55 protein-coding genes, 2 tRNA genes and 1 pseudogene (2 of these 58 running past the window's edge) are annotated in these 57671 nt (G+C 42.4%); 47 read left to right on the top strand and 11 right to left on the bottom strand.

The genetic code is table 11. From position 1 onward, the window contains the following. The 18 genes and pseudogenes from FZ941_RS02660 to FZ941_RS02575 all read left to right on the top strand — a co-directional run. A protein-coding gene (locus FZ941_RS02660) for a branched-chain amino acid aminotransferase (protein WP_148886742.1) crosses the window boundary here: on the top strand, positions 1-309 show its 3' portion. It extends 717 nt beyond the left edge of the window; the window shows 309 of its 1026 coding nt (coding positions 718-1026); its start codon lies off the left edge, out of view; the stop codon is at positions 307-309. 92 nt (positions 310-401) lie between these two features. Continuing rightward, positions 402-632, top strand: a complete 231-nt coding sequence (locus tag FZ941_RS02655; RefSeq protein ID WP_125371053.1) for a DUF2969 domain-containing protein — start codon at positions 402-404, stop codon at positions 630-632. Positions 633-682: 50 nt separating this feature from the next. Then, positions 683-763 (top strand) — tRNA-Tyr (locus FZ941_RS02650). A 9-nt stretch (positions 764-772) separates the two neighbouring features. Further along, positions 773-844: transfer RNA gene (locus FZ941_RS02645), tRNA-Gln, on the top strand. Between the two features lie 162 nt (positions 845-1006). After that, positions 1007-2209 carry a 30S ribosomal protein S1 gene (gene rpsA, locus FZ941_RS02640; RefSeq protein WP_015604624.1) on the top strand — a complete coding sequence of 401 codons (1203 nt, stop codon included), beginning with the start codon at positions 1007-1009 and terminating at the stop codon, positions 2207-2209. Positions 2210-2379: 170 nt separating this feature from the next. Then, positions 2380-3099: a matrixin family metalloprotease gene (locus FZ941_RS02635; protein ID WP_148886741.1), complete on the top strand. Its 720-nt coding sequence runs from the start codon at positions 2380-2382 to the stop codon at positions 3097-3099. A 4-nt stretch (positions 3100-3103) separates the two neighbouring features. Beyond that, positions 3104-3469 carry a hypothetical protein gene (locus FZ941_RS02630; RefSeq protein ID WP_148886740.1) on the top strand — a complete coding sequence of 122 codons (366 nt, stop codon included), beginning with the start codon at positions 3104-3106 and terminating at the stop codon, positions 3467-3469. A 98-nt stretch (positions 3470-3567) separates the two neighbouring features. Further along, positions 3568-5463, top strand: a complete 1896-nt coding sequence (locus FZ941_RS02625; protein ID WP_148886739.1) for an ABC-F family ATP-binding cassette domain-containing protein — start codon at positions 3568-3570, stop codon at positions 5461-5463. 266 nt (positions 5464-5729) lie between these two features. After that, entirely contained in the window at positions 5730-6626 is an 897-nt protein-coding gene (locus tag FZ941_RS02620; protein WP_148886738.1) for a hypothetical protein, read from the top strand. Positions 6627-6630: 4 nt separating this feature from the next. Beyond that, positions 6631-7518, top strand: coding sequence for a hypothetical protein (locus tag FZ941_RS02615; RefSeq protein WP_148886737.1), 888 nt, complete (start codon positions 6631-6633; stop codon positions 7516-7518). 4 nt (positions 7519-7522) lie between these two features. Continuing rightward, positions 7523-8419, top strand: coding sequence for a DUF2207 domain-containing protein (locus FZ941_RS02610; protein ID WP_148886736.1), 897 nt, complete (start codon positions 7523-7525; stop codon positions 8417-8419). 16 nt (positions 8420-8435) lie between these two features. Continuing rightward, positions 8436-8888 (top strand): annotated as a pseudogene (locus FZ941_RS02605) (hypothetical protein); the annotation flags it as partial. Next, entirely contained in the window at positions 8870-9706 is an 837-nt protein-coding gene (locus FZ941_RS02600) for a MutR family transcriptional regulator (protein WP_148886735.1), read from the top strand. The pseudogene FZ941_RS02605 and the gene FZ941_RS02600, both read left to right, overlap by 19 nt. Positions 9707-9783: 77 nt before the next feature. Continuing rightward, complete coding sequence (locus tag FZ941_RS02595; protein ID WP_148886734.1) at positions 9784-10965, top strand: MFS transporter; 1182 nt, start codon at positions 9784-9786, stop codon at positions 10963-10965. 254 nt (positions 10966-11219) lie between these two features. Further along, positions 11220-11624, top strand: a complete 405-nt coding sequence (locus FZ941_RS02590) for a PaaI family thioesterase (RefSeq protein ID WP_148886733.1) — start codon at positions 11220-11222, stop codon at positions 11622-11624. Beyond that, entirely contained in the window at positions 11605-12366 is a 762-nt protein-coding gene (locus FZ941_RS02585; RefSeq protein WP_148886732.1) for an HAD family hydrolase, read from the top strand. The genes FZ941_RS02590 and FZ941_RS02585 overlap by 20 nt, the downstream gene beginning before the upstream one ends. 158 nt (positions 12367-12524) lie before the next feature. Then, positions 12525-13283, top strand: coding sequence for a triose-phosphate isomerase (gene tpiA / locus FZ941_RS02580; protein ID WP_062004860.1), 759 nt, complete (start codon positions 12525-12527; stop codon positions 13281-13283). 64 nt (positions 13284-13347) lie between these two features. Next, entirely contained in the window at positions 13348-17490 is a 4143-nt protein-coding gene (locus FZ941_RS02575; RefSeq protein WP_187418371.1) for a GBS Bsp-like repeat-containing protein, read from the top strand. A gap of 184 nt (positions 17491-17674) precedes the next feature. Here FZ941_RS02575 and FZ941_RS02565 read toward each other — a convergent pair whose 3' ends face one another. The 4 genes from FZ941_RS02565 to FZ941_RS02550 are packed head-to-tail and all read right to left on the bottom strand — an operon-like array spanning position 17675 to position 22252. Beyond that, positions 17675-18910, bottom strand: a complete 1236-nt coding sequence (locus FZ941_RS02565; RefSeq protein WP_148886731.1) for an aminoacyltransferase — start codon at positions 18908-18910, stop codon at positions 17675-17677. Positions 18911-18924: 14 nt separating this feature from the next. Continuing rightward, on the bottom strand, positions 18925-20139 hold the full coding sequence (locus FZ941_RS02560; protein ID WP_187418370.1) for an aminoacyltransferase: 1215 nt from the start codon (positions 20137-20139) through the stop codon (positions 18925-18927). Then, complete coding sequence (gene yidA, locus FZ941_RS02555; RefSeq protein ID WP_148886729.1) at positions 20139-20948, bottom strand: sugar-phosphatase; 810 nt, start codon at positions 20946-20948, stop codon at positions 20139-20141. The genes FZ941_RS02560 and yidA overlap by 1 nt, the downstream gene beginning before the upstream one ends. Positions 20949-20950: 2 nt before the next feature. Beyond that, positions 20951-22252 carry an HD domain-containing protein gene (locus FZ941_RS02550; protein WP_148886728.1) on the bottom strand — a complete coding sequence of 434 codons (1302 nt, stop codon included), beginning with the start codon at positions 22250-22252 and terminating at the stop codon, positions 20951-20953. 117 nt (positions 22253-22369) lie between these two features. Here FZ941_RS02550 and FZ941_RS02545 point away from each other — a divergent pair, with 117 nt between their 5' ends. From FZ941_RS02545 to FZ941_RS02535, 3 genes are all read left to right on the top strand, one after another. After that, positions 22370-22759 (top strand): DUF1934 domain-containing protein, encoded by a 390-nt coding sequence (locus tag FZ941_RS02545; RefSeq protein ID WP_187418369.1) that lies wholly within the window; start codon positions 22370-22372, stop codon positions 22757-22759. Between the two features lie 206 nt (positions 22760-22965). Continuing rightward, positions 22966-25662, top strand: a complete 2697-nt coding sequence (locus FZ941_RS02540) for a cation-translocating P-type ATPase (RefSeq protein WP_148886726.1) — start codon at positions 22966-22968, stop codon at positions 25660-25662. Positions 25663-25750: 88 nt separating this feature from the next. Further along, on the top strand, positions 25751-26542 hold the full coding sequence (locus FZ941_RS02535) for a DUF2785 domain-containing protein (RefSeq protein WP_148886725.1): 792 nt from the start codon (positions 25751-25753) through the stop codon (positions 26540-26542). On the opposite strand, the gene FZ941_RS02530 is transcribed toward FZ941_RS02535, so the two are convergent. Next, positions 26536-27396, bottom strand: coding sequence for a metallophosphoesterase (locus FZ941_RS02530; protein ID WP_148886724.1), 861 nt, complete (start codon positions 27394-27396; stop codon positions 26536-26538). The two genes, FZ941_RS02535 and FZ941_RS02530, sit on opposite strands and share 7 nt — an antisense overlap. Positions 27397-27676: 280 nt before the next feature. On the opposite strand from FZ941_RS02530, the gene prfB reads away from it, so the two are divergent. The 3 genes from prfB (at position 27677) to ftsX (ending at position 30438) form a co-directional block, all read left to right on the top strand. After that, positions 27677-28772 (top strand): peptide chain release factor 2 gene (prfB, locus tag FZ941_RS02525; RefSeq protein ID WP_111705360.1). Its coding sequence is split into 2 segments (ribosomal slippage): positions 27677-27748 and positions 27750-28772, totalling 1095 coding nucleotides; the frame shifts between segments, so codons are not numbered across the junction. A 54-nt stretch (positions 28773-28826) separates the two neighbouring features. After that, entirely contained in the window at positions 28827-29519 is a 693-nt protein-coding gene (ftsE, locus tag FZ941_RS02520) for a cell division ATP-binding protein FtsE (RefSeq protein WP_148886723.1), read from the top strand. Beyond that, positions 29512-30438: a permease-like cell division protein FtsX gene (gene ftsX / locus FZ941_RS02515; protein WP_148886722.1), complete on the top strand. Its 927-nt coding sequence runs from the start codon at positions 29512-29514 to the stop codon at positions 30436-30438. Before ftsE ends, ftsX begins: the two co-directional genes overlap by 8 nt. An 88-nt stretch (positions 30439-30526) precedes the next feature. Here ftsX and FZ941_RS02510 read toward each other — a convergent pair whose 3' ends face one another. Together FZ941_RS02510 and FZ941_RS02505 are read right to left on the bottom strand one after the other, a co-directional pair. Next, a complete protein-coding gene (locus FZ941_RS02510; RefSeq protein ID WP_148886721.1) occupies positions 30527-30721 on the bottom strand; it encodes a hypothetical protein in 195 nt (64 codons plus the stop codon). A 189-nt stretch (positions 30722-30910) separates the two neighbouring features. After that, complete coding sequence (locus FZ941_RS02505) at positions 30911-31543, bottom strand: MBL fold metallo-hydrolase (RefSeq protein WP_148886720.1); 633 nt, start codon at positions 31541-31543, stop codon at positions 30911-30913. A 132-nt stretch (positions 31544-31675) separates the two neighbouring features. Between FZ941_RS02505 and FZ941_RS02500 the strand changes: the two genes are divergently transcribed. The 9 genes from FZ941_RS02500 to FZ941_RS02460 all read left to right on the top strand — a co-directional run bounded on the left by FZ941_RS02500 (position 31676) and on the right by FZ941_RS02460 (position 43387). After that, positions 31676-34120 (top strand): bifunctional DnaQ family exonuclease/ATP-dependent helicase, encoded by a 2445-nt coding sequence (locus FZ941_RS02500; protein WP_148886719.1) that lies wholly within the window; start codon positions 31676-31678, stop codon positions 34118-34120. 113 nt (positions 34121-34233) lie between these two features. Continuing rightward, on the top strand, positions 34234-35208 hold the full coding sequence (locus FZ941_RS02495; protein WP_148886718.1) for a YeiH family protein: 975 nt from the start codon (positions 34234-34236) through the stop codon (positions 35206-35208). Positions 35209-35220: 12 nt separating this feature from the next. Beyond that, positions 35221-36453 carry an FtsW/RodA/SpoVE family cell cycle protein gene (locus FZ941_RS02490; protein ID WP_148886717.1) on the top strand — a complete coding sequence of 411 codons (1233 nt, stop codon included), beginning with the start codon at positions 35221-35223 and terminating at the stop codon, positions 36451-36453. 36 nt (positions 36454-36489) lie between these two features. Then, positions 36490-37038: a DJ-1 family glyoxalase III gene (locus FZ941_RS02485; RefSeq protein WP_148886716.1), complete on the top strand. Its 549-nt coding sequence runs from the start codon at positions 36490-36492 to the stop codon at positions 37036-37038. Between the two features lie 123 nt (positions 37039-37161). Further along, positions 37162-37740, top strand: a complete 579-nt coding sequence (locus tag FZ941_RS02480; RefSeq protein WP_187418368.1) for an HAD-IA family hydrolase — start codon at positions 37162-37164, stop codon at positions 37738-37740. 1 nt (position 37741) lies between these two features. Beyond that, the gene (gyrB, locus tag FZ941_RS02475) at positions 37742-39691 is read left to right on the top strand and encodes a DNA topoisomerase (ATP-hydrolyzing) subunit B (protein WP_148886714.1); all 1950 of its coding nucleotides are present in this window, start codon (positions 37742-37744) and stop codon (positions 39689-39691) included. Positions 39692-39776: 85 nt separating this feature from the next. After that, positions 39777-41501, top strand: a complete 1725-nt coding sequence (gene ezrA / locus FZ941_RS02470; RefSeq protein ID WP_148886713.1) for a septation ring formation regulator EzrA — start codon at positions 39777-39779, stop codon at positions 41499-41501. 99 nt (positions 41502-41600) lie between these two features. Further along, complete coding sequence (gene serB, locus FZ941_RS02465) at positions 41601-42248, top strand: phosphoserine phosphatase SerB (protein ID WP_148886712.1); 648 nt, start codon at positions 41601-41603, stop codon at positions 42246-42248. 8 nt (positions 42249-42256) lie between these two features. After that, on the top strand, positions 42257-43387 hold the full coding sequence (locus FZ941_RS02460; RefSeq protein WP_148886711.1) for a glycerate kinase: 1131 nt from the start codon (positions 42257-42259) through the stop codon (positions 43385-43387). A 134-nt stretch (positions 43388-43521) separates the two neighbouring features. Here FZ941_RS02460 and FZ941_RS02450 read toward each other — a convergent pair whose 3' ends face one another. After that, a complete protein-coding gene (locus FZ941_RS02450) occupies positions 43522-43869 on the bottom strand; it encodes a nuclear transport factor 2 family protein (RefSeq protein ID WP_148886710.1) in 348 nt (115 codons plus the stop codon). Continuing rightward, entirely contained in the window at positions 43866-44324 is a 459-nt protein-coding gene (locus FZ941_RS02445; RefSeq protein WP_148886709.1) for a DUF1694 domain-containing protein, read from the bottom strand. Before FZ941_RS02445 ends, FZ941_RS02450 begins: the two co-directional genes overlap by 4 nt. Positions 44325-44508: 184 nt before the next feature. Here FZ941_RS02445 and eno point away from each other — a divergent pair, with 184 nt between their 5' ends. Both eno and FZ941_RS02435 read left to right on the top strand, forming a co-directional pair. After that, positions 44509-45813 carry a surface-displayed alpha-enolase gene (eno, locus tag FZ941_RS02440; protein ID WP_015604660.1) on the top strand — a complete coding sequence of 435 codons (1305 nt, stop codon included), beginning with the start codon at positions 44509-44511 and terminating at the stop codon, positions 45811-45813. A gap of 76 nt (positions 45814-45889) precedes the next feature. Continuing rightward, positions 45890-46465, top strand: a complete 576-nt coding sequence (locus FZ941_RS02435; RefSeq protein ID WP_148886708.1) for a hypothetical protein — start codon at positions 45890-45892, stop codon at positions 46463-46465. Between the two features lie 68 nt (positions 46466-46533). On the opposite strand, the gene FZ941_RS02430 is transcribed toward FZ941_RS02435, so the two are convergent. Both FZ941_RS02430 and FZ941_RS02425 read right to left on the bottom strand, forming a co-directional pair. Continuing rightward, positions 46534-46719 (bottom strand): hypothetical protein, encoded by a 186-nt coding sequence (locus FZ941_RS02430; RefSeq protein WP_005589722.1) that lies wholly within the window; start codon positions 46717-46719, stop codon positions 46534-46536. A gap of 30 nt (positions 46720-46749) precedes the next feature. Next, a complete protein-coding gene (locus tag FZ941_RS02425) occupies positions 46750-47760 on the bottom strand; it encodes a lactonase family protein (protein WP_148886707.1) in 1011 nt (336 codons plus the stop codon). 240 nt (positions 47761-48000) lie between these two features. Between FZ941_RS02425 and FZ941_RS02420 the strand changes: the two genes are divergently transcribed. From FZ941_RS02420 to FZ941_RS02360, 12 genes are all read left to right on the top strand, one after another. After that, positions 48001-48267 (top strand): hypothetical protein, encoded by a 267-nt coding sequence (locus tag FZ941_RS02420; protein ID WP_148886706.1) that lies wholly within the window; start codon positions 48001-48003, stop codon positions 48265-48267. 28 nt (positions 48268-48295) lie between these two features. Beyond that, positions 48296-49561: an efflux RND transporter periplasmic adaptor subunit gene (locus tag FZ941_RS02415; protein WP_148886705.1), complete on the top strand. Its 1266-nt coding sequence runs from the start codon at positions 48296-48298 to the stop codon at positions 49559-49561. Next, positions 49548-50222 carry an ABC transporter ATP-binding protein gene (locus tag FZ941_RS02410; protein ID WP_148886704.1) on the top strand — a complete coding sequence of 225 codons (675 nt, stop codon included), beginning with the start codon at positions 49548-49550 and terminating at the stop codon, positions 50220-50222. Before FZ941_RS02415 ends, FZ941_RS02410 begins: the two co-directional genes overlap by 14 nt. 11 nt (positions 50223-50233) lie before the next feature. Further along, positions 50234-51451, top strand: coding sequence for an ABC transporter permease (locus FZ941_RS02405; RefSeq protein ID WP_148886703.1), 1218 nt, complete (start codon positions 50234-50236; stop codon positions 51449-51451). Positions 51452-51472: 21 nt separating this feature from the next. Further along, a complete protein-coding gene (locus FZ941_RS02400; protein WP_005589730.1) occupies positions 51473-52129 on the top strand; it encodes a response regulator transcription factor in 657 nt (218 codons plus the stop codon). Continuing rightward, on the top strand, positions 52126-53529 hold the full coding sequence (locus FZ941_RS02395; protein WP_148886702.1) for a cell wall metabolism sensor histidine kinase WalK: 1404 nt from the start codon (positions 52126-52128) through the stop codon (positions 53527-53529). The genes FZ941_RS02400 and FZ941_RS02395 overlap by 4 nt, the downstream gene beginning before the upstream one ends. A 319-nt stretch (positions 53530-53848) precedes the next feature. Then, entirely contained in the window at positions 53849-54049 is a 201-nt protein-coding gene (locus FZ941_RS02385; protein WP_125381528.1) for a F0F1 ATP synthase subunit C, read from the top strand. A 32-nt stretch (positions 54050-54081) separates the two neighbouring features. Continuing rightward, entirely contained in the window at positions 54082-54798 is a 717-nt protein-coding gene (gene atpB / locus FZ941_RS02380; protein ID WP_148886701.1) for a F0F1 ATP synthase subunit A, read from the top strand. Between the two features lie 18 nt (positions 54799-54816). Next, entirely contained in the window at positions 54817-55311 is a 495-nt protein-coding gene (gene atpF / locus FZ941_RS02375; protein ID WP_148886700.1) for a F0F1 ATP synthase subunit B, read from the top strand. After that, positions 55311-55847 (top strand): F0F1 ATP synthase subunit delta, encoded by a 537-nt coding sequence (locus tag FZ941_RS02370; RefSeq protein ID WP_148886699.1) that lies wholly within the window; start codon positions 55311-55313, stop codon positions 55845-55847. Before atpF ends, FZ941_RS02370 begins: the two co-directional genes overlap by 1 nt. A 15-nt stretch (positions 55848-55862) precedes the next feature. After that, positions 55863-57368 (top strand): F0F1 ATP synthase subunit alpha, encoded by a 1506-nt coding sequence (gene atpA / locus FZ941_RS02365; RefSeq protein WP_148886698.1) that lies wholly within the window; start codon positions 55863-55865, stop codon positions 57366-57368. Positions 57369-57383: 15 nt separating this feature from the next. After that, positions 57384-57671, top strand: partial view of a F0F1 ATP synthase subunit gamma gene (locus tag FZ941_RS02360; RefSeq protein WP_015604689.1) — the beginning only. 591 nt of this gene lie beyond the right edge of the window; 288 of the gene's 879 nt are visible here — the first part of the coding sequence; the start codon lies at positions 57384-57386; its stop codon lies beyond the right edge, outside the window.

Raw genomic sequence — 57671 nt, 5'->3', positions numbered from 1 at the left:
AGCCCGTCCATTCTCCCATCTATTACCAAATATTCTTTGCTTTACTTGGCAGAGCACCGCTTGGGCTTGACGCCAATTGAAGGTGATGTTCCGATTGATAACTTGGATCGCTTTGTCGAAGCAGGAGCCTGTGGTACTGCGGCTGTTATCTCACCAATTGGAGGAATCCAGCATGGCGATGATTTCCATGTATTCTATAGCGAGACAGAAGTCGGTCCAGTGACCCGCAGACTGTATGATGAGCTGACTGGTATCCAATTTGGTGATGTGGAAGCTCCAGAAGGTTGGATTGTAAAAGTAGACGAATAACCCAAGAGCCTTTTGAGGCTCTTTTTATTGAGGAAATCACTTGCCAGCTTTGCTATTTTTGTGTAAAATAGAAACTTGAAAGAGGTAGAAGAATGAGTAAAAAAGATAAAAAAATTGAGATTCAGATTGCGGATAGCAAGGTGACGCTTGGCGCTGACCAATTTGATGGCTACACCCTTTCTATTGGGAAAAAAGTCATTGGCGAGATTGCCGAGTTTGATGGCCAATTTGCTATTGTCAAGAATGGAAATGTTGAAAGTTTATATAAAAAGCTTGAAAAAGCGGTGGAAACTTTGATTGAAACCTACAATTTAGGAAAATAAGGGCTTGCGCTTTTATTAGATTAATGATATAATTGATATCGTTGATTGTCGGAGAGATAGCGAAGAGGCTAAACGCGGCGGACTGTAAATCCGCTCCTTCGGGTTCGGGGGTTCGAATCCCTCTCTCTCCATTTCATCATTGGGGTATAGCCAAGCGGTAAGGCAAGGGACTTTGACTCCCTCATGCGTTGGTTCGAATCCAGCTACCCCAGTTCTTAGGTAATATATCAGATAAAGGATAAAATATCGTCGGATATTTTATTTCTTTATAGGGTGGAAAACGGTAAAGATAAATCAATGTCGTTTGCGGGTGCTTAGGAAAATAATTATAAGTATGTCAAGTAGTATACTTGATTGTTGGAGGATTTTTTTAGATGAATGAATTTGAAGATTTGCTAAACAGTGTTAGCCAAGTCGAGCCAGGTGATGTCGTTACTGCTGAAGTATTGACAGTGGATGCTAACCAAGCTAATGTTGCCATTGCTGGTACTGGTGTTGAAGGGGTTTTGACTCTGCGTGAGTTGACAAATGATCGTGATGCTGACATCAATGACTTTGTAAAACCAGGTGACACACTTGAATTGCTTGTTCTTCGTCAAGTAGTAGGTAAAGATACAGATACAGTTACTTACCTAGTATCTAAAAAACGTTTAGAAGCTCGCAAAGCATGGGACAAATTGGTTGGTCGTGAAGAAGAAGTTGTTACTGTTAAGGGCACTCGTGCTGTTAAAGGTGGACTTTCTGTTGAGTTTGAAGGACTTCGTGGATTTATTCCAGCTTCAATGCTCGATACTCGTTTCGTTCGCAACACTGAACGTTTTGTAGGTCAAGAATTTGATGCTAAGATCAAAGAAGTAGATCCAAAAGAAAACCGCTTCATCCTTTCACGTCGTGAAGTTGTAGAAGCAGAAGCTGCAGCAGCACGTGCAGAAGTATTTGGTAAATTGAATGTTGGTGATGTTGTAACTGGTAAAGTTGCTCGCATCACAAGCTTCGGTGCTTTCATTGACCTTGGTGGTGTTGATGGTTTGGTTCACTTGACTGAACTTTCTCACGAACGCAACGTTTCACCAAAATCTGTTGTTTCAGTTGGTGACGAAATCGAAGTGAAAGTTCTTGATTTGAACGAAGAAGAAGGCCGCGTGTCTCTTTCACTTAAAGCTACAACCCCTGGACCATGGGATGGTGTTGAACAAAAACTTGCTGCTGGCGATGTAGTTGAAGGTACAGTAAAACGTTTGACTGACTTCGGTGCTTTTGTTGAAGTATTGCCAGGTATCGACGGACTTGTTCACATCTCACAAATTTCACACAAACGTGTTGAAAATCCAAAAGATGCTCTTAAAGTTGGTCAAGAAGTAACTGTTAAAGTTCTTGAAGTGAATGCTGCTGCTGAGCGTGTATCACTTTCTATCAAGGCTCTTGAAGAGCGTCCAGCTCAAGAAGAAGGCCAAAAAGAAGAAAAACGTCAATCTCGTCCACGTCGTCCACGTCGTCAAGAAAAACGTGACTTCGAGCTTCCAGAAACTCAAACTGGTTTCTCAATGGCTGATCTTTTCGGTGATATCGAATTGTAATTTACTTAAGAAGAGGCTGAGTTTCTCAGCTTCTTTTTTCGTCTTTTCAAGTGGGGCTTGTGTCATGATCATTTACTTGCGAGGGTTACCTCTTTAGGTATATTTAGTTTTGTTTAAGTCAAAAATGCTAGACTAAGTCTCTCGTGCATTCTATGAGAAAGGAGTTTGCCATGAAGTTTATTTTCAATTGTATTAGATTTGTATTTCGCTTGATTTGGCGGCTCATCTGGGGGCTTATTTGGTCTGTGGCACTCAGTTTCCTTGTTCTTGTAGGTGTTTTTTATTTTACTACTTCGACAGAGACGGGGGCAGAGGGATTATCGCAGGCTCTTCGAACTACTGTTACTCAAGTGGATCAATTCTTAACGCATCAAGGACTTTCCACTGGTTTTCAGACTAATGAGGGAATTCAGTCCCATCAGCTGACAGATGAGCATGCAACAACAGGGGCTCGTTGGGATCAGCCAAGCGCCACAATTTATATCGATACAAATAATGAAACCTTCCGTTCAGCCTATCAGGAGGCCATTGATTCTTGGAATCAAACAGGTGCCTTCACCTTTCAAATCATCAATGACAAAGACAAGGCAGACATTGTTGCGGCGGAGATGAACGATGGCAACGTCAGTGCAGCTGGTGAAGCTGAGTCGCAGACCAATCTCCTAACCAAACGATTTACCCATGTGACCGTTCGCCTCAATAGTTACTACTTGCTGGACAGACGCTATGGTTATTCTCATGAGCGGATTGTCAATACAGCAGCGCACGAATTGGGCCATGCTATCGGATTAGACCATAATGAGGAGGAATCAGTGATGCAGTCGGCAGGCTCATTTTATAGCATTCAGCCGATAGATATCCAGGCTGTAAAAGACTTGTATCAATCATAAAGGTATGCTAAAATCGATTTTTAATATTATTAGACGCTTTCCAGAGCAAGTTTTCCTTTTTCTTTTTAACTCAGGCATTTTTGCTTGGCTGTGGAAAAGCGGCAGTGACATTGCTAACCAGCTAGGCGTGACAGCAGCTTGGGAAACTCATGTTCCAGCGCCCATTCAGGCCTTCTTTGGCGAGAATGTGGAGACAGTTCAAGGATTTTTCCAGCATTCAGCCATTATGTGGCTGATTGGTTCCATGATTATTCTATGGATTGTTCGTTTTGTCAAAGGGATGATAAAATTTGTTATCTTTGCGGTTCTGATTCTGCTAGGAATTTATCTGATTTTGCAGAATCAATCTATTCTCAATAGTTTTATGTAGGGCAGTCAGGTATGACTGTCTTTTTCTTTTGGGGAGCTGAGTTCGCTTTCTCTTGAATTCTGATAGCTGTACTTCTGGAAATCTGCTATAATGGTCTTATGATTATTTTACAAGCAAACAAGATTGAACGCTCTTTTGCAGGGGAGCTACTTTTTGACAATATCAACCTGCAGGTGGATGAGAGTGACCAGATTGCTCTGGTCGGTAAAAACGGAGCTGGTAAGTCAACCCTGCTCAAGATTTTAGTGGGCGAGGAAGAGCCGACTTCTGGTCAAATCAATAAAAAACGAGATCTGTCCCTGTCCTATCTGGCTCAGGACAGCCGCTTTGAGTCGGAGAATACTATCTACGACGAGATGCTGCTGGTCTTTGATAGCCTGCGCCAGCAGGAGAAGCGCTTGCGGCAAATGGAGCTCCAAATGGGAGAGTTGTCAGGAGAAGAGCTGACGGCTCTCATGACCCAGTATGACCAGCTGTCAGAGGACTTTCGCCAGAAGGGTGGTTTTACCTACGAGGCCGATATTCGAGCGATTTTGAATGGTTTCAAGTTTGACCAGTCCATGTGGCAGATGAAGATTTCTGAGTTGTCGGGCGGGCAGAATACTCGTCTGGCTCTGGCTAAGATGCTTTTGGAGAAGCCAGAACTGCTAGTCTTAGACGAGCCGACCAACCACTTGGATATCGAGACCATCGCCTGGCTGGAAAATTATTTGGTAAATTATAAAGGTGCCCTCATCATCGTCAGCCACGACCGCTATTTCCTAGACAAGGTTGCGACCATCACGCTGGACTTGACCAAACATTCCTTGGATCGCTATGTGGGCAATTACTCTAGCTTTGTGGTCCAAAAGGAGCAGAAGCTGGCCACTGAAGCCAAGAATTACGAAAAGCAGCAGAAAGAAATCGCTGCGCTGGAGGACTTTGTCAATCGCAATCTAGTTCGGGCTTCCACTACCAAGCGGGCTCAGTCCCGCCGTAAGCAATTGGAAAAGATGGAGCGTTTGGACAGGCCGGAGACCGGCAGTCGCTCGGCTAATATGACCTTCAAATCCGATAAGGTTTCGGGAAATGTTGTTCTGACCTTGGAAGATGCAGCTATTGGCTACGGAGAGGAAGTCCTGTCGGAGCCGATTAACCTTGATATTCGCAAGTTTAATGCGGTAGCTATTGTCGGGCCAAATGGGATTGGAAAGACGACCTTGCTCAAGTCCCTCCTTGGCCAAGTGCCCTTTATTCGAGGCAAGGAGCAGCTGGGAGCTAATGTGGAAGTGGGTTACTATGACCAAACCCAGAGCAAACTGACTCCCAGCAATACAGTTCTTGATGAGCTATGGAATGACTTCAAGCTAACGCCAGAGGTCGAGATTCGCAATCGTTTAGGTGCTTTCCTCTTCTCGGGGGACGATGTCAAGAAGTCTGTCGGTATGCTATCGGGTGGGGAGCGGGCGCGTCTGCTTCTAGCCAAGCTGTCTATGGAAAACAACAACTTCCTCATCCTAGACGAGCCGACCAACCATCTGGACATTGACAGCAAGGAAGTGCTGGAAAATGCCCTGATTGACTTTGACGGTACCCTGCTCTTTGTCAGCCACGACCGTTACTTTATAAACCGCGTGGCTACCCAGATCATCGAGCTTTCTGAGACAGGATCCACCCTTTATTTGGGTGATTATGACTACTATCTGGAGAAAAAGGCAGAGCAGGAAGCGTTGCGTGAGGAGACGGAGCAGGCCAGTCCTGACAAGCCAGCACCTGCCAATGATTACCAGCTCCAAAAGGAAAACCAGAAAGAACAGCGCCGTCTGGCCCGTCGCCTAGAACAACTGGAAGCGCAAATCGAGGACTTGGACAGCCAGATCAGTCAGCTTCAGGAAGCCATGCAGGCAACCAATGACGCTGGCGAACTCATGGAGGGCCAGCAGCAAATTGACCAGCTGACCGCCAAACAAGAAGAAGCCATGCTAGAGTGGGAAGAACTGGCGGAGAAGGTGTAGGAGTATGCAATTTCTGTGAGAAATGAGCTCCCCAGAGCTCAGAATGCTTAATTCACATGTGAAATCAGTCCAAAAAGGACAAAAAGCGAATTTTCTTATACTAAATCCTTCGTTTTTGTAGAAAAAAATTTGATTTTTCCTGAAGGCTCATCTCGCCTAGAGTAAGTTTTAAACTTTCTCATGCGTGCTGAGTCCTTTTTAGGAGACGCTGTTAAGGCTGTCTCGAGTGGGTGGAAATCTATGACATCTTGGTTTGGAGATTAAAAATGAAAAAGAAATCGATTTTTAAGACTAGTTTTGAGGAGAGTTTAAATCTGGAAGATGATAGTTTTTTACAGTATCAATTGAAGGAACAAGATAAAAAAGCGTCCAGACCTCCAAGGAATGTATTTGATTATTTTAAAAACGCTCTTTTATATGGTATATTGGCACTTATTTTCCCGATTGGCTTCAACTTCTTATTATTGGCTTTTTCAACAATGCTTTATAGTAGTGATCCAAAAGATTTAGCCTTACCAATTTCTAATCATAATTTTTTGACGGCCCCTGTCTATGCAATCGGATTATTTATATGGCTTCTCTTCGTTCTAATTGGTAAATTTATCAAACCATTTTTTATTCTTCCATATAGGACTCATTTTCATGTCATAACGTTTTTGATTTGGTTTGTTATAGAGTTCGACCTCGCTGCTATTGGTTTAGCATTACCATTTCTAACAATATTAGAAATTCTTATTCTTGTTTGTGTTCTTTTAGCCTCAATTTATTGGATGTTAAGGATAGAACTTAAAAGTTTGGAGAAACGAATGTATGGAGAAATTCAGTCACCTAGCTTACTCGATAAAATTGCTAAAGGTCTTGCTATTTATGGAGCAGGTCTATTGGGCTTAGGTGCGGTTGTTAATTATATTTTCAAAGCTTTTTCTATTAGTTTTTCACATTCCGTAACTGTTTTTGGTCTCTTCATATGTTGGATTTTGTTAAACCTTGGTTTAATTGCAATGCTTATTTTTATGGAGTTTCCTTATTTCCTTTATGCTTACTATAAATGGAAATACCCTGAAGAGTATCGCGAATGGGAAGGTAAATCCGTGGAAGAATGGTATGGAAAGAGATACCTGAAAAAGCACTCAGAATTAGTAGAAAAGAAGATTGAGAATTAAACCTATGACAAAAAAGTCACTATTTACAGCCAGTTTTGAAGAGAGTTTGAGTCTGGAAGATGATGGGTTTCGAAAGTTACAGCAAGAGCAACATAATAAGACGGCTAACTATTTCAAAAAAGGGAGAGCTTCTCTTTGGTTCTGCATCAAAAGTTTTATTTTATCACTTATTTTTCCTGTCGGGTTCAACTTTCTATTGCTTATTGTATCTATGGCATTCCATGAAAGTGACACTCTGACCCTTCCGATAGCTAAGCACGAGTCATTAACGGTAAATGTTTTTTTGATATTACTTCTAATTTGGCTATTCTTAGTCATACTCGGAAAGTTTATTAGACCAGTCTATCTTTTACCATATCGCTATCAGTTTCATACTTTTACATTTATGATTTGGTTCTTATTGGAAATTGATTTAATCGTGTTTGATATTCTATTAGCAAATCTGGCAACTTGGGAAATGATTGGCATCTATGGAATCATTATGATTGTCACTTATACGATATGGAATATTGAGTTAAGAGGATTAAGACGACTCATGTATGGTGAGGTCTCGGGAAATACTTTCCGTTATAAGATTGCAAAAATAATTTCTCTCTATGGTATGGGGATTTTAGGAGCAGGTATTATCATAAAGCGTATTTTAGGAATCTTTACAGTAGATGTGTCAGGTTCAATAAAGGCATTTGGTTTCTTGCTATTATGGATTTTTTGTAATGTTGTATTGGTTGCTGTAGTTGCTTTCATAGGTTTTCCTTATTTCCTTCAAGCTTACTATAAATGGAAATACCCTGAAGAGTATCGTGAATGGGAAGGTAAATCCGTGGAAGAATGGTATGGAAAGAGATACTTGAAAAAGCACTCAGAATTAGTAGAAAAGAAGATTGGGAGTTAAACTTATGACAAAAAAGTCACTATTTAAAGCCAGTTTTGAGGAGAGTTTGAATTTATTAGATGATGGAGTCTCAGGGAAATTTGCTCGGGACAATTACCAAGATGCCTTAAAAAAAGAGCAATTTAGAGGAACAAAAAAATCATATGTTTGGTTAGTAATTCTGACTATCCTATTTATAATTGGTCCCAATTGGTTGATTGTATCTTTAAATAATTATTTATTTTACCATTCTAATCCTAGAGATTTAACAGTCCCCTTACCCGCCATTAATTTTCTTCCGTACTGGGTATTTTGGATTTCACTTGCAATATGGACTTTCCTGATTATACTAGGGAAGCGATACAATCAGCAGTTTATTTTGATTTATAGGGGCCAATTCCATTTTATGGTTACCTTTATTATCTGGTTATTTGTTGAACTTAATCTGTTATCTCTAAATTTAGTATGTGCTATAACTGGATTTTGGGGTGTATTTACTTTTGTTGGTTTGATGCTAGTTATGATTCTTTCAATGATTTTTTCTAAGTGTCAGTCGTTAGAAAAATTGTTATATGGAGAAAATATAAAGTATAGTTCTAGTGACAAACTCTTTAGTAGGGTGTTTGCTATTATTTCAAAATATGGTGGTCTGGTCATAGCTATTTGGCTAGTTGTTCGTATTTTTCTTCCAAGTTCGATGGAGAATAGGAATATTTTGGCTACAGGATTAGGAATTTTATTTTCAATACTAATTCTTAATGTCATAACTATTGCCTTTGAAATTTATTTCATGTTTCCCTATATGCTACAAGGCTATTACAAATGGAAATATCCTGAAGAATACCGCGAGTGGGAGGGGAAAACTTTAGAAGAGTGGTATGGAAAAAAATATTTAAAAAAACACAAGGAGTTATTAAAATAGGATTTGGGTGAAAAGTATGAAGAAATCAATTTTTAAAGCAAGTTTTGAAGAGAGTTTAAATTTGGAAGATGATGGTTTTTTACAGTATCAGAAAGGAAATGTTTTCTCTAAGTTAGAAACATATTATAGGGAAGGAAAGTCTAAACTAGTTCTTCATATTCAGAATATTGTTTTCACTCTTATCGGTCCTGTCATTATAAACTTTATGATTCTTGTTTTCTCGCTGTCCTTGCACGACTCTGATCCTAAAGATTCAAGATTGCCTATCTATCAACATCCATTACTAACAGCTGAGGTATATCTAGTCTGTTTCTTAATTTGGGTATTTATCATATTGATTGGTAAAGTTTTTAGAAAAGCTTTTATACTGCCTTATCGTAATCATTTTCATGTCATCACATTTCTAATTTGGCTTAGTCTTGAATTTAATCTGTTAGCGATTGATGTGTCATTACCAACTTTATCTATTTGTATTCTTTGAAGGAAGCGGCTGGTCAGGTTTGCTCAACCTCTCAGTTGTCTCGTTTTGAGTTGGGTGAGTCGGACATGACTCTCTCGAAATTTTTAGATCTATTGGATAATATTCATGTGACCCTTGAAAATTTTATGGACAAGGCAAGGAATTTCCAGCATCATGAGCATGTGGCCATGATGAGTCAGATTATTCCTCTTTACTACTCAAATAACATCAAGGGATTTCAAGACTTGCAAGCGGAGCAGTTGGAAAAGGCCAAGGCCAGCAAGGCGCCTCTTTACTATGAGCTGAATTGGATTTTGCTGCAGGGCTTGATTTGTCAGCGAGACAGTCAGTTTCGCATGAGGCAAGAGGATTTAGATAAGGTGGCTGATTATCTCTTTCAAGTGGAAGATTGGACCATGTACGAGCTGATCCTCTTTGGCAACCTCTATAGCTTTTATGATGTGGACTATGTCTACCGTCTGGGCAAGGAAGTCATGGAGCGAGAAGACTACTATAAAGAAATCGGTCGCCATAAGAAATTGGTCTTGATTTTAGCCCTCAATTGTTACCAGCATTGTTTGGAAAGTCGTTCTTTTGATAAGGCTAGTTATTTTGAGGCTTACGTAGAGAAAATCATTGGCAAGGGCATTAAACTCTATGAACGCAATGTGTTCCTCTATCTCAAGGGGTTTGCTGCTTATCAGAAGGAGCAGAAGAAGCAGGGCATCAAGCAAATGCAGGAAGCCATGCACATCTTTGCAGTGCTGAATTTACCTGAGCAAGTCGCTTATTATCAAGAACACTTCGATAAGTTTGTAAAAGTATAATTTCCCAAATATGGGAAAAATATAGAACCTCCCTTCATTCCTGATACAATAGTTTCAGAAATGGAAGGAGGTATTTTATGAATCGACAGGCGGCACAGCTGATTACACGGGCTGCTATTAATAAAATTGGGAATATGCTTTATGACTATGGGAACAGCATCTGGCTTGCTTCTTTGGGAGCTTTGGGACAGACGGTCTTGGGCATTTACCAGATATCGGAGCTAGTCACTTCTATCTTATTCAATCCTTTGGGGGGAGCTATTACGGACCGCTTTTCCAGACGGAAGGTGCTGATGGTAACGGACTTGATTTGTGCTGGGCTTTGTCTACTGATTTCCTTTATCTCTAATGACCAGCTCATGATTGGAGCGCTGATTTTTGCCAATGTGGTTCAGGCTATAGCCTTTGCCTTTTCTCGGCCAGCTAATAAGTCCTACATCACTGAAATTGTGGACAAGGAAGACATTGTGGCCTACAATTCTCATCTGGAGCTGGTCTTGCAGGTTATCAGTGTCTCAGCTCCAGTTCTGTCTTTTATCGTGATGCAGTATGCAAATCTGCGCGTGACCCTTCAGCTGGATGCGCTGAGCTTTTTTCTGGCTTTTGCCTTGGTTTACTTTCTGCCTAATCATGAGCCAAGCAAGCAGCAGTCTCCCATCAATCTTGGAAATATCCTGATAGACATCAAGGAAGGGCTAGTTTATATCCGTCAGCAAAAAGAAATTTTCTTTCTGCTCTTGGTAGCTTCCGCCGTCAACTTTTTCTTTGCGGCCTTTAATTATCTATTGCCTTTTACCAATCAGCTTTACGGCAAGACTGGCTCTTATGCAAGCATTCTGAGTTTGGGCGCTATAGGCTCAATCATTGGAGCCATTTTAGCCAGCAAGGTTAAGGCCAGTATGAGCAACTTACTTGTAGCTCTGCTATTTACTGGTGTCGGGGTAGCAGTCATGGGTATCTCTGTCTTGTTACCGGTTCATCCCTATTTCTCCTATTCTGGAAATCTTATCTGCGAGCTCTTTATGACTGTTTTCAATATTCATTTCTTCAGTCAGGTTCAGACCAAGGTGGACAAGCAGTATCTAGGCCGAGTTTTCTCGACTATCTATACGCTGGCAATTCTTTTTATGCCTCCTGCGACTTTTCTGATGACGCTTCTGCCGAGTGTCCGCACCCTTTCCTTTCTTCTGATTGGACTGGGAGTAATAGGATTGGCTTTGATTTCCTACCTGTATCAAAAGAGAATACAAAAAGACTAGGCTGGAGTGACTTCCAACCTAGTTTAATGTTTTGTCTTGCAAATCTTCAGCTGAGAATTTTTAAAGTCATTACTAGCCTAATTTGGCTTAGAACTTTATTTCCAAGTTACTATCCCAATCGGCTGATAAATTAGTAGTGCAAGGTGTTTGAATCGCTGGTGGAAAAAATTTTCCATTAGAATATGAATATAATCATTGTTCCTTTCTAGCAAAAGTAGTATGATGAAGTAAAAGCAAAATAAACGGAGTGAGGAATGAAAGATTTTCATTTTGATGCGATTTCAGCATTTGAAAACTATAAAATCGAGGAGGTCGAGGACGGCCATGTTTTAGTAACCACAGAGGTCGTCCCCTCTTCTCTAAACTATTATGGCAATGCACATGGAGGTTACTTGTTCACCTTGTGCGATCAGATTAGTGGTTTGGTCATCATTTCGCAAGGTGCTGACGCCGTGACCCTACAATCCTCCATCAACTATCTCAAAGCGGCTAAGCTTGGCGATATCCTGAGCATTAAGGGAAAATGTGTCCATGCCGGCCGAACGACTAGAGTGGTGGATGTGGATATTATCAATCAAGACGGTAGAAATGTGTGTAAGGCGACCTTTACAATGTTTATCACTAGCGAAAGGGGAGAAAATGCGCAAGTTAGAATATAAGCATTATCTTTTTGACTTTTACGGAACACTAGTAGATATCCAGACTGACGAAGATGATCCGACTTTATGGTTGTATCTTTCCCGCATCTATGCAGCATATGGAGCAGATTATCAGCCAGAAGACTTGAAAAAGAAATATGGACAATTGGTAGTAAAGCAAGAAAGCAAGATAGCGCAAGAGAAAAGCGTGGCCTATCCCGAGGTTGATTTGGTGGCGGTTTTCATCCAGCTCTTGGAGGAAGCTCCAACTAAGCATGAAACCCAGGCTCCGCTTCCAGATGTGCAGGCTTGGGGAGAGCAGTTGGCTGTGACTTTTCGGAGTTTGTCTCGTCGTCAGCTCTATGCTTATCCGAATACCCTCAAAGTTTTAAAGGCCATTAAGGACCAGGGAGGCGATATTATATTGCTATCCAATGCTCAAAAGGCTTTTACAATGCCAGAAATTGAATTGACGGGTTGTGCTCCCTATCTGGATAAAATTTACATTTCTTCTGATTATCAGATCAAAAAACCACAAGCAGAATGGTTAGAGCTTGTGTTGGAAGAGAATCAGCTTAATCCAGAAGATACGGTGATGGTTGGCAATGATTTTTCTACGGATATGGCTATTGCTCAAGCTGTTGGGATTGATGGAGTGTTGCTGAACACTTTCCCATACTCGGATGCAGAGATAAACAAGCTCAATAAAATGCAGGCCAGGGTCATTACAGATATAGGAGAACTGCTAGAAGATAGGAAGTAAAAGATGCCTTCGAGGTTTGAAATGGTTTATTCACAGCCAAAACTGTGGATAACTCAGAGAAACATTACGATTTGATAAAAAATTGTGGATAACCTTTATTAATTTGCTTTCTTATGATATAATAGCCCATATAAATAAAAATAGAAGAGGTATGTGAAATGTCACGTAAACCATTTATTGCCGGTAACTGGAAAATGAACAAAAATCCAGAAGAAGCAAAAGCATTCGTTGAAGCCGTAGCATCAAAACTTCCTTCATCAGATCTTGTTGAAGCAGGTATCGCAGCTCCTGCAGTTGATTTGACAACTGTTCTTGCTGCTGCAAAAGGTTCAAACCTTAAAGTTGCTGCTCAAAACTGCTACTTTGAAAATGCAGGTGCTTTCACTGGTGAAACAAGCCCACAAGTTTTGAAAGAAATCGGTACTGACTACGTTGTTATCGGTCACTCAGAACGCCGTGACTACTTCCATGAAACTGACGAAGATATCAACAAAAAAGCAAAAGCAATCTTTGCAAATGGTATGCTTCCAATCATTTGTTGTGGTGAAAGCCTTGAAACTTACGAAGCTGGTAAAGCTGCTGAATTCGTAGGTGCTCAAGTATCTGCTGCATTGGCTGGATTGACAGCTGAACAAGTTGCTGCATCAGTTATCGCTTACGAGCCAATCTGGGCTATCGGTACTGGTAAATCAGCTTCACAAGACGACGCACAAAAAATGTGTAAAGTTGTTCGTGACGTTATAGCTGCTGACTTTGGTCAAGAAGTTGCTGACAAAGTTCGCGTTCAATACGGTGGTTCAGTTAAACCTGAAAACGTTGCTTCATACATGGCTTGTCCAGACGTTGACGGTGCCCTTGTTGGTGGAGCGTCACTTGAAGCTGAAAGCTTCCTAGCTCTTCTTGATTTTGTTAAATAAGAATGACAATAAATGGCTTGTTGCCCTAAAGGTGGCAAGCTTTTTAAAAGTTTGGAGAAAAAAGGTGAAATCAAAGGAACTTATCTATTTAGCCAGCACTGCCATATTGCTAGCAGCAACGGCTAACGTGGTACAGGCAGAGGAAAATACGCCGACAACCACAGACCCTGAAGTAGCTAAAGCAGAACTTCAAGTAAAAAATGATCATCAACCTCAGCAGGGAGCCTTACCAGAAGCGGTGTCTACTGACCGTCAAGTCAAACAAGAAAGCTCGGTCGCAAAAGATGAAACTAGTCCAGTATACAAGGCACCAGAAAATCTGGCACCTGCTGCTAGTCTGGTCAAGGAGAATGTACCAGAAAATAAAGCAAGTGAACAAGCAAAATCAGCTGCTTCTGAAGCGATTCAGAATCCAGTAAAGGCTGAGCAGACTTCCTCAGCGATCAGCGCCAGTCCTGCATCTAAAAAAGGAAGCACTTTTTTTTATAATGCGGCTTCTTCATCTGGACAAACAGCGCGTGGCAATTCACAAGCAGAAATCAAGGGCTCTACCTTTGTGGATGTGAGTAGTCATAACGGCCATATCAGCGTAGAAGACTATCGCCAATTAGCATCCAAAGGTGTCGGCGGTGTCGTTGTCAAACTGACAGAAGGAACCCACTATACAAATCCTTATGCTGAGTCTCAGGTTCGAAATGCGCAAGCAGCTGGTTTGCAAGTATCAACCTATGCCTTCTCGCATTATACAAGTGATGCCGAAGCGAGAGCAGAGGCTCGTTACTATGCTGCTTTTGCTAATAAACTGTCCTTGCCTAAAAATACAGTCATGGTCAATGACATGGAAGACCCTAAAATGCAATCGGGGATCAACCAGCATACTCAGGCTTGGGCAGATGAAATGCGCAAGCAGGGATATGCAAATCTGATGTATTACACGAGCGCTAGTTGGGTTGACCAGAATAACCTACGCCACAAAGGTTCAATCAATACATCTCTCTTTGGCCTTGATAATTTTTGGATTGCTCAGTATCCAGCACCTAAGCTAAGTGCAAATGATGCTAAAAATTTGAAATATAATAGCAGAGCAGGAGCTTGGCAATTTACTTCTCAAGCGCAGCTGCTTTCTGGTAAGCATGTTTTCGACCAAAGTATTGACTACTCTGGTAGATTCACAGCTAGAGCTACTTTGGTCAAACAACCGCTGACAGGTAAGATTAGCATTCAAAATAATAATCCAAAAACTGGCACATTTGATGTCGTTGTTTCCGAAGTTTCCGCACCGCATGGAGTTCAGGAAGTTAAACTTCCGACTTGGTCCAGTGAGCGTGGGCAAGATGATATTGTTTGGTACACTGCAACGAAGCAAGCCAACGGAACTTATAAGCTGACAGTTAATGCTGCCAATCATAAAGGTTCTACGGGCGAATACAATGTTCACTTGTATTACGTTCAAGGTGACGGCATGTTGGTCGGCGTCGGTGGTACAACGACTAAGGTTTCAGTTGCTAAACCAGAAGGCAAGCTGACTATTGCCAACAACAATCCGAAGACCGGTACATTCGATGTGATTGTTTCTGAGGTTTCTAACCCGCAAGGTGTTCGTGAAGTCTTACTTCCAACTTGGTCAAATGATCAAGGTCAGGATGACATCATCTGGCACAAGGCTCAAAGACAGTCAGATGGTACTTATAAATTTACTGTCCGTGCTAGCGAGCACAAGAATTCCGTTGGCGACTACAGTGTCCACTTGTACTATATCCAAAACGACGGCAAGTTAGTCGGAGTCGGTGGTACAACGACTAAGGTTTCAGTTGCTAAGCCAGAAGGCAAGCTGACTATTACCAACAACGATCCAAAGACTGGTACATTTGATGTGATCGTGTCTGAGGTTTCTAGCCCGCAAGGCCTTCGTGAAGTCTTGCTTCCGACTTGGTCAAATGAGAACGGTCAGGATGACATTATCTGGCACAAAGCACAGAAACAGTCAGATGGTACTTATAAATTTACTGTCCGTTCCAGCGAGCATAAGAATTCTGTTGGCGACTACAGTGTTCACTTGTACTATATTCAAAATGACGGTAAGATGGTCGGTGTCGGTGGCACAACGGCTAAAGTCACTCGTGCTTCAGTTGCTAAACCAGAAGGCAAGCTGACTATTGCCAACAACAATCCCAAGACCGGTACATTCGATGTGATCGTGTCTGAGGTTTCCAGCCCACAAGGCGTTCGTGAAGTCTTGCTTCCAACTTGGTCAAATGATCAGGGTCAGGACGACATCATCTGGCACAAGGCGCAAAGACAGTCAGACGGTACATATAAATTCACCGTCCGTTCCAGCGAGCACAAAAACTCTGTTGGCGACTACAGTGTGCACTTGTACTATGTCCAGAACGACGGCAAGCTGGTCGGCGTTGGTGGTACAACGGCTAAGGTTAGTCTTGCTTCAGTTGCGAAACCAGAAGGCAAGTTGACTATTGCCAACAACAATCCCAAGACCGGTACATTCGATGTGATCGTGTCCGAGATTTCTAGCCCGCAAGGGGTTCGTGAAGTCTTACTTCCAACTTGGTCAAATGAACAGGGTCAGGATGACATCATCTGGCACAAGGCACAAAGACAGTCAGACGGTACATATAAATTTACCGTTAGTGCCAGTGAGCACAAAAACTCTGTCGGCGACTACAGTGTCCACTTGTACTATGTCCAAAACGACGGCAAGATGGTCGGTGTTGGTGGTACAACGACTAAGGTTTCAGTTGCTAAGCCAGAAGGCAAGTTGACTATTGCCAACAACAATCCCAAGACCGGCACATTCGATGTGATCGTATCCGAGGTTTCTAGTCCGCAAGGGGTTCGTGAAGTCTTACTTCCAACTTGGTCAAATGAGAATGGTCAGGATGACATCATCTGGCACAAGGCACAGAAACAGTCAGACGGTACGTATAAATTTACGGTTCGTGCCAGTGAGCATAAGAACTCTGTCGGCGACTATAGTGTCCACTTGTACTATATCCAAAACGACGGCAAGATGGTCGGCGTCGGTGGTACAACGACTAAGGTTAGTCTTGCTTCAGTTGCGAAACTAGAAGGCAAGTTGACTATTGCCAACAACAATCCCAAGACGGGTACATTCGATGTGATTGTGTCCGAGGTTTCTAGTCCGCAAGGGGTTCGTGAAGTCTTGCTTCCAACTTGGTCAAATGATAATGGTCAAGATGACATCATTTGGCACAAGGCACAGAAACAGTCAGACGGTACATATAAATTCACCGTTCGTGCTAGCGAACACAAAAATTCTGTCGGCGACTACAGTGTCCACTTGTACTATGTCCAAAACGACGGTAAGATGGTCGGTGTCGGTGGCACAACAACTAAGGTTTCCATTGCGACAGGGGAGAAACCACAAGGAAAAATCAGTATCCAAAATAAAAACAATGAAACTGGTGAATTTGATATCGTCGTTTCTGGTGTTGTAGCTCCAGAAGGTGTCAAAACTGTCTATTTGCCAACTTGGTCCAGTCAAAATGGACAAGATGATATTCAGTGGTATACGGCGGAACGCCAGGCTGATGGTACTTATCGCAAGCATGTTTATGCAAGAGACCATAAAAATAGCCAAGGCGAGTACAATGTTCACCTATATTACTTGAACAATCGCAATCAGCTGCAAGGAGCTGGTGGAGAGAAGACCACGATTTCTATTAAGCATCCACAATCGCCTAGCAGTCAGCGTGATCGTGTTCTTGCAGCAGCAGCAGCGATGGTTGGCGTCAAGGGAGGCAGTGCCGAGCACCACCGTCTGGTCAATGACTATAATAGCGTTAGACCGTTACCGGTTGGTTATGCTGTGAAGAATTCAGATGACTGGTGCGACATTTTCACGACAGTTATTTTCCAAAGAGAAGGCTTGAGCGATCTTATTGGTCGTGAATGCGGTGTTGAGCGCCATATTCACATCTTTAAACGTCTAGGTATCTGGAATGAAGATGGAAATTCTACCCCTAAAGCGGGCGATATCATCACCTTTAACTGGGATAAAGATACCCAGCAAAATGATGGCTGGGCTGATCATATCGGTATTGTCGAAAAAGTTGAAAATGGTATCATTCATACGATTGAAGGCAACAGTAAAAACGAAGTTAAACGCAATACTTACCGTATTGGTCATGGAAATATCCGTGGTTTCGCGTCACCTCGTTATAGATAAACACAAAAGAGGCTGGGACAAAAGTCCTAGCCTCTCAATTGTCTTTGGCTTGTCGAGCAAGACGCAGTGGTTGAGTGGGCTCTACTACGCTGATTTCATCAGCTTTTACAGCCCTACTCAACTATGCGGAGGTGGGACGACGAAATCGAATTCTAACGAATTACCGATTTCTGTCCCACTCTCTTTAACGTCTTAGAATTTTCTTTATGAGTTGAAGTAGTTTAAATTTGAGAGGGTTGGGATAGTAGCGGAAAGTCCCCATTTTTCTGACGATAAAGCCGTTGAAGTTCTGTTTAAAGCGCAGAACACCGTCAGAACCGTCGAAAATTCCCATAATGCCGAGGAAATTGTAAAATGGAATGCCTCTCTTGATGCTTTCGGTCATAACGTATTCCTGCAGCAGGGCTGGAGCGTAGAATTTATTAAACTCAGGATAGGAGCCGCTGAAGAGGTAGGTTGTTTCTTGAGGGGTGTAGATAAAGAGACTGGCAGCGAGGACTTGATCCTGATCGCCGTACTTGGCAATCAGTTCTTGGGCTTCAGCTTTGCGGGTTTCAAAGCTATCAAACTGGCTGGAAAGCTCTCGCAGCTGGTTTTGCTTCTTTTCAGATTGAGGATTTTTTTCCAAGTCCGCCTGCAGTTTCTGGATTTTCTGGCCCAGTTTCTCTTGGTCTTTTTGTAAGTTCTGAAGATAGTCCTTGAAGTTGAGACTGGCTGTCATAAAGTCAGCCTGTTGACCAAAGCTATCATAAAAATCTTGATAGTAGTCTAGTGTCTTATCATCGTATTCCCGCCGGTCAGAAGTAGCAGCTGTGATGTCTTTGAAAATGCTGAGTTGGTCACGTTCCAGCTTTTTTAACTTGATGCCAAAGGTATTGGCCTTTTTGACTGTCGCCTTGCCGTTTTTACTGAAGGATTTGAGCAAGTCTTTCTCCGTCAGACCAGTTAAGTCTTTGACATAATGCCAATCAGGCTCCCCGCCTGGATAGCCTGTCTGTAGGCCATCAAAGGCAAAGCCTAAGTCAGTCAGTTGCTGGATAAGCTCGCCTTTTTCTTCAGATGTGGGTTGGCCATTGCTGTCAAAAGTCTGATAAGTCTCATAGGGTTTGATGATCAGCTCTAGGGCACCTTCTTTTTTAGCATAGGCTTGCAAAGCTTGATAGAAGGGGGTCAGGTATTGAGCATCGGTAGAGACAGGACCGCAGTTGATTTCCATATGAAGGCCGCCAGTCATCGGCATACTGTAGAGGACAGCTGACATCACGACCTGTCCCTGCGGGTCAGTGTAGCCAACATACTGGGTATTGAAGCCCCGCTTGCTCAGCAGCTCTGCCATTTCCACGGTCTGCATGAAAGAGCGTTGGGAGCTAGCTGAGGTATGCTGGATGAATTCTTCTTGGCTGAGAAGTTTAAAGGTCATAGGCTTCCTTTCTTTTAATGTTTGCTGCGCAGTTTTTTTCTGAGAGTGTAGGCTAGATTGGAGAGGTGGTAAAGAGGATTAGTTGGCAGGTTAAACTCACCAGCAAATTCCTCAATGGTCGGGTTGAACTTGGATTTAAAGCTGTAGAGACCGCCCTTGAGGTCGTTTTCGATTCCGCCCATATTTTGCCAATCAGCTCCGCGCTCAAAAGCATGTTTGGCCGTTTCGTACCAAGTGATGATGGCTGGCTGATAACGACGGTATTCCTCGTCCATTCCGGCATAGATATTTTCAGAAGTCTTGCCGTATTCTAAGACCAAGGTGCCAGACAGGGGAACGACAGCAGCCCCTTGGCTGATTTTGTCCTGCAGAAAGTCAATCTCTTCCTGGAGGCGTTTCTGTTCTTGCTGGTTATTCTCAATCTTGCCGGGCTTGGTTTTCTCGGTAAATTTCTCTGCTTCTTTAAGTGTCTTGGTCAGCTGAGCCTGCAAGTCTTCCAAGCGTGCCTTTAGATTAATGCTGGACAAGGTGATGTAGGAGTGCTCAGGATAAGTATCCAAGAGTTTTTGATAATAGTCTTTGCCGCGTAGGTGGATGTTTTTTCTGTTTTCTGTCTTCTTCATCAAGGCTGAAAAGTCATCCAGTAATTTTGCTCCGCCAAATTGGATTTGAATGCCTTTGTTACGGGCTGTGCGAATAGCCTGGCGAGTACTTTTAGAAAGCAGCTCCTCGCTGAAATCTTCTTTATGGATATTGGCCTGCAAGCGAGGTTGGATAGTTTCATCCAGAGACTCAGTCCGTCCGACCCAGACAGCTCCTGCCTTCTGCAGCTCTTGAATCAGCTCAACTGTCTCTGCTTTGTCTTGCAATTCATCGCCCATCTTGCTTTCTGCCAAAAAGAGGCTGGGATCAAACTTGACAAAAAGCGCTTTTTTCTCCTTGGCAAATTTCTTGAGCGACGCCAAAACAAAGGTCAGCAGCACCTTGTCACTATAGTCCATGATAGGACCGCGGGGGATATAAAGCATGGTCATCCCTAAAGGCAGTGGTTTGATTAGGATACTGGCTGCAGCAACCAAGTGTCCGTCTTTATAGAAGCCCAAGCGCTCATTTCCCCAGTTGTCCTTGATTTGAGCCCAGGCTGCGCTCTGCAGGAGATTGGCCTGCGGATGAGCCATGACAAAATCATCGTGTTCCTGAGCTGAAATTCCAATTTTGTAGCTGTACATTATTTTAAAACCCACTCTCTAATAGCGTGTGCTACGCCGGATTCTTCGTTCGATTTGGTGATGTATTTGGCGATTTTCTTGAGTTCCTCTCTGCCGTTTTCCATGACAACAGGATATCCAACGGCTTCCAGCATGGCGCGGTCGTTTTCTTCATCACCGATAGCCATGATCTGCTCCTTGCTCAAGCCCAGTTTTTTAGCCAGATGAAGGATAGCAGCCCCTTTATTGACATTCTTTTTGACAATTTCCAGATAGAAAGGAGCTGATTTAACCAGTGTATATTTTTCGGCCAATTCTGGTGGAAGCTTGGCAATGGCTGCATCCAAGATTTCCGGCTCATCAATATACATGCACTTAACGATTTCTTTATTGGCCATTTCCTCAGGTGTGCGGTAGAAGATAGTCATGCTGACCAGATTGGACTCGTAAACAGTATACTTGCCGATATTGCGATTGGCTGTATAAATGCCGTCCTTGGTGATGGCATGCATGTGGACACCTAATTTTCGCCCAAGCAGTTCGATATCCAGATAGTCGTCATAGGTCAGTGTCTCTTTGATTAATTCTTGACCTGTGACAGTATCCTGCACCAGTCCACCATTGAAAGTAACGACATAGTTGTCGGGCTGATTAAGCTCAAGCTCCTCGAGAAGTTTTTGAACGCCAGCAATAGGACGGCCGGTTGCAATGACGATCTTGACGCCAGCAGCCTTGGCATCCTGAACAGCGCTGAAGACTTCAGGAGTGATTTCTTTTTGGTTATTTAAAAGGGTGCCGTCAATGTCAACGGCAACTAATTTGATAGACATATTTATTCTCCGTAGCTAAATTGGTCGTTTTTGATATAGTGCATAAAGGTCTGGTTCTTCTCGCTGAACAGTCCCGTATCTGCCAGCATTTCCTTAGGGAAGTAAAAGCGATTATCGCCCTGTCTGGTCCCTGCGAGTGAATGGACGATAGGAGACAGGCTAGACAGTTCTGCTAAGCTACCATCTTTTTGCAGGATTTCAATCTGGGTCCGAGGTTTTTCAACGTCAGGCCGGTAGAAATCATAAGGCAAATCAAAATTACGATGAATAGCAGTATAGTAATCAGGGTCAAAACCAACCTGTCCAACTAGGTCTCGCATGATATCCAAATGTGCTTCATTTTCCTGAGAGAAGACGATAGACTTGAAGACCTTGCGGTTGATAAAACGCTGAGCTAAGTCAGATAAAATCTTGTCTGGACTAGTCATCCAAACTTGGAAATAGGTATTCATGACACCATCATCCAAGGCCAGATAATCCTGCAGGGTCACTCTGTTTTCAAAGAATGGAATGAGATTGGGCGATGATAGGGCAAAATAATCCTTCTGAGCCGGATAGAGAAACTTAGCCCGCTTGAGCAGATTTTGCAGTAAGACTTCCATAGCTCTGCTAGCTGGGTGGAAATAGACCTGCATGTACATCTGGTAGCGGCTGACCACATAGTCCTCCACCGCGTGCATACCATTGCGCTTGAAGGCGATTCCCTTTTCTACAGGACAAATCACTCGTAAAATTCTAGTCAAGTCAAATTGCCCATAAGAAGCGCCAGTAAAGAAGGAATCTCGTAAGAGATAGTCCATCCGATCCACATCAATCTGGCTGGAAATCAGCTGGACCACCTGTTTATTAGGATAGGTATGATTGATGACGCTGGCTACTTTTTCTGGAAAATCTGGCGAAACCTGCACCAGTGCTTGATGAATCTCTGTCTCAGGACTGGTGATGATTTGCCGTGTGATGTCCTCATGATTGGTATCAAAGAGGCGCTCAAAAGTATGTGAATAAGCGCCATGCCCCAAATCATGTAGAAGAGCGGCCGTCATAGTCAGTAGGCTTTCGTGGCTGTCCCAGACCTCGCTGTATTTTTCATTGAAAATCTTGGTGATGCGTCGAGCAATCTCATAGGCTCCCAGACAATGCGAAAAACGGCTGTGCTCCCCGCCGTGAAAAGTATAGCCAGAAGTGCCCAACTGTTTGATGCGGCGCAGCCGTTGAAATTCTTTGGTATTGATTAAATCATAAATGACCTGATGATCCACATGCACATAATTGTGGACGGGATCTCGAAATACTTTTTCAACCATAGTCCTATTATATCATAAATGCTCAGTGGGCGAAATTCAAAGCCTGAAGTAGAAAGGAAGAATTCTCAAGAAATTTTTGGTAAAATAGAAGAAAGAAACAAGGAATGTGAGAAAATCATGAAAATTAGAATGAGAAATCAAATCAAATTAGATGAGCAAATGGAGTTGATTGACCAAGTCTACGATGTAGAATGGACACAAAAAGGAAGCAATCACTATTTGATTTATCAGAGCGAGGAGCAGGAAAAGGTGGTTCTGAAGTTTAATGCGGACAAGCTGACCATGACTCGCTTTTCTGATCCGAAAACCATTCTTCATTTTATCAAGAATGGTCAGCATTTAGTATCTATCCCGACTCCGCTGGGTGCTCAACAGTTTGTGACGGATACTCAGCACTATCACTTAGATACAGAAAATCAAGCTTTGGAACTTCATTACGATTTGAAAAGGGCCGACGATGATCAGCTTTTTGCTTCCTATCAGATGAAAATCGAATGGCAAGAATAAAAAATTGAAAAAATACAGCTCTGCCTTGAAAAATACAAAAATTTTGGTATAATAAATACACTCAAGGGAGTAGCTAACGGTTTTACCGTTACAAGGTCGTCAATACGAAAGAAATTTCCGGCCTTGTATGAAATAGCGAGACTTGTTAATAAACAGGTCTCTTTTTTGTTTATTTTGAAAGAGGCCCATCAAAAGGAGGAGACATTTTGTCAAAAGAACAAAAACGCCAAGCTTTTTATACGCAAAGTCCTGAGGAAGTTTTGCAAGCAATGGAAGCTTCCGAACAAGGGTTGACCAGCAGCCAAGCCCAGCAACGTTTGGCGGACTACGGTCGCAATGAATTGGAAGAAGGAGAGAAAAAGACTCTCTTGATGAAATTCATTGAGCAGTTCAAGGATTTGATGATTATCATCTTGTTGGTGGCGGCTGTCTTGTCTGTCGTGACATCAGGTGGTGAGGATATTGCAGATGCTATCATTATCCTAGCTGTGGTCATCATCAATGCCATCTTTGGTGTCTATCAGGAAGGCAAGGCTGAAGAAGCCATTGCGGCTCTCAAATCTATGTCCAGCCCGGCTGCGCGTGTCCTGCGTGATGGTCATGTCACAGAAGTGGATTCTAAGGACTTGGTACCTGGTGATATCGTTAGACTGGAAGCCGGTGACGTTGTCCCAGCAGATATGCGACTTTTGGAAGCTAATTCACTGAAAATCGAAGAAGCGGCTCTGACAGGTGAGTCTGTTCCGGTTGAGAAAGATTTGACTGTTGAAGTGGCAGCAGATGCTGGTATTGGCGACCGGGTCAATATGGCCTTCCAAAACTCCAATGTGACTTATGGACGAGGAGTAGGGGTTGTTGTCAATACAGGGATGTACACTGAAGTCGGTCATATCGCAGGTATGTTGCAAGATGCAGATGAGACTGATACGCCACTTAAGCAAAATCTCAATAACTTGTCTAAGGTTCTGACCTATGCGATCTTAGTGATTGCTGCGGTGACCTTTGTAGTTGGTGTTTTCATTCAAGGAAAAGATCCGCTTGGTGAACTGATGACTTCGGTTGCTCTTGCAGTTGCAGCTATTCCAGAAGGTCTGCCTGCTATCGTTACTATCGTGCTGGCTTTGGGAACTCAGGTTTTGGCTAAGCGTAATTCGATTGTCCGTAAATTGCCAGCAGTAGAAACACTTGGTTCAACTGAAATTATCGCTTCAGATAAGACCGGTACCCTGACCATGAATAAGATGACGGTCGAAAAAGTCTTTTACGACGGGGCCCTGAATGAAGCTGGACAAGATATTGAACTTGGCTTGGAACTGCCGCTCTTACGTTCGGTTGTCCTAGCCAATGATACCAAGATTGACCAAGAAGGAAAACTGATTGGTGACCCAACGGAAACAGCCTTTATCCAGTATGCTTTGGACAAGGGCTATGATGTTAAAGGATTTTTAGAGAAATATCCTCGTGTGGCTGAGTTACCATTTGACTCTAACCGTAAACTCATGTCTACCGTTCACCCATTGCCAGATGGGAAATTTTTGGTGGCTGTCAAGGGTGCTCCTGACCAACTCTTGAAACGTTGTGTTTCCCGTGATAAGGCTGGGGATATTGCAGCGATTGATGACGCTACTTCACAGCTGATTAAGTCTAACAACTCAGAAATGGCTCACCAAGCTCTGCGCGTGCTAGCTGGCGCCTACAAGATTATTGATGCAGTTCCGGCTGACTTAACTTCTGAAAATCTAGAAAATGATTTAATCTTTACTGGTTTAATCGGTATGATTGACCCAGAACGTGCAGAAGCGGCAGAAGCTGTTCGCGTTGCTAAGGAAGCTGGTATTCGTCCAATCATGATTACTGGTGACCACCAAGATACAGCTGAAGCGATTGCTAAGCGCTTGGGAATCATTGAAGCAGGAGATACGGAAGACCATGTTCTGACAGGTGCGGAGCTCAACGAACTTTCAGACGAAGAATTTGAAAAAGTTGTTGCCCAATACTCTGTCTATGCGCGGGTTTCTCCTGAGCACAAGGTACGGATTGTCAAAGCTTGGCAAAACCAAGGTAAGGTCGTTGCCATGACAGGTGATGGTGTCAATGACGCACCAGCTTTGAAGACAGCCGATATCGGTATCGGTATGGGAATCACTGGTACAGAGGTTTCTAAGGGGGCTTCTGACATGATTCTGGCGGATGATAACTTTGCGACCATCATCGTAGCCGTAGAAGAAGGACGTAAGGTCTTCTCGAACATTCAAAAGACTATTCAATACCTTCTTTCTGCCAATACTGCTGAAGTATTAACTATCTTCCTAGCTACCTTGTTTGGCTGGGATGTCTTGCAACCTGTTCATCTGCTTTGGATCAACTTGGTAACGGATACTTTCCCAGCTATCGCCTTGGGAGTTGAACCTGCCGAGCCAGGTGTCATGACTCATAAGCCTCGTGGCCGTAAGTCTAGCTTCTTCTCAGGTGGTGTCATGAGCTCCATCATCTATCAAGGATTGCTGCAAGGTGCTCTGGTGTTGGCAGTTTATGGCTATGCTATTGCCAATCCTGTACATATTGGTGATGTAAAAGCGATCCATGCGGACGCTCTGACAATGGCCTTTGCGACTCTTGGCCTTATTCAGCTCTTCCATGCTTACAATGTGAAATCCGTTTACCAATCTATCTTTACAGTTGGACCGTTTAAGTCTAAGACCTTTAACTGGTCTATTCTGGTTTCTTTCATTCTATTGGTTTCAACCATTGTGATTGATCCGTTGGAAAAGATTTTCCATGTGACCAAGTTAGATGTGACACAATGGGCTGTTGTCCTGATCGGCAGTTTCTCTATGATTATCATTGTTGAAATTGTTAAGTTCATCCAACGTAAATTGGGTATGGACAAAAATGCTATTTAGCAACAAAAAGTCATCTATGGATGGCTTTTTTGCGTACAAGGGGGTATAATCAGATTCAAAGAAAGCAACTCGAAAGGACGATGAAAGTATGTATCAAAACTTACGAAAGAAGTTGGAAGAAGCTTCTCCTTTGTATTATGAGGAAGAAATCTTATGGTTGCTGGATCATATTGGTCATCCAGAAGCGGCAATTCGTGATGAGTTAGTCTTTTCGTCCTTTGCAAGGGGACTTCAGGGTGATCTGTTTTTAGTTGAACAGTTTCATTTCTTGGCTCAAGAAGCAGTCAAAAGACAAGGTCTTTTTTACAAGAGTGATAAAAATGGTCAAGCTACCTTAACACGTTCCTTCACGGCTTTACTTTATGCTAATCTCTTAAACTGTGATGGAAATCCAAACTCTTCGTATTGTCAGGCTTTATCAGTGCAAGAAAGAAATTATTTACTAGATAAGGGGCTAACCTACTTGTCAGTAGAAAGAGACACAAGGGGTTACTCTAGGAAATACGGTTGGGTTCATGCCTTCGCTCATGGAGCAGACTTATTGACAGAAGTGGCCTGTCATCCGGACTTTCCCTCCAGTAGGATGCCAGAGGTTTTAGAGGTCATTCATCAAGTTTTTAAAAGAGTTTTAGTCCGTTTCGGAAATGATGAGGATTGGCGCTTAGCCCAGGTGCTCTATCAAGCTGTCTTAAAGAAAAAACTGTCGCAGCATGAATTTAGATTGTGGCTTCAATCACAGAGTTTTCCATTAGAAAGCAAGCAAGACTTCATTGCTTTTTCCAATTTTCGCTCCTGCTTATTAGAAGTCTATGTCCAGTTGGACAGCAAAAAGCAGCTCTCAGATGAGCTGAGAGCTGCAATTCAACATTTCCATTACTGAACTTCAATCACTGTTAAAGCATCTCGCAGTTCAGCTGCCAGGTGTTTTTTCTTATAGTCTCGAAATTCGACTAAATCTTTGACAGCATTATAACGCTTGTGCAGGCGGTACATCTGGGGAATCTTATACTGAGGAAAGTCATTAAAAAAGTTCCGAGTCAGTTCCCATTCACGGATGTAGCCTAGAGGACGCATATGGTAACGGACACCTTTGATAACACGGCTTTGGTGGCGGTGATGGAGATGACCGAAAACAACCTCTTTCACCCTGTATTTGACAAAGAGCCGATGAAAAGCTTGGCTTCCTAGGAAGGCATTGAAGCGCTGGAAATAGGGATGGTCATAAAGGAAGTCTTGATGGGGGACAAAATGCAGAGCAACAATAATGGGACCATCTAAAGTCATCAGCAGTTTTTCTAACTCTTGCAGCGTCTGAGCTGTAATACTGGGATCGTCTAGTTGACGCTCCAATCTGCGGTCAAACCAGAAATTGTTCTTAGTTCTCGGATGCTCTTCTTTACTTTTTTCTGGAACAAAGCTGTAGTCGTACCAGCCAGAAAAGCTGATGAGCTTGGTCTGGCCGAACTGCTGCACCTGAAAATCATAGTTTGAAATTTCTTGCTCAGAAAGTCCCAGCATATCGTGGTTTCCCAGATTAAAAGAAAGGGGAATCTCTTGCTTCAAAGTTTCAATAAAAGGCAAACTAATCTTGGTCAGGTCGTTGGACAAATCCCCTGCAATGTGTAGGTGGTCAATCCCTTCCTCTTTTAAAAGATGGCGAAGAGTTCGCTGCTCAAAATCTCCAAACTGATTGGAGTCCAGATGGAGGTCGCTCATAAATCCGATTCTTGTCATGATTTTAGTCTAGCATATTTTGAAAAACTTGAAAATATTTAAGCGTCTTATGGAGGGTATCCCTTCTATTTGAATCCCAAATAGATTATTAGAACCTTGTGATCCAGGATAATTCTTCCAACCCCATGTCATTATATTACTTTTTTAACAATTCCGTAACAAGCAGCTCCCATTCTTGCCTATCTACTAAAAATTGTATAAAATGAAGGAGCTTCATTATCCGATTAGGCAAATGTCTGAAAATGTGTTATAATAAAACGATATATGAAAAGAGGTATTTATGGACATTTCAGAAATTCGTCAAAAGATTGACGCAAATCGTGAAAAATTAGCTTCTTTCAGGGGGTCTCTTTGACTTAGAAGGTCTGGAAGAAGAAATTGCCATCTTAGAAAATAAGATGACAGAACCTGACTTTTGGGATGACAACATTGCAGCCCAAAAGACATCTCAGGAGCTCAATGAACTCAAGCAAACCTATGAGAATTTCCATCAGATGACCGAGCTTTTTGATGAATCGGAAATCTTGCTTGATTTTCTGGCTGAGGACGACTCAGTTCAGGAAGAGCTGGAAGAAAAGTTGACCGAGCTTGAGAAAATGATGACCAGCTATGAGATGACTCTTTTGCTGTCAGAGCCTTATGATAATAACAACGCCATTCTCGAAATTCACCCAGGATCTGGTGGTACAGAGGCTCAGGATTGGGGCGATATGCTGCTGCGGATGTACACGCGCTTTGGCAATGCCAAGGGCTTCAAAGTAGAAGTCTTGGATTATCAGGCTGGTGATGAGGCAGGTATTAAGTCAGTGACTCTTTCCTTTGAAGGGCCACATGCTTACGGTCTACTCAAGTCAGAAATGGGTGTTCACCGCTTGGTTCGGATTTCGCCATTTGACTCGGCGAAACGTCGTCATACTTCCTTTACCTCAGTAGAGGTTATGCCAGAGTTGGACGATACTATTGAAGTAGAAGTCCGTGATGATGACATTAAGATGGACACTTTCCGTTCAGGTGGAGCCGGCGGACAGAACGTCAATAAAGTTTCTACTGGTGTGCGATTGACCCATATTCCTACAGGAATTGTCGTACAGTCTACCGTTGACCGGACCCAGTATGGCAACCGTGACCGAGCTATGAAAATGTTGCAGGCTAAGCTCTATCAGTTGGAACAAGAGAAAAAAGCAGCAGAAGTCGATTCGCTTAAGGGAGATAAGAAAGAAATCTCTTGGGGCAGTCAGATTCGTTCTTATGTCTTTACTCCTTATACAATGGTCAAAGATCATCGAACTAGCTATGAAGTAGCTCAGGTGGATAAGGTCATGGACGGAGACTTAGATGGCTTTATTGATGCCTATTTAAAATGGAGACTCAACTAAAAACAGAGTGAAATCGCTAGATAAAAACTCTGATGAAAGGAATTGTACTAATTCATGTCAATGATTGAAATGAAAGACGTTGTTAAAAAATATGACAACGGGACAACTGCTCTACGCGGTATATCTATACATATCGAACCAGGTGAATTTGCCTATATTGTAGGTCCATCAGGAGCAGGTAAATCAACCTTTATTAGACTCCTCTATCGTGAAATTAAAATCGATAAAGGGAGCCTTGCTGTAGCAGGTTTTAACTTGGGAAAAATCAAGAAACGGGATATTCCAATGCTGCGCCGTAGAGTTGGTGTGGTTTTCCAAGACTATAAACTACTTCCTAAAAAGACTGTTTATGAGAATATTGCCTACGCTATGGAAGTTATCGGTGAGCGTCGTAGAAATATCAAGAAACGCGTCATGGAAGTTTTGGATCTGGTTGGCCTTAAGCACAAGGTTCGTTCCTTCCCGAATGAGTTGTCAGGGGGAGAACAGCAGCGGATTGCGATTGCGCGTGCCATTGTCAACAATCCTCAGGTCTTGATTGCTGACGAGCCGACTGGTAACTTGGACCCAGATAATTCATGGGAAATCATGAATTTGCTGGAGCGCATTAACCTGCAAGGAACTACAGTCCTGATGGCGACTCACAATAGTCAGATTGTAAATACCCTACGTCACCGCGTCATTGCTATCGAAAATGGTCGTGTGGTGCGTGATGAGGCGGAAGGAGAATACGGATACGATGATTAGAAGGTTTTTCCGTCATTTAATTGAATCGCTTAAGAGCCTTAAGCGGAATGGTTGGATGACAGTCGCAGCTGTGAGTTCAGTTACGATTACTCTCAGTTTAGTTGCTATCTTTGCCTCTGTTATTTTAAATACTGCAAAGCTAGCGTCTGATATTTCAAACAACGTTCGTATTGTTGTCTATATGCGTAAAGACATCGCTGACAACAGCAAAACAATCGTTAAAGAAGGTCAGACAGTTAAAAATAATGATTACCATAAGATTTATGATGCCCTAACTTCAATGGATCATGTCTCAAAGGTTACTTACTCAAGTAAAGAAGAGCAGTACGAAAAGCTGACAGAGACAATGGGAAGTGAATGGAAGGTCTTTGAGGGGGATTCAAATCCACTTTATGACGCTTACATTGTCGATACGACAGAGCATAAATATGTAGATTCCGTTGCGGCAGAAGCCAAGAAGCTGGAAGGCGTTTCGGAAGTGCAGGATGGTGGAGCTAATACGCAAAAACTCTTTGCCTTATCTGATTTTATCCGAGTATGGGGACTAGTAGGGGCAGGCTTGCTCATCTTTATTGCAGTCTTCCTGATTTCCAATACCATTCGGATTACTATTATTTCACGGAGTCGTGAGATTCAGATTATGCGCTTAGTGGGTGCAAAAAATAGCTATATCCGCGGTCCATTCCTCTTTGAAGGCGCTTGGATCGGTTTGCTAGGTTCAGTTTTACCAGTAGCTTTAGTTTATTTTGGTTATAATATGGCCTATCAAACCATGAATAAAAATCTCGTTGCGCAAAATCTTTCCATGATTGAGCCAAACTTGTTTGTCCCTGCTATGATTGGGGCTGTGTCAGTCTTGGGAATCTTGATCGGTTCACTTGGTTCATCCATCTCCATGAGACGCTTCTTGAAGATTTAATAAAAAAACAGCCGTGTAGGCTGTTCGGATTGAAAACAAACATCATTTGGTGTTTGTTTTTTTATTGCATTAAAAATATAAATTATTGTTATCGCTTTGTTTTCGGTAGGCCGAGGCTGATTATAATGAGGGTAAAAAAGAATGCAGACAAGAGGCCTTTTGTGGTACTGTTTAGAAAAGGCTTGTCAAAAACATAAAAATTATAAGCAGAAAAACCTAATCCAAGGAGAGTTAGTATAGCTGAAATAGCCAGCAGAATTAACCAAATTTTTCTTTTATCCATGATGAAGACCATCCTTTATTTTCTATGAACTAAGTATATCATAATAAGCAAAAAGTGACATGACATGGAAGTCAGATTGTAGAGCCTATTTCCTGACTTTTCATTCTAATTTCATCTGCAGATGTAGAAATAGTCATTTACTAGATAAAAAAATGAGGCAGTCTTGTTATCTGCCTCACTATTAGTTTATTAGAAAAATGGATTGAAATTCTTTTCGTGGCCAATCGTTGTGTCATTTCCATGGCCGGGATAGACACGATAGTCTTTGGGCAAGACAAATAATTCTTCGCGGATGCCAGCAAGGAGCTGGTCCATATTACCAGTCGGTAGATCTGTTCTGCCGATGGTTTCACGGAAGAGAGCATCACCAGTCAGAACGACCTGATCTTCTGGGAAAATAATGGAAACTCCTCCGATAGAATGACCAGGTGTCTGCACAGCATAGAAATGAAAGTCGTCCAGTTGGTAGTCTTGGTGATAGGTGAAATAATGTTCGGCAGGTCTGAGAATGACATCTTCCAAATCTGCATGGCGGTCAAGACCAGATAGATTATCAGTAGGAGTATAGAGCCAGCTTGCTTCGCTCTCCGCTACATAGACGGGCGGATTGGCAAAGTTATCTCGGACCTTATCCAGACTCATGATATGATCGTAATGCGTATGAGTCAGTAAAATAGCTGTGATGGGCTTAGCAATTTCTTCTAGCTTGCGTTGGATTTTTCGCCAGTCGCTGCCGGGGTCAACTACGATGACATGATGGTCATTTTCAAGGATATAAGTGTTTTCAAAAGCGATGAGATTGACAATTTTGTGAACTTTCATTGGGCTTCCTCTGCGTATGTTTTCTCAATAAAGAGTGTAACAAAAAAGCAGAAATTTTGCACAAAATTTATTTTGGGGCTCAGCTTATTTTCAGATGTCTCAGGCTGGCATTTGTGATATAATCATAGCAGTATGACACAATCGAACTATAAATATGCTGTTATCGACTTGGAGGCTACAAGTGCGAACAGCAATGCAAAAATTATTCAAATCGGCATTGTCATCATTGAAAACGGGGTGATTTGCCAAACTTATGAAACAGATGTGAATCCGCATGAGGACTTGGATGAGCATATTAAACAGCTGACAGGATTGGATGATCAGCGCTTGCGCCAAGCTCCTGATTTCTCGCAGGTTGCCCGTGAGGTTTACGAGCTGATTGAGAATGCGATTTTTGTTGCCCATAATGTCAAGTTTGATGCCAATCTATTGGCAGAAGCTCTCTTTTGGGAAGGCTTTGACCTGCTGACTCCAAGAGTAGATACGGTAGAACTAGCTCAGGTTTTTTATCCGACTTTTGATAAATATGCCTTAGGAAATCTGTGCAATCTTCTGGAGATTCCTCTGGAAAATGCTCACACCGCTTTGGCAGATGCTCAGGCAACAGCTCAGCTATTTCTAAAAATCCAGAAAAAGATGGCAGGACTGCCAAAAGCCTTGCTAGAGAAAGTGCTGGAATTTGCCGATAGTCTCATCTATGAGTCGCGGCTAGCTATCGAAGAGATTTTTCAGTTTATGCCAGACTATTCTGGTCAGGATTTGCAGGAGACGCATGGTACCTATTTGAAAAAGCCGAAAATCTTGCCGCCTGAAAAGAAACTTTCGCAGGACTTTCTGACCAACCTTTATCTGCTGGGGCTGGACGAGCGTCCTGACCAGCTGACATTTGCGCAGTATGTGACTGAGGCGCTTAGTCAGACGGCACCTAGTTTTTTGGAGGCCCAGACAGGACTTGGCAAGACCTTTGGCTATTTATTGCCTATTTTGGCTCATGGTCAGGATAGAGTCTTGGTGACCGTTCCAACGAAGATTTTACAGGACCAGCTGATGCAAAAGGAAGGCCGACTCTTAGAGGAAGTATTTCATATCTCCTTCCATAATCTCAAAAGTCCCGAAAATTATCTAAAATTAGATCATTTTTATCAAAGTCTATCGGTTTTGGATGATAATCGACTTGTTAATCGTTGCAAAATGCAGCTTTTGATCTGGCTGACAGAGACGGAGACGGGTGATTTAAATGAAATCGGCCAGGCTTATCGTTTCGAGTCTTACTTTAGCCAGATACGCCATGATGGGAAATTAAGCAAGCATTCGCTCTTTTATGAAGAGGATTTTTGGCGACTGGGACAGGTCAAGGCAGCTAGCAGTCGTGTCGTGATTACCAATCATGCTTACCTTCTGACGCGCCTAGAAGATGACCAGTCTTTGCTGGACAATCGGATGCTGGTGGTGGACGAGGCTCAAAAAATGTTTTTTGCCTTGGAAAGTTTTTCGCAGGCCAGTATCAATTTGACCAAGCAATTGCAAACTATCAGCCAAGCTTTGCAGACAGAAAAACGGATTTTACAAGAACGCATCCTGCAAAGCATCCAATTTGAATTAGCGTATGCTGCCGAAAAGCAGCGGGGTAAGACCAGTGAATTGGATTCCAAGAAGATAGCCAAGCTACGTCAGGATGTGTCTGAGCTGGATGAGAGCTTGCTGCCAGAGCTCAGGGAATTGTTTTCAACCAAGTACCAGTACTACTGGCTAACGGAAGAACAATTTGCAGATCATCGGGTGACAAGGCTTCATGCTGGGCGCTCAGAACTCATGAGATGTAAGGATTACCTACCTGATACCGTTAAGGTGATCTTGGTCTCCTCTACTTTGGAGATTAGTTCCAAGGTGAATTTGCCTCAATTACTAGGCTTTGAGGATTATCATTTTTATAAACTTCCTCAGCAAAAGAAGCCCCTGCAGAAACTTTTCTTAGATCTAGATTTTCCAGATGTGGTGGATTTATCAACTCAGGAATACGCTGAGAGGATTGTTGCAAGCTTAGAGAGCTTGGTTCCACTGAATCTGCCGATGGTGGTTCTCTTTACTTCCAAGGATTTATTGCTAGCCACTTCAGACCAGCTGACCTTGCCGCATTTGGCCCAGTATAAGAATGGCGAGCCAGCCAATATCAAGCGTCGTTTTGATAAGGGAGAGGCGCCCATCTTGCTAGGAGCAGGCAGTTTCTGGGAAGGAGCGGATTTTGCTCAGCAAGACCAAATCATTCAGCTCATCACGCGGATTCCTTTTGATAATCCCAAAGATTTCTTTGTGCAAAAAATCAATCATCATCTTAAGGCAGAAGGCAAAAATCCTTTTTACGATTATCAGTTGCCGTCAGCTATTTTACGGTTGAAGCAGGCTATGGGGCGAACCCGTCGCAATGAACACCAGAAGTCGGCGGTTATTCTTCTAGACAAGCGTATTTCAACCAAGCGCTACGGTCGGCAAATCCAGCAAAATCTAAACCAGCTGGCATCTCTAGAAATGCTTTCGGAACAGGATATTTTAAAGGAATTAAAAGAATTTTTCGACTAAAACTGCTTAAAACAGTCGATTTATCTGGCTGTTTTTCTAAATGATTGCAAATTTTCTCGGCTACTGATGCCAAAAATCTGCTATAATGAAAAGAATAGGAAGAAGGTTATGACGTGAAAAAAAATCTACTAGGAATTGCTCTATCGTTTGCGATAGCAGCTGTTTCCATTTGTTTAGGAAATTGGTTTCCGCTGATTGGATCCAGTGTGTTTGCCATCATTTTAGGAATTTTGCTCAATAATTTATGGAAACTTCCAGATGCCTTTCAGCCGGGCTTGACCTATGCAGGAAAGAAACTGCTTCAATGTTCTATTATTTTTTTAGGTTTTTCCATGTCAATTGCCAAGGTCTCTGCAACGGGTTTGTCTTCTTTGAAGATTAGTATTTTGACTATTTTGATCGCTTTTCTTGCGGCTTATGCAGCTGGGAAATTCTTCAAGATGAGACGAATTTTAACCATTTTGATTGGCTTTGGGACGGCAATCTGTGGTGGTTCAGCTATTGCAGCAGCCTCGCCCATTTTAGAAGCAGAAGAAGAGGATATTGCTCTTTCCATTTCAACCATCTTCTTTTTCAATATTTTAGCTGTTTTTATCTTTCCTTTTCTGGGACATCTCATGCAAATGTCTGATGCCTATTTTGGGACTTGGGCAGGGACGGCCATCAATGATACTTCGTCAGTCGTTGCGGCGGGTTATACTTACAGTCAAGCAGCGGGAGATTTGGCAACCATTGTCAAACTAAGCCGAGCCTTGATGATTGTACCCGCCTGTCTCATCTTTGCAGGTTATCGATATGTTCGAGATAAGCGGTCAGCTCAAAAAGTAGACTTGAAGAAGATTTTTCCATGGTTTATTTTGTGGTTTGTTCTGGCTTCTGTAGTGAGCAGTTTGGGAATTTTTCCATCAAATCTAGTTCCTTACACGAAACTTTTATCCCAATGGCTGATGGCTATGGCCTTAGCCGGGATTGGAGCCAAAGTTTCATTCAAACAGTTCAAGGAAGCTGGAGCTGGGCCTTTATTAACCGGAGCTTTTGCTTGGTTCTGCGTCGCAGTTTCTAGCTTGATTATCCAATATTTTTTGTAAGAAAGGAAAATTATGCCTTCACAGCGAAGAACATTTGAGTCTCGGATTGATTACAGCTTGCTTTTACCTGTCTTGCTCTTACTATCAATCGGAGTTACGGCTATTTATATAGCGGTTAGCCATGATTATCCAAATAATGTCTTGCAGATTGTTGGTCAGCAAGTAGTTTGGATTTTATTAGGCTTTCTGATTAGCTTTATCGTTATGTTTTTTAACACTAAGTTTCTTTGGAAGATGACGCCTTTTCTGTATGTTTTAGGCTTAGGACTTATGGTTCTTCCGCTTGTATTTTATAGTGAGAGCTTAGTGGCTTCTACAGGGGCGAAAAACTGGGTATCTATTCGAGGTGTTACTCTCTTTCAGCCATCTGAATTTATGAAAATCTCTTATATTTTAATGCTGTCGCGAGTCGTAGTAAAATTTCTGCAGCAAAATAAGAACTATGAGCGAACCATTGCTTTAGATCTCTTTTTGATTGTAAAATTAGCATTATATACCTTGCCGGTTTTGTTACTTTTGGCCTTGCAGAGTGATTTAGGAACAGCCCTAGTATTTGCTGCAATTTACTGCGGCATTGTCCTCTTATCTGGTGTTTCGTGGAAGATTATTCTACCGGTTTTCTTGACAGTATCCCTTCTTTTTACTGTCTTTATGTTGATCTTTATTTCAAATGGTGGCCGTGCTTTTCTACATGGTTTAGGGATGCCGACGTACCAGATCAATCGGATCTCAGCCTGGCTCCATCCATTTGAATATGCTCAGACAGTAACTTATCAGCAGGCACAAGGACAGATTGCTATTGGAAGTGGTGGTTTGCTAGGTCAAGGATTCAATGTCTCAAATCTTCTAGTACCTGTCCGTGAAAGTGATATGATTTTCACCGTGATTGCGGAGGATTTTGGTTTTCTTGGTTCGAGTTTGGTGATTGTTATTTATCTGTTCTTGATTCATCGTATGCTTCAGATTACTATTAAGTCCAACAATCAGTTCTACACCTATATCTCGACCGGCCTCATTATGATGTTGCTCTTTCATATTTTTGAAAATATTGGTGCTGTGACAGGGATTTTGCCTTTAACCGGGATTCCGCTTCCTTTCATTTCTCAAGGAGGCTCCTCCATCGTCAGCAATCTCATCGGAATCGGTCTCCTACTGTCTGTCTCTTATCAAAATAGCTTAGAAGAGGAGAAGCATGCGGTGACTCCGCCTGTTCGTAAAAAAATTGTACTTAGAAAAATAAAATAAGAAGTGGGTACCTCGTATCCTAGGAAGGTATTTTGTATGAAAAAAGTAGCTCTTATGTTAGCTAATGGTTTTGAAGAAATTGAAGCCCTCACCGTTGTCGATGTCTTGCGTCGTGCAGGCTTTATCTGTGATATGATTGGTTTTGAGGAGTCTGTGACAGGCTCTCACCAGATTACTGTCAAAGCCGATCAAGTCTGGAATGGCAATCTATCTGCTTATGATATGGTCGTTCTTCCAGGCGGTATGCCAGGATCAACAAATCTGCGTGATGACGACCGCTTGATGGAAGTTTTGCAGGAATTTCAAGTAGAAGGTAAATTTGTTGCAGCAATCTGTGCCGCTCCGATTGCCCTTGACCGCGCAGGTCTGCTGAATGGCAAGAATTTCACTTGCTACGATGGGGTGGAAGCCAACATTGAGAATGGTAGCTATCAGAAGCAGACCGTTGTCGTAGATGGAAAACTGATCACCAGCCGTGGTCCATCTACAGCTCTGCCTTTTGCCTATGAGTTGGTTCACCAGCTAGGCGGAGATGCGGATCAATTGGCCAGTTCTATGCTTTTTAAAGATGTTTTTGAGAACTAAAAGATTCACCCGATTTTCGGGTGGATTTTTTCTGTCTAAGTTGGATGAAAAATCTATGAAAATATGCTATTTCATCATAAATAAAAGCCCCTTTTTTTCAAAAAATATGGTATAATAAAGGGTATGAATTATCAAGATTACATCTGGGATTTAGGTGGGACTCTCTTGGATAATTATGAGACTTCAACCGCAGCTTTTGTCCATACCTTGCAGGACTTTGGTCTGACTGCGAGTCATGATGAAGTGTATAAGGCTCTCAAGGTTTCGACAGAATATGCAGTCCGCCAGTTTGCCCCTAGAAACAAGGAGTTTTTAAAGGCTTATAAGGCGAACGAGGCCAAGGAATTAGAGCATCCGATTTTATTTGACGGTGCATCAGAATTATTGGCGCAAATTATCCAGCAAGGTGGCAGAAACTTTTTGATTTCTCACCGAGATGAACAGGTGTTAGAGATTTTGCAGAAGACGCAGATTGGTCTATATTTTACAGAAGTAGTGACGGCTACTAATGGTTTTAAACGTAAGCCAGATCCTGAGTCTATGCTGTATTTAAAAGACAAGTACCAGATTGAGTCTGGGCTGGTTATCGGAGATCGGCCGATTGATATCGAAGCTGGTCAGGTGGCAGGCTTTAGCTGCTATCTTTTCGATAATATGAAAAATCTTGAAGAATTTGTAGATATTGAACTAGAAAAGGAATAACATGACAGAAGAAAAGCAACAAGACATACAAGCGCAAGAATATGACGCCAGTCAGATTCAAGTCTTGGAGGGCTTAGAAGCCGTTCGGATGCGCCCTGGTATGTATATCGGTTCGACCTCTAAGGAAGGTCTGCACCATTTAGTGTGGGAAATTGTTGACAATTCGATTGATGAAGCCTTGGCTGGCTTTGCCACTCACATTCAAGTCTTTATTGAAAAAGATAATTCGATTACAGTTGTTGACGATGGTCGAGGCATTCCCGTTGACATTCAGGAGAAAACAGGTCGCCCGGCTGTGGAAACCGTCTTTACCGTGCTCCATGCTGGAGGAAAATTCGGCGGTGGCGGCTACAAGGTTTCAGGAGGTCTGCATGGTGTAGGTTCTTCCGTTGTAAATGCCCTGTCCACTCAGCTGGATGTCCGCGTTTATAAAAACGGCCAGATTCATTACCAAGAATACCGTCGTGGTCATGTAGTCGCTGATCTAGAAGTCATCGGTGAGACAGATCGTACAGGTACGACAGTTCACTTTACACCGGATCCGGAGATTTTCACTGAAACAGTAGAATTTGACTTTGAAAAGCTAAACAAACGGGTGCAGGAATTGGCCTTTCTCAATCGTGGTCTCAGAATTTCCATCACAGATAAGCGAGATGGAATGGAGCAGGTCAAGGATTACCACTATGAGGGTGGGATTGCCAGCTATGTTCAATACATCAATGAAAACAAGGATGTTATCTTTGATACGCCGATTTATACTGACGGCGAAATGGACGACATTACGGTTGAAGTCGCTATGCAGTACACGACTGGCTACCATGAAACAGTCATGAGCTTTGCCAATAACATCCATACCCACGAGGGTGGAACGCATGAGCAAGGTTTCCGGACCGCCTTGACACGGGTCATCAATGACTATGCCAAGAAAAATAAGCTTCTCAAAGAAAATGAGGACAATCTGACCGGGGAAGATGTGCGTGAGGGACTGACAGCGGTCATCTCTGTCAAGCACCCTAACCCTCAGTTTGAAGGTCAGACCAAGACCAAGCTGGGCAATAGCGAAGTAGTCAAGATTACCAACCGTCTCTTCAGTGAAGCCTTCTCAGATTTCCTTTTGGAAAATCCTGCGGTAGCTCGAAAAATCGTTGAAAAGGGAATTTTGGCTTCTAAGGCTAGAATTGCTGCTAAGCGAGCTCGGGAAGTAACCCGCAAGAAGTCTGGTTTGGAAATCTCTAATCTGCCAGGGAAATTGGCTGACTGTTCGTCCAACAACCCACAGGAAACAGAACTCTTCATCGTGGAGGGAGACTCAGCGGGTGGTTCAGCTAAGTCAGGTCGTAATCGTGAATTTCAGGCTATTCTACCAATTCGAGGTAAAATTCTCAACGTTGAAAAAGCCAGCATGGATAAGATTCTGGCTAATGAAGAAATCCGCAGTCTCTTCACTGCTATGGGAACGGGCTTTGGAGCTGACTTTGATGTCAGCAAGGCTCGCTATCATAAATTAGTCATCATGACCGATGCGGACGTGGACGGAGCTCACATTCGAACTTTGCTCCTGACTTTGATTTACCGCTACATGAAGCCGGTTCTGGAAGCAGGCTATGTCTATATCGCCCAACCACCAATCTATGGTGTCAAGGTCGGAAGTGAGATTAAAGAATACATCCAGCCAGGTGCAAATCAAGAAGAAGAACTGCAAGCTGCTCTCGAGCGCTATAGTGAAGGTCGCTCTAAGCCGACGATTCAGCGCTACAAAGGTTTGGGAGAAATGGATGACCATCAGTTGTGGGAAACGACCATGAATCCAGAACACCGTCTAATGGCGCGAGTTTCTGTCGATGACGCAGCAGAAGCTGATAAGATTTTTGATATGCTGATGGGAGATCGTGTAGAGCCTCGTCGTGACTTTATCGAAAAAAATGCAGTATATAGCACACTTGATGTCTAAAAAGTTAGAAAAAACAACCATTACAAATGAATTTGTGATATAATCAATATGTTTGCTTTTTAGTAAAAGAATGAAGGAGTTTTATATGTCTAATGGACTGATTATTCTCATTATTGTAGTAGCAGCACTATTAATTTTAGGCTATTTTACTGCTATCTATATGAGAAAACGAAATGAAGCGAAGCTTCGAAGTTTGGAGGAGAAAAAAGAGGAACTTTACAATCTTCCCGTGAATGATGAAGTGGAAGAAGTTAAAAATTTACATTTGATTGGGCAAAGTCAAGTGACTTTCCGTGAGTGGAATCAAAAATGGGTAGACCTCTCTTTAAATTCATTTGCTGATATTGAGAACAATCTCTTTGAGGCAGAGGGCTACAATAATTCTTTCCGTTTCCTCAAGGCTAAGCATGCGATCGAAAATATTGAAAGTCAAATTGATTTAATCAGTGAGGATATTCATGCAATTCGTCAAGCTTTAGAAGATCTGAAAAAACAAGAATCTAAAAATAGTGGACGGGTTTTACATGCCCTAGATCTATTTGAAAATTTGCAGCATACTGTGGCTAGCAATCCTGACGCTTATGGACGAGCTCTTGCAGAAATTCAGAAGCAAATGGAAAATATTGAGTCTGATTTCTCTCAATTTGTAACTCTCAATTCTTCAGGGGATCCTGTGGAAGCGGCAGAAATCTTAGACAAAACAGAAGATCGTATCTTGGCACTAACACAGATCGTCGAAAAAGTTCCAGCAATTGTAGAAAACTTGACTGAGAAATTACCAGATCAATTAGAAGATTTGGAGTCTGGCTACCGCAAATTATTGGAAACCAATTATCATTTTATTGAGACTGACTTAGAGGCGCGTTTCCAACAACTTCGTGCTAGTTTGAAACGAAATGAAGAAAATCTTGCGGCGTTGGAGTTGGATAATGCCTTGTATGAGAATGAACAAATTCAAGAGGAAATCGATGCTCTGTATGCCATCTTTACTCGAGAAATTGAGGCTCATAAAGTCGTTGAGAAGTTGGTGAACTACCTTCCTGACTATTTAGAACACACTAAAGAGAATAACCAACAGCTTCAAAGCGAAATGGAACGTTTATCGCATTCCTTCTTGCTACCAGAACCTGAAATAAATCATATCAAGGATTTGAAATCGGAATTATCTGCTCAAGAAGCAGTAGTTCACTCTTCACTTGAAGATACAGCTGAAATGAAGAAACCTTTCTCATTGGTTAGAGAAGAGTTGGAAGCTATTCAAGACCGATTGAAAGAAATCGAAGATGAACAGATTGAACTTGGTGAGCAGCTAGAAAAGATCGAAAAAGACGATGTCAATGCCCGTCAAAAAGTTACGATTTACGCCAATAAATTGCATACGATTAAGCGATTTATGGAAAAACGTAATTTACCGGGCATTCCAGAGTCCTTCTTAACAATTTTCTTTGGAGCAAGCGACTATATTGAGGAGCTGGCTAGAGAGTTGGAGGCAACTCGTGTGAATATCGAATCTGTTAACCGCTGGTTAGAGATTCTGGCAAATACAATGAATGAATTGGAAGAAGAGACATATCGAATCGTTCGAAATTCTACCTTAACAGAGCAGTTGCTACAATACTCTAACCGTTATCGTTCATTTGATGACAATGTGCAGGCAGCCTTCAATGAATCCCTTCATGCTTTTGAAGTTGAATTTGATTACGCAAAATCTTTGGAAATTATTTCAAAAGCCTTGGATGTTGTTGAGCCTGGGGTTTCAGCTCGTTTCATCAACTCATATGAAAAAACACGCGAAAATATTCGCTTCTAAGAAAGTTCCTTCGGGAACTTTTTTCTTTGCAATCTAGCTTGTCTTGTCACTGAAAATCCTGTATAATACAACAAATCATAGAAAACATGAGGTGAGTAGATGGGTCAGGTCAAAGGTCTATTGGTTATGGATGTAGATAGCACTCTTATTATGGAAGAGGGGATTGATTTACTGGGCGAGGAAGCAGGAGTTGGGCAGCAAGTAGCTGATATTACCGAGCGAGCCATGCGCGGGGAATTGGATTTCGAAGCAGCTTTGCGAGAGAGAGTTTCACTTTTGGCGGGGCTTCCAGAAACTATTTTTTCTCAGATAGCTGACAAGATTCATTTCACGCCTGGTGCTAAAAAATTAGTAGATGAGCTGCATGCGCGTGGTTACAAGATTGGCTTGGTTTCAGGTGGTTTTCATGAAACGGTGGATAGACTGGCTGAGCAGCTAGGAATTGACTATGTAAAGGCCAATCGCTTGGAAAGTAAAAATGGTTCCCTGACAGGTCATCTTTTGGGCGATATTGTTAGTAAAGATACTAAAGTTCAGATGCTGAAAGCATGGGCTCAAGAGAATAATTTGGAATTAAATCAAACCATTGCTATGGGGGATGGCGCCAATGATTTACCTATGATTCAAACGGCAGGCATTGGAATTGCTTTTAACGCCAAGCCAATTGTAAGAGAGCAAGCACCCTATCAAATCAATGTTTATGACCTCTATCAGCTAATTTACATTTTAGATGCTAAGGAAAAATAGGAGGCACTATGCATATCTTGTTAGCACCGGATTCTTTTAAGGAAAGTTTGTCTGCCGTTCAGGTAGCAGAAGCCTTGAAAGAAGGTTTTTTCCAAGCCTTTCCAGAGGCGACTTTTGATTTGCTGCCTATTGGAGATGGCGGCGAGGGGACTGTGGCTGCCTTGATTTCTGCTATGAAGTTAAAAGAGTTTCGTCACTGGGTAACTGGACCTTTTGGCCAGCCAGTCGAAATGAAATATGCTAGACAAGACCAGCTAGCCCTTTTTGAGATGGCAGATTTAGTGGGACTGGCTTTAATTCCTAAGGAAAAACGCAATCCTTTAGGCTTAGAAACCAGAGGTCTGGGGGAGCTGATTCTTCATTTGGCTGAAAATGGAGTCAGGAAGATTCTGGTCGGTGTTGGAGGCTCGGCAACGAATGATGGTGGAATCGGTATGGCAGCAGGTCTGGGCTATGAATTTTTTGATGAAAACAATCATCGACTGCGACCTATCGGTTCCTCTTTAGGGAGAGTTGCTCGAATTTCTGCGGAACGTGTTCCAACTTGCTTGGATGATATTGACATCGAAATTTTGACAGATGTTTCCAGTCCTTTATGTGGGCAGCAGGGAGCGACTCAGGTCTTTGGACGACAGAAAGGCCTGTCTGAATGGCTTCTTTCATCTGTCGATCAGGAAATGAGGAACTTCTATGAGCTGGTCAATCCGCAGATTTTCACCCAAGCTGGTGCTGGTGCAGGAGGAGGCATGGCAGCAGGGCTAGTCACATTTGCTAAGGGGAAAGTCGTGTCAGGAATTGATACCTGCCTGGATTTGCTGGATTTTGACCGCAGGGTTAAAGAAGCGGACTTGGTTGTTGTTGGTGAGGGCCGCATGGATAAGCAGTCCTTGGCCGGAAAGGCTCCGGTTGGGGTAGCAAGGAGGACGCCAAAAGAGATTCCCGTTCTTGCGATCTGTGGCAGTTTAGCAGCTGATTTGCCTCCATTTCCTAGGGAGAATATCCATGCAGCTTTTCCCATTATCTCGCAAGTGGCAGATTTGGACGTAACCTTAGCTCAAGCGAGGGAAAATCTGGTTCGTACAGCTCGCAATATTGGTAATCTATTAGCCATCAAAAAGAGGCTGGGACAAAAGTCCTAGCCTCTCAATTGTCTTTGGATTTTCGAGCAAGACGCAGTGGTTGAGTGGGCTCTATTACGCTGATTCCATCAGCTTTTACAGCCCTACTCAACTGTGCGGAGGTGGGACGACGAAATCGAATTCTAACGAATTACCTATTTCTGTCCCACTCTCTTTTTCAGTAAATATTCGATTTCTTTGATGATTAAGCCATTTGCAAATTCAAATAGATCGCAGGAAAGGTCTCCGTGGTCATTGACCAAAATGGTTAGAAGCCGACTTTGCTCGGCATTGGTGTGATAGTATTGGCAACTAAACTGTGCGGAACTGTCCTGATAAGCTTCCTTTATCCTGTGGAGGTAGCCTTCTTTTCCCTGAATGATTTCTGGAGATTCTCCATGCAATTCCCAGACGACATGCTCGTCTAAAAAAGTTTGATAAATGTCCCAATCACACTGGTTTTCCGCCTCGAAAAAGGCAAATAATTTCTCTAAATTTGTCATTTATGAAACATTTTTTTCCAAAGGGAGGTTTTCTTGAGGGTAGATGGTTTATCTTCTGCTGGATGGAGGACGTCAGCAAATTGCTTGCTCAAGTCCTTTTCTTCAACGGTCACAGGGCGATCACTATGGATAACCAAACCGAAAGGAGAGGATTGGCAAAAAGCGGAGACAATGGTGGCCTCACAGCCTAAGTCTTTGGCTGTTTTTAGGTAGAAAACTTGTTGGCTGGATATGACTTCAGGCGATATTTTGACTGTGACGGGCTGATAGTTTTCAGTGATCTTCTCAACTATTTCTTTAAAATGCTGTTTTAGAAGCGAGGAATTTGCAACTGAAATAGAGCAGTAAGCAATCACCCGCTCTTCAAAAGTTTCCAGAAATTTACGCTGTTCATCAGGATTGAGCTTAGCATTCCCCTGAGATTTTTCCATGATAATGTTATTTAGATCTGTCATATTTCTAGTATATCATAAATAAAGGATTTCTGATTTTCAAACCATTAAGAAAAAGATAGGATGTAACCGATTGCATTTTAAAAATTGTGATTTTTCAAGCAAAGCTGCTGTTTTTCCTTGAAAAAAAAGCGCTTTTGAGGTATCATAGACTAGTAAATAATTTTAAACAATAAGGAGAGTCAAAATGTCAATTATTACTGATGTTTACGCTCGCGAAGTCCTCGACTCACGCGGTAACCCAACACTTGAAGTAGAAGTTTATACTGAATCAGGTGCTTTCGGACGTGGTATGGTTCCTTCAGGAGCTTCTACTGGTGAACACGAAGCAGTTGAACTTCGTGATGGTGACAAATCTCGTTACGGCGGTCTTGGTACACAAAAAGCAGTTGACAACGTGAACAACGTTATCGCTGAAGCTATTATCGGTTACGATGTTCGTGACCAACAAGCTATCGACCGTGCAATGATCGCTTTGGACGGTACTCCAAACAAAGGTAAATTGGGTGCGAACGCAATCCTTGGTGTGTCTATCGCTGTAGCTCGTGCTGCTGCTGACTACCTTGAAATCCCACTTTACAGCTACCTTGGTGGATTCAACACTAAAGTTCTTCCAACTCCAATGATGAACATCATCAATGGTGGTTCTCACTCAGACGCTCCAATCGCTTTCCAAGAATTCATGATCGTACCTGCTGGTGCACCATCATTCAAAGAAGCTCTTCGTTGGGGTGCTGAAATCTTCCACGCTCTTAAGAAAATCCTTAAATCTCGTGGTTTGGAAACTGCTGTTGGTGACGAAGGTGGATTTGCTCCTCGTTTTGAAGGAACTGAAGATGGTGTAGAAACTATCATCGCTGCTATCGAAGCTGCTGGTTATGTTCCAGGTAAAGACGTATTTATCGGATTCGACTGTGCATCATCAGAATTCTACGATAAAGAACGCAAAGTTTACGACTACACTAAATTCGAAGGTGAAGGAGCTGCTGTACGTACTGCTGCAGAACAAATCGACTACCTTGAAGAATTGGTAAACAAATACCCAATCATCACTATCGAAGATGGTATGGATGAAAACGACTGGGACGGTTGGAAAGCTCTTACTGAACGTCTTGGTGGTAAAGTTCAATTGGTTGGTGACGACTTCTTCGTAACAAACACTTCTTACCTTGAAAAGGGTATTGCAGAAGGCGCAGCTAACTCAATCCTTATCAAAGTTAACCAAATCGGTACTCTTACTGAAACATTCGACGCTATTGAAATGGCGAAAGAAGCTGGTTACACTGCCGTTGTATCACACCGTTCAGGTGAAACTGAAGATTCAACAATCGCTGATATCGCAGTTGCAACAAACGCAGGACAAATCAAGACTGGTTCACTTTCACGTACAGACCGTATTGCTAAATACAACCAATTGCTTCGTATCGAAGATCAACTTGGTGAAGTTGCTGAATACCGTGGTTTGAAATCATTCTACAACTTGAAAAAATAATTCCTTCTAATGGAATGAAGCAAATCCCTTGAGGTTAACTCAAGGGATTTTTAATAAATAAGGGGAGACTTTTGGGATGTTTTATTTCATTTTGTATATCCTAAGCAGAGAGTGGCTAGCTCTTACAGTTTTATTTATAGGCCTCTTTTTGGCTTATAAACGCAAATCAAGCTCTCTGGTGCTTTTGGGAGTTCTTTTATTTCTTACAATCACCAGTATATTCTGGTATCCTCAGTTCAGCCCATGGTTTGCTTTTCCCTTTTTATTTCTTGTTTCCTATTTATTGGTAAAAAGATATAGGTGGGTTCTTTATCCCGCTCTTGCTCTGGGAGCCTTGTTAGTGGCATTTTCTCCCATTCTTGGTATTTTTTTCACAATTTATGTTCCAGTGAGTCAGTATGCCTATCTTGAGGAAAAAGGGCAGACAGTAGTGGTTCGGGAAGATTACTATGGAGCATTTTTTAGTGAAAGCGATATAGAAATCACGACCTATGTAAATGGTCAACTCCCTCTTGCCAATAAGCTAGTTTATGAAAAGGTTGACTTACATGATTTTAATAAGAATAAAGATGTCAATAAAGATATTTTTCTTGCTCAACCCTTGACAAGGGAGCGATTGAAAGAATTAGAGGATTTCATGAATCGAAAATAGACTAAATAAGGCTCGATCAAATAAAAAAGCTGTTGGATTTTTATCCAACAGCTTTTTTAATTAAGATTTTAGAAAATAGACTTAACTTTGTTGATGACGTCGTTGAGCCCTTTTGAATTTGCGACCAAATCTTTAGCCTTATCTAAGTATTCGCCCAGCTCGTCCTTGTGGTCTTCGACAAACTTCTTAGCTGCATCAAAATCTTTCTTTTCAATCAATTCTTTTACTTGGTTAAACAATTCTACTGGATTCATTTTGAATGCTCCTTTGATATTTTCTTTTGATTATTGGAAGGTTACGCAGACAGCTTCTGGCACATAGAAATCATGAGAGATTTCTGTTAATCGGCCTGTTTCAAGATCGCGTTTGAAGACAGTTGCGTTGTCCGAATCTTGGTGAACAGCGATGAGGTAGTTTTGGTCAGGGGTGATATTGAAATCACGTGGATTTTTGCCCTTTGTTGGCGTGATTTCAAGGAGCTGTAAACTTCCATCAGCTAGAATTTGATAAACAGCTATTGAGTCATGTCCACGGTTAGAGCCATAGAGGAATTTACCGTCTGCTGAAAGGCGGATGGCTGCAGTTCCGTTAAAATCTTTAAATCCTTCTGGGAGAGTTGAGACAGTCTGCATGTGTTCAAACTGACCAACGCCATCGTATATTAATACTTCAATGGTAGAGTTTAATTCGCAGATAAGGTAGGCGATTTTGTAGTGGTTATGAAAGACAAGGTGGCGTGCTCCAGCCCCAGCAGCACATGAGTAAGTAGCTAATTTGTTTAATTGCCCAGCTTCTGTTACATCGTAGGTGGTGACTTGGTCTGTTCCGAGGTCACAGGTAATCAGATATTGATCAGGTGTCAAGTCAGTGTAGTGGACATGGGCAGAGGCTTGATTGGCATGAGGTCCTTGACCGACATGAGTGTCTGAATCAGCTAGTTTTAGGCTGCCATCTTCTTGCTGCTTGTAGACCAGCACTTGCCCCTTGTGGTAGTTGGCTCCGTAAACGAGTCCTCTCTCCTCATCTACAGCGACATAGCAAAGCGGAGCACCTTCCTCAACCACGTGATTGAGCAGCTGCCCTTCTTGGTCATAGGCAGCAATCCCACCTTGTCCATCTTTTGCGCCGACAGTGTATAGATGACCAGCTTGGTCAAAGGCTAGGTAAGTTGGGCTTGGCTCTTCGGCTACTAATTCTAAGTTTGAGAGTTGTCCCTTTTCAGTATCAAAATCTGCCTTATAAATTCCTTTGGAATCTCGTCGAGTATATGTTCCAAAATAAACTGTTTGAGTCATGTCTCCACCTCATTCTTTTAAAGTCAATCTATTATACCACAAAATGATTTGAGAAGCTGTTGATGCAAAAAAAAGCCTGTATTTTAATGGAAAAGCCTGAATTATTTTCAAAAAACAGACAAAAAACAGATGGTGGGTAGGAAGGGGATAGACCACTTTGATAGAATAGAATTGTTCAAAAAAACAAATACGATCAGGAAAGCTCAAAATTCCTGTTTTCTAAAACAAAGGAGAAATCAAATGAACACAAAAAAATTCGCTATGCTTGTAACTCTTATCGGAATGTCTGTCTTCTTCCTAGCTGCATGTGGTTCTAAAAATGCTGACAATAAAGAAATTAGTGATGGGAAAAAAGTAGATTTTAAGAAAGATGCTGTTGATCAAAAAACGAAAACAGTAGACGGCAAGGAAGTGACAGAGTATACCATGCCAGACGGAAACGTGATTCAAATCCCAGCGGATGGAGAAGAATTACCAACAGATGAATCTGAATCAACTGATAAATAAACGTTAGAACCTGTAGGTTGGAGGCAATATGTTTGAAAGAAAAAAAATGAATCGTAAAACCATAATATTGGGCAGCACGGTCATTCTCGCTTGTGCTGGGCTGGGAGGCTATGTACTTCTCAATCAGGTTAATCAAAAACAGGCCATGCAAATGGTTGATAATAAGATTGATTCTCTGACGGTCCAGGATGCTGTCAATAACAGTAAAAAAACAAGCCTGGTTTTATCTGGAGAAGTAGTTGCTAACAATAGCAGTAAGGTCAAAATCGACCCATCTAAAGGTGAAGTTAAAGAAGTATTTGTCAAAAATGGCGATACTGTTACGCAAGGGCAGCCTCTCTTTTCCTATGTTACCTCTCAGGAATTGACAGCCCAGTCTGCTCAGTATGATGCTCAAGCTAAGGCCAACGGCATTACGACTGCTCAAACCAGCGCATCTATCAAATGGGAAACCTATAACCGAAAACTAGCTAATCTCAATACTCTTAAGAATAAATACAATTCTAGTAAGGATGAGTCTCTCTTGGATCAGATAAAATCTGCTGAAGATGAACTGGCTCAAGCGCTCAGTGACGCAAAGACTGCTGACAATGAAGTAACGAATGCTCAGATTGAGGCTGAAAAGGCTCAGGTGACCGCTCAGACGGAATCAGACCGTATGAAATATGATACCGTGACGGCTGATACAGCGGGAACTATTACCTCTATGAACGAAGACTTACCGACTCAGTCCAAGGCTAAAAAGGAAGAAGAAACCTTTATCGAAATCATGGATAAGTCTAAGACTTTGGTAAAAGGGACTGTCAGCGAATTTGACCGTGAGAAGCTGAGCGTGGGTCAGAGAGTAGATATCGTAGACCGCAAGGATCCTAAGAAGCGCTGGAGTGGCACCGTCACTCAGGTCGGCACCTTGACAACTGCAAATGCTGGAAATAGCAATGGTGGAAATAAACAACAGGAAAACCCCAACCAAGGTAAGTTCCCTTATACTGTCGAGCTGGATCAGGGTGGTGAAATGCCACTTGTAGGCTCCCATTCTTATGTCAATGTCGTAGAAAATGCTCCTGAAGCCGGCAAGGTTGTTGTTAATAAAGCCTATACTTTCAGTAAAAATGGCAAGACCTATGTCTGGAAGGTAGAGGGCAAAAAGGTGAAAATGAAGGAAGTTAAGACCAAGAAAGTTTCTGACCGTTTGGTAGAGATTACAGAAGGTCTGACTATGCAGGATACCATTTCGACACCTAGAGAAGGCATGAAAGACGGGATGGAGGTAGGACAGAATGTTAAAGCTTAAGAACATCCACAAATCTTATCAACAGGGCAGTCAGGAATTTCCGATTTTGAAAGGAATTGATTTGCATGTGAAAGAGGGGGATTTTCTAGCGATTATGGGGCCGTCTGGATCAGGTAAGTCCACCTTGATGAACATTATCGGCTGTTTGGACAAGGCTAGCGCAGGTTCTTATCATATCGAAGGAATTGACGTCTCTGACCTATCCGACAACCAACTATCTGATTTGCGTAATCAGAAGATTGGCTTTGTTTTCCAAAATTTCAACCTCATGCCCAAGCTGACAGCCTGTCAGAATGTTGAACTGCCTCTGACTTACATGAAAGTCCCTAAAAAAGAGAGACGCGAGCGTGCTTTGGAAATGCTGCGACTTGTCGGTCTGGAAGAAAGAAGCGACTTCAAGCCTATGGAGCTGTCTGGTGGTCAAAAGCAACGGGTAGCCATTGCGCGTGCCCTTGTGACCAATCCCAGCTTTATCTTGGGAGACGAGCCGACTGGGGCGCTGGATACTAAGACCAGTGTTCAGATCATGGAGCTTTTCAAGCAATTTAATGAACAAGGCAAGACCATTGTCATCATTACCCACGAGCCGGAAGTGGCCCAGCTTTGCAAGCAAACAGTTGTCTTGCGGGACGGTAATATAGAGACTCGGGCATTAGGATAGAAGGGGGCTATATGGAAGATATTTTTGTAGCTCTAAACTCAATCCTGTCCCACAAAATGCGCTCTATGCTGACCATGCTGGGGATTATCATCGGGATTGGCGCTATTATTGCTATCTTTTCCATCATTGAAGGAAATACAGAAAATACCAAGCGCCAGCTGATCGGTGGTACTAACAATACCATTAAGGTTGTCTACGACAAGAAGAGTTCGATTGACCCTTCTATTTCAGAGAAATCCCAAGCGCAGAAGCCTTCTTACATTCCCTTCATGGGAGAGGATGTCTTGTCCAAAATCAAGGAGATTCCTGGAGTTAAAAATGCTTTGATGACTTATGGTACGGACGAAAAGATTTATTATCTTAGTCAAAAGTCATCTGGTAAGGTTCAGGCGGTTTCCCAGTCGGTAGCTGACATCAAGCAACAAAGGCTGTTGGAAGGGGAAGGCTTTGACTCAGAAGCCTTCAAAAATCAAGAGCAAGTAACCTACCTAGAAAAGACCCTTTATGATACCCTCTTTCCTAAGGGAGATGGTATCGGTAAATATGTAGAAGTTATGGGCAATCCTTTTAAAGTTATTGGCGTCTTTGAGTCGACTGAGCAGAGTGGCCTAACCTCTGGTTCGGAAAAGGTGGCCTATATTCCTCTGCAACAATGGCATCGGATTTTTGATACCATCAATGTCAGTCCGGAAGTCACTGTCCAGACCCACAAAGCCGATGATTTGAAGAAGGTAGCCAAGAAAGTTAGTGATTACCTCAATCAGCAGATGCCTCAGTCAGACTATATGTTTGGTGTACTAAATCTGCAAGAATTTGAACGTCAATTGGATAACCTTAACCAGTCTAACTTTGTCTTGCTAGCGGGTATTGCCAGCATCTCCCTCTTAGTTGGAGGTATTGGGGTTATGAATATCATGCTGGTATCAGTGACAGAGCGGACTCGTGAAATCGGGATTAAAAAGGCTCTGGGGGCTCGGCGCAAGATCATTCTCAAGCAGTTCCTGATCGAAGCGGTCATCCTGACTCTAATGGGTGGTATTATTGGTGTGGTAGCAGGTATCGCCTCTGGTTTTGCTATTACCCAGTCTTTGGCCTATCCTTATATTTTATCCCTCTTTTCTGTCTTTGTAAGTTTGCTCTTTTGTTGTATAATAGGAGTAGTATTTGGGCTCTTGCCGGCTGTGAAAGCATCCAAGCTGGATCCAATTGAAGCCCTGCGATTTGAATAAATAAAGGAGAATCAAGCATATATGCACAAGATTTTAGTAGTGGAAGACGATACTACGATCAATCAAGTCATTTGTGAATTTTTAAAAGAAAGTAACTATGCAGTTACACCAGTCTTTGATGGAGGCGAGGCTTTGCTTCAATTTGAAGCAGAGTCTTTTGACTTAGTTATTTTAGATATGATGTTGCCAACCATGAGTGGACTGGATGTTCTCAAGGAAATTCGCAAGACTTCTCAGATTCCGGTCATGATCCTGACAGCACTAGATGATGAGTACACTCAGCTAGTCAGCTTTAACCATCTCATCAGCGACTATGTGACCAAGCCTTTCTCACCACTGATCTTAGTCAAACGGATTGAGAATATTCTACGACGAAATACGGTTTCTTCAGAGATTACTGTCGGTGAATTGACCGTCTCTATCGATGATTGTACAGTTTACTGGCAGGAAGAAAAGATGCCTCTGACCAAGAAAGAGTACGAAATCTTGCAGGCTCTAGCCAAGAGAAAGGATCACTTAGTGACCCGCGATCAGCTCATGAATACCATCTGGGGCTATAGCGAGCTAGATAGTCGGGTGCTGGATAATCATATCAAGAATATTCGTAAGAAAATTCCAGGTATTCCTCTGAAAACCATCACGGGTATGGGCTATCAGCTTGGAGGAGAAGACACGTGAAGATTGTCAAAAAGAACTTCCTCTTGACGACTTTCATCATCTTTGTCGTTGTGACGATCGTTTTATCCACCCTCTATTTCGCCATGCCGGTTTATTACCAGCAGGTCAAGGGGGGAGAAGCTCAGCGCGAGTTTGCTCAGGTAGCCAAGCAGGTCAAGGGAAAGTCTAGCAAAGAAATCAGTGAGCTTTTGAGCAATTATAGCAAAAAAAGCAATCAAATCTGGTTCACCTTGCTGGCTAAAGACAATACGATTCTTTACCCAGCGCTCGAAACGAATGGAGATAGCTCTCTCCAGCTGACCATTGTTCCAGCCATTGCCAATAGCAATTATGAGAGTAAGACTCTGTCAGAAAGTTTTCGGACGTCGGATGGCAAAGAAGTAGTCCTGCGAGGGGAATATTCCCTGCAACCTGTTTCGGATGCTAGTCGAATCTTGCTCAATCTCTATCCCTTTGTATTATTCTTGTCGCTGAGTCTGGGTGGCCTTGCCGCCTATCTCTATAGTCGGACCTCCAGTCAACGAATTAAGGATATCTCTTCTAGCACCCGGCAAATGACTAGCCTTCTTCCAGACGTTTCCTGTCAGGTGAAAGGGCATGACGAGATTGCTGATTTGGCTCAGGATATCAATCACTTATATGCCAATCTCTTAACTAGTATGGAAGCCCTGCGCTTGGAAAATGAAAAAGTTGCAGAAAGCGAGCGCGAAAAGGCAGAATTTCTTCGAATGACTTCCCACGAACTCAAGACACCCATCACCAGTATGATGGGAATGATTGACGGGATGATTTATGGAGTGGGCGATTTTAAAGATCGGGACAAATACCTGCAGAAGTGCCGCGAAATATTGGAGGAGCAATCAGGCTTAGTCCAGTCCATCCTAGCCATTTCAAAACTAGAAATGACCATGGAGACAGAACGAGAAATCTTCTCTCTCAAAGAGCTGCTTGAGGCAAATATCAGTACATACAAGGTTCTGGCGGACCTCAAGCACTATCATTTTAATGTCCAACTCTCAGAAGCAAAAGTCCGAGGTAATAAGACTTATTTACTAAAGGCTATTAAAAATCTGATTGACAATGCCTTTCATTATACAGTGGAAGGTGGAGAAATCTTGGTTCGTTTAGAAAATGGAATCTTAATTGTAGAAAATGAAGCTGAGCGAGTGCTGGATGAGTCACAGATTCAGCAGATTTTCCAGCCATTTTATCGACCAGACTACAGTCGCAATCGCAAGGATGGCGGTACTGGACTGGGACTCTTTATCGTGCAGCAAATTTTAGAAAAGCACCATCTCACTTATCGCTTTGAAGCAGTTGAAAATAGATGGATGCGCTTCACAATTTTTTTACCTCAAACGGAACAGATGAGAGTGGGACAGAAATCGGTAATTCGTTAGAATTCGATTTCGTCGTCCCACCTCCGCACAGTTGAGTAGGGCTGTAAAAGCTGATGAAATCAGCGTAATAGAGCCCACTCAACCACTGCGTCTTGCTCTACAATCCAAAGACAATTGAGAGGCTAGGACTTTTGTCCCAGCCTCTTTTGCTTGGATTTTTATAGGATAAATATTTGAAAAGCACCTTTATTCAAGTTTTATTTTAAATTTAAAGAAAAAATGCAAAAAACGCTTACAATATCACAAAATAATTGACTATTACCTTTATTAGGAGTAAACTAATGGGGTACAATTAAAAAATATAAAAGGAGAATTCATCATGAATTTAACATTTTTAGGACTTTGTATTGCCTGCTTTGGCGTCTCATTAGCTGAAGGTTTGATTATGAGTAATCTTTTCAAAGCATCTGCCCGTCAACCTGAAATTATTGATCAACTACGTAGCCTCTTAATTCTCGGTGTTGCTTTTGTAGAAGGTACCTTCTTTGTAACCTTGGCCATGGCCTTCGTCATTAAATAGACCACTCTATTTAGAGAAGGAGGTGTCAAACTATGGAAGAAAGTGTAAATCCGACCTTAGATATTGGACCAATATCCTTTGATTTGACCCTACTTGCTATGTCTCTTGTAACTGTTTTGACGGTCTTTGCCTTTGTCTATTGGGCAAGTCGCAAAATGACCCTTCGTCCAAAGGGCAAACAAAATGCTCTTGAGATGATCTATGATTTTGTCATTAGCTTTACCAAGGGTAACATTGGAGAGCATTATATGAAGAATTATTCTTTATTTTTGTTTTCTCTTTTTATGTTTATTTTGGTGGCCAATAATATTGGGTTGATGGCAAAAGTCCAAACAACAAATGGTTATAACTTGTGGACTTCCCCAACGGCTAACCTCGGCTACGACTTATCTCTCTCCTTTATGATCACCTTGATCGCACATATAGAAGGGGTTCGTCGTCGAGGCTTTAAGGAATATTTGAAGGCTTTTGCAACACCAGGCTTTATGACCCCGATGAACCTCTTGGAAGAAGTGACTAATTTTGCTTCCTTAGCGATTCGGATTTACGGGAACATTTTTGCTGGTGAAGTATTGGCAGGTTTGCTTTTAACCTTGTCTCAACAAGCCTTTTATTGGTATCCAGCAGCCTTTATCGGAAACATGTTATGGACGGCCTTTTCGATTTTCATTTCATGTATCCAAGCTTATGTATTTACCATGTTGTCTTCGATGTACATTGGTAAAAAAATAAACGGTGAGGAAGAGTAAGTAGAGGAGTAGTAGAAGATGGATTTAACTATTGGTACCATTATTGGTGACTTTATTCTCATCGCTGGTTCCTTCCTTTTATTAATTTTTTTAGTAAAGAAGTTTGCCTGGGGCAATATTACCAGTATCTTAGACGAACGTTCTAAAAAGATTACGGATGATATTGACGGGGCTGAGTCAGCCCGCAAAAAGGCTGAGGAACTCGCGCAAAAACGTGAGAATGAATTAGCAGGAAGTCGTCAGGAAGCAACGACGATTATCGAACATGCTAAGGAAACAGCTCAAAAAAATAAGGCTGGAATTTTAGCGGATGCAGCTGAAGAAGCTGGACGTTTGAAAGCAAAAGCCAATCAGGAAATTGCACAAAGCAAGGCAGAGGCCTTGAACAGCATTAAAAATGATGTGGCTGACCTAACAGTAAGTCTCGCAAGTAAGATCTTGAGCCAGCAGCTTGATACAGAGGCACACAGCGAGCTCATTGATCGTTATATTGATAAATTAGGAGATGCTTAATGGACAAAAAGCACTATGCGGTAATTGAAAAATATGCCTTGCCTTTTGTTCAATTAGTATTTGAAAAGGGTCAGCAACAGGATGTTTTTGATAAACTAAGCCAGATTAAGGCTGTGTTTGTGGAAACAAATCTTGCTGACTTTTTATCACATATTGGCGTTGATGAGGGAGAGAAGGAGAAGGCTCTTCGACTTTTCCAAAACTCAGATTCACAGCTGATTGATAACTTTATCGAAGTCATTATTCTCAATCATCGGGCAGATTTATTCTACGACATGTTGGTAGAAATTCAGCATCAGATTGAGAAAGAAAGCAATGAATTTGAAGTGACAGTTAAATCTGTTCAACCCTTGACAGAAAGTCAAAAAGACAGATTGAAACCAATTCTTGAGCAGAAAATGGGCCTCAAGGTTCGTTCCTTCAAGCAGGAATTGGATACCAGCCTGATTGGTGGCTTCGTCATTTCAGCCAATAATAAGACAATTGATGCAAGTATAAAACGTCAATTACAACTCGTAAAAGAAAATTTGAAATAGAAAGTGGTGTGAATTTTGGCGATTAACGCACAAGAAATCAGCGCTTTAATTAAGCAACAAATTGAAAATTTCCAGCCAAATTTTGACGTCACAGAAACTGGGGTCGTCACTTATATTGGTGATGGAATCGCTCGTGCCCACGGTCTTGATAATGCCATGAGTGGCGAGCTCTTGATTTTTGAAAATGGTTCTTATGGTATGGCCCAAAACTTGGAGTCAACCGATGTCGGAATCATTATCTTGGGTGATTTTACAGATATTCGTGAGGGCGATACGATTCGCCGCACGGGTAAAATCATGGAAGTTCCTGTTGGAGATGCTTTGATTGGTCGTGTCGTAGATCCGCTCGGTCGTCCTGTTGACGGCTTGGGTGAGCTTGCTACAACTAAAACACGCCCTGTAGAAGCGCCAGCTCCAGGAGTTATGGAACGGAAATCCGTTTCTGAGCCATTGCAAACAGGTCTAAAAGCCATTGACGCACTGGTACCGATTGGTCGTGGCCAACGGGAATTGATTATCGGTGACCGTCAGACTGGTAAGACTAGTATTGCCATCGATGCCATTCTCAACCAAAAAGGGCAAGATATGATCTGTATCTATGTTGCCATTGGTCAAAAGGAATCTACTGTCCGTACACAGGTGGAAACTCTTCGCCAGTACGGAGCCTTGGATTATACTATCGTGGTAACAGCGTCAGCTTCTCAACCTTCTCCTTTGCTTTTCTTGGCGCCTTATGCCGGTGTAGCAATGGCTGAAGAATTTATGTACAATGGCAAGCACGTCCTCATCGTTTATGATGATTTGTCTAAACAAGCGGTAGCTTACCGTGAACTTTCTCTCTTGCTTCGTCGTCCGCCAGGTCGTGAAGCCTTCCCAGGGGATGTTTTCTACCTTCACAGCCGCTTGCTTGAGCGTTCAGCTAAGGTTTCTGATGAGCTTGGTGGTGGTTCAATCACTGCATTGCCATTCATCGAAACGCAGGCAGGAGATATCTCTGCCTATATCGCAACCAACGTAATTTCAATCACGGATGGTCAGATTTTCCTCAGCGATAGCCTCTTTAATGCAGGTATTCGCCCAGCCATTGACGCCGGTTCTTCCGTATCTCGGGTAGGTGGATCTGCACAAATCAAGGCCATGAAAAAGGTTGCAGGAACTCTGCGTATCGACCTTGCTTCTTATCGTGAGCTGGAAGCCTTTACCAAGTTCGGTAGTGACTTGGATGCAGCCACTCAGGCTAAACTTAACCGTGGACGCCGTACAGTAGAAGTATTGAAACAGCCAGTTCATGAGCCACTGCCAGTTGAAAAACAGGTTGTGATCCTCTATGCGCTGACTCACGGCTTCCTTGATGCCGTACCAGTAGATGATATTCTTCAGTTTGAAGCAGAGCTTTTCGCTTACTTTGATGCTCATCATGAAGACATTTATGAAACAATTCGTCAGACAAAAGATTTGCCGAGTGAAGAAGTGCTGGACGCCGCTATTACTGAATTTATCAATCAGTCTAACTTCAAATAAGAATAGAGGTGTCAGATGGCAGTTTCATTAAATGATATCAAAAATAAAATTGCATCCACAAAAAACACCAGTCAAATCACCAATGCTATGCAGATGGTTTCTGCATCTAAGTTAGGAAAATCCGAAGAAGCAGCAAAGAACTTTCAAGTCTATGCTTCTAAGGTTCGGAAACTCTTGACCGACCTTTTGCATGGTCATGAGACAGAAAATGTTAGTCATCATCCCTTGCTCAAGAGCAGACCGGTTCAGAAAACAGCTTATATTGTTATTACATCTGATCGGGGTTTGGTCGGTGGCTATAAC

The sequence above is a fragment of the Streptococcus sp. Marseille-P6264 genome (assembly GCF_902460355.1).
In the GTDB taxonomy this organism is placed as follows: Bacteria; Bacillota; Bacilli; order Lactobacillales; family Streptococcaceae; genus Streptococcus.
This window is presented reverse-complemented; position numbering and strand designations above follow the sequence as displayed.

Bases quoted from the DNA above. Each gene is read 5' to 3' on its own strand.
- FZ941_RS02420 (WP_148886706.1), top strand. From the start codon at position 48,001: ATGAACACAAAAAAATTCGCTATGCTTGTAACTCTTATCGGAATGTCT.
- yidA (WP_148886729.1), bottom strand. From the start codon at position 20,948: ATGTCTATCAAATTAGTTGCCGTTGACATTGACGGCACCCTTTTAAAT.
- FZ941_RS02385 (WP_125381528.1), top strand. From the start codon at position 53,849: ATGAATTTAACATTTTTAGGACTTTGTATTGCCTGCTTTGGCGTCTCA.
- FZ941_RS02370 (WP_148886699.1), top strand. From the start codon at position 55,311: ATGGACAAAAAGCACTATGCGGTAATTGAAAAATATGCCTTGCCTTTT.
- gyrB (WP_148886714.1), top strand. From the start codon at position 37,742: ATGACAGAAGAAAAGCAACAAGACATACAAGCGCAAGAATATGACGCC.
- FZ941_RS02535 (WP_148886725.1), top strand. From the start codon at position 25,751: ATGTATCAAAACTTACGAAAGAAGTTGGAAGAAGCTTCTCCTTTGTAT.
- FZ941_RS02585 (WP_148886732.1), top strand. From the start codon at position 11,605: ATGCGCAAGTTAGAATATAAGCATTATCTTTTTGACTTTTACGGAACA.
- FZ941_RS02620 (WP_148886738.1), top strand. From the start codon at position 5,730: ATGAAAAAGAAATCGATTTTTAAGACTAGTTTTGAGGAGAGTTTAAAT.
- ezrA (WP_148886713.1), top strand. From the start codon at position 39,777: ATGTCTAATGGACTGATTATTCTCATTATTGTAGTAGCAGCACTATTA.
- FZ941_RS02510 (WP_148886721.1), bottom strand. From the start codon at position 30,721: ATGGATAAAAGAAAAATTTGGTTAATTCTGCTGGCTATTTCAGCTATA.
- FZ941_RS02655 (WP_125371053.1), top strand. From the start codon at position 402: ATGAGTAAAAAAGATAAAAAAATTGAGATTCAGATTGCGGATAGCAAG.
- ftsX (WP_148886722.1), top strand. From the start codon at position 29,512: ATGATTAGAAGGTTTTTCCGTCATTTAATTGAATCGCTTAAGAGCCTT.
- FZ941_RS02615 (WP_148886737.1), top strand. From the start codon at position 6,631: ATGACAAAAAAGTCACTATTTACAGCCAGTTTTGAAGAGAGTTTGAGT.
- FZ941_RS02405 (WP_148886703.1), top strand. From the start codon at position 50,234: ATGGAAGATATTTTTGTAGCTCTAAACTCAATCCTGTCCCACAAAATG.
- FZ941_RS02610 (WP_148886736.1), top strand. From the start codon at position 7,523: ATGACAAAAAAGTCACTATTTAAAGCCAGTTTTGAGGAGAGTTTGAAT.
- tpiA (WP_062004860.1), top strand. From the start codon at position 12,525: ATGTCACGTAAACCATTTATTGCCGGTAACTGGAAAATGAACAAAAAT.
- atpB (WP_148886701.1), top strand. From the start codon at position 54,082: ATGGAAGAAAGTGTAAATCCGACCTTAGATATTGGACCAATATCCTTT.
- FZ941_RS02505 (WP_148886720.1), bottom strand. From the start codon at position 31,543: ATGAAAGTTCACAAAATTGTCAATCTCATCGCTTTTGAAAACACTTAT.
- FZ941_RS02595 (WP_148886734.1), top strand. From the start codon at position 9,784: ATGAATCGACAGGCGGCACAGCTGATTACACGGGCTGCTATTAATAAA.
- FZ941_RS02400 (WP_005589730.1), top strand. From the start codon at position 51,473: ATGCACAAGATTTTAGTAGTGGAAGACGATACTACGATCAATCAAGTC.
- FZ941_RS02450 (WP_148886710.1), bottom strand. From the start codon at position 43,869: ATGACAAATTTAGAGAAATTATTTGCCTTTTTCGAGGCGGAAAACCAG.
- FZ941_RS02435 (WP_148886708.1), top strand. From the start codon at position 45,890: ATGTTTTATTTCATTTTGTATATCCTAAGCAGAGAGTGGCTAGCTCTT.
- FZ941_RS02545 (WP_187418369.1), top strand. From the start codon at position 22,370: ATGAAAATTAGAATGAGAAATCAAATCAAATTAGATGAGCAAATGGAG.
- FZ941_RS02480 (WP_187418368.1), top strand. From the start codon at position 37,162: ATGAATTATCAAGATTACATCTGGGATTTAGGTGGGACTCTCTTGGAT.
- FZ941_RS02500 (WP_148886719.1), top strand. From the start codon at position 31,676: ATGACACAATCGAACTATAAATATGCTGTTATCGACTTGGAGGCTACA.
- FZ941_RS02430 (WP_005589722.1), bottom strand. From the start codon at position 46,719: ATGAATCCAGTAGAATTGTTTAACCAAGTAAAAGAATTGATTGAAAAG.
- rpsA (WP_015604624.1), top strand. From the start codon at position 1,007: ATGAATGAATTTGAAGATTTGCTAAACAGTGTTAGCCAAGTCGAGCCA.
- FZ941_RS02590 (WP_148886733.1), top strand. From the start codon at position 11,220: ATGAAAGATTTTCATTTTGATGCGATTTCAGCATTTGAAAACTATAAA.
- FZ941_RS02560 (WP_187418370.1), bottom strand. From the start codon at position 20,139: ATGTACAGCTACAAAATTGGAATTTCAGCTCAGGAACACGATGATTTT.
- atpF (WP_148886700.1), top strand. From the start codon at position 54,817: ATGGATTTAACTATTGGTACCATTATTGGTGACTTTATTCTCATCGCT.
- FZ941_RS02550 (WP_148886728.1), bottom strand. From the start codon at position 22,252: ATGGTTGAAAAAGTATTTCGAGATCCCGTCCACAATTATGTGCATGTG.
- FZ941_RS02485 (WP_148886716.1), top strand. From the start codon at position 36,490: ATGAAAAAAGTAGCTCTTATGTTAGCTAATGGTTTTGAAGAAATTGAA.
- FZ941_RS02630 (WP_148886740.1), top strand. From the start codon at position 3,104: ATGCTAAAATCGATTTTTAATATTATTAGACGCTTTCCAGAGCAAGTT.
- serB (WP_148886712.1), top strand. From the start codon at position 41,601: ATGGGTCAGGTCAAAGGTCTATTGGTTATGGATGTAGATAGCACTCTT.
- FZ941_RS02445 (WP_148886709.1), bottom strand. From the start codon at position 44,324: ATGACAGATCTAAATAACATTATCATGGAAAAATCTCAGGGGAATGCT.
- ftsE (WP_148886723.1), top strand. From the start codon at position 28,827: ATGTCAATGATTGAAATGAAAGACGTTGTTAAAAAATATGACAACGGG.
- FZ941_RS02460 (WP_148886711.1), top strand. From the start codon at position 42,257: ATGCATATCTTGTTAGCACCGGATTCTTTTAAGGAAAGTTTGTCTGCC.
- FZ941_RS02530 (WP_148886724.1), bottom strand. From the start codon at position 27,396: ATGACAAGAATCGGATTTATGAGCGACCTCCATCTGGACTCCAATCAG.
- FZ941_RS02565 (WP_148886731.1), bottom strand. From the start codon at position 18,910: ATGACCTTTAAACTTCTCAGCCAAGAAGAATTCATCCAGCATACCTCA.
- FZ941_RS02635 (WP_148886741.1), top strand. From the start codon at position 2,380: ATGAAGTTTATTTTCAATTGTATTAGATTTGTATTTCGCTTGATTTGG.
- FZ941_RS02425 (WP_148886707.1), bottom strand. From the start codon at position 47,760: ATGACTCAAACAGTTTATTTTGGAACATATACTCGACGAGATTCCAAA.
- FZ941_RS02490 (WP_148886717.1), top strand. From the start codon at position 35,221: ATGCCTTCACAGCGAAGAACATTTGAGTCTCGGATTGATTACAGCTTG.
- FZ941_RS02625 (WP_148886739.1), top strand. From the start codon at position 3,568: ATGATTATTTTACAAGCAAACAAGATTGAACGCTCTTTTGCAGGGGAG.
- eno (WP_015604660.1), top strand. From the start codon at position 44,509: ATGTCAATTATTACTGATGTTTACGCTCGCGAAGTCCTCGACTCACGC.
- FZ941_RS02415 (WP_148886705.1), top strand. From the start codon at position 48,296: ATGTTTGAAAGAAAAAAAATGAATCGTAAAACCATAATATTGGGCAGC.
- FZ941_RS02410 (WP_148886704.1), top strand. From the start codon at position 49,548: ATGTTAAAGCTTAAGAACATCCACAAATCTTATCAACAGGGCAGTCAG.